This window comes from Alteromonas sp. KUL42, assembly GCF_006538325.1.
Lineage (GTDB): Bacteria > Pseudomonadota > Gammaproteobacteria > Enterobacterales > Alteromonadaceae > Alteromonas.
The window spans coordinates 1-57,671 of the sequence record NZ_BJKK01000005.1; the positions used below are offsets into that span (position 1 = coordinate 1).

The window sequence follows — 57,671 nt, forward strand, 5'->3', positions numbered from 1 at the left end:
ATCTATTGTAACGGCACCTTCGCCATTAGGCGTAATGGTAGCCGTATAAACTGATGTGCTAGTGGCAGATAAGACACCCACGCCTGCGTTCGTTGCCAAAATATCTCCGGCAACAAAACCCGTTACCGGCTCACTAAACGTAAACGTAGCGGTAAAAGCTGCATTAGTATCCGTTGTTGGACCTGAAATAACTACCGTTGGCGCTACTGTGTCATATGTTACGCTGTGCTGACTTGCAGCAACATTTGTGTTACCAACACTATCAGAAGCCACACCAGCTGCGACATCTACGGTTACAGAGCCCTGTGAGCTAGGCGAAATCAAAGCCGTATAAACCGTGCTAGACATTGCGGAAAACTCAGTCACAACGGCATTATTCGCAGTTATTCCCCCCAAAGTGAAGCCCGTTACCGGCTCACTGAAAGTAAAGGTAGCCGTAAAGGGCGTTTTAATTGTCGCAGCTACAGAGTCAGTTATTACAACTGTTGGTTTTGTGTTATCAACAACGAATGTACCCGAGGGACCTGCCGCGGCAGCCGAACCGCCCGAGTTATGCCTTGCCGTATTAGAAGCGACAGATATACCTAATGTTCCATCTCCGGTAACATCAGACAACGTTATTGTGCGCGTATTGGTACCTGAACCAGATACACCGACTGTCGCATTAGCGGTCCCCGTCTTATTGAGTGATATTGCTGACTCACCAAGTGTGATTTGATCGGCATCAGTGTAGGTCAATGTATAAGTAATTGGGCCAGTGTTGGTTGAAGAAGCACTTGCAGCTCCAATAGAGACTGTGGGGATAGTCCAAATAGGTGTAGAACTGTAGGTAAAAGTTAACGACTGTGCAGCAGGGTTAGTAACCGTATTGTCAATAGCATCGTTTGCTACACCTGCATTGATACTTATAACTACATTGCCATCTGAAGAGGGGTTGATATTCGCGGTATAATCACTACCAGAGCCTGAAAAATCTACAGCAGTACCATTTGTCACCCCAATATCAGAAACCTCAAAACCTGTAACGTCTCGACTAAAATTGATACTAATTGGTATAGAGGAAGCACTTGTCGTTGAGGCTTCGGCACTTGTTATGGAAACGGTTAACAACTCAACAGTCAATGAACTGGAAGCCGCATCTATGGCTATGTTGTTACCACCTACTGCTGCACTTAAGGCTGAGGTAACACTTACATAGCTTCCTTCTGATGCCCCCGCAGGAACACTTAACTCAACATCAAAAGTACAAGTTGAACCACCAGCTAATGAACCACCAGAAAACTCAAAATTTGATGTACCACTAACCATACTTCCACATGGTGAAGCAGGAAGACTGGTAATTTGCATCGAAGACAAAACATTCGAAAAATTATGGGTAAAATATAAACCCGACGCTGCGTCCGCACCGGACGCGTTCACTATTGAGTACCTTGATATTATTGTGCTATCAGGTAGCGTTACCGAAGGAACAAACTCCTGTGAAAATGTTAAACCTGTGATCAATAGGTTCGCAGAAACACTGCTGCCTGTTAAAGATAACGGATTAAGATCTGCAGAAAGATCTGAAACGGTCAGGGTTTTGCTACCGACCAATGAGTTGTCATTTGGAACAGAAACCGAAACTGTAAATTGACATGTATCACCTGGCTGCAATGTTATACCGGATACCAACATATTAGTTGTACCCGAAAGAGACGAACCGAAACCGCACATATCAGTCTGCCCCCCGCTTGAGACAGCCATTCCCGAAGCTACCGCTCCTAAGTTTAACGAGAAACTTCCATTGGTAACATCTCCGATAGAGCTCGCACTATGGGTTAAAGAAAACTGAATATCATAAGAACCACCTGGTGCAATAGAAGCCTCAGATAATACCATTGAAAGTGATGGCGCAGCTTCAACGTGAATTGATGAACTAACTGGTCGAATGGGTATACCACTCCCATTTACACTGCCTGAGCCAGTGCTCGTAGTAAACGAATAATCCCCTGTAGCAGCAGTGACTGGAGTCGATATAACAACATCAAAACTACAATTGTCACCTGCCGCTAGGCTGGCGTTACTAACTGAAAATATAGAGGTTGAATCATTACTAGTAGTTTGAACAAAGGAAGAACCAGACCCACAGCTATTCGCTGCTGGTAATGTTTGAATAGATGCCGATGGCAAGATTTGAGCTATATCCATCGTAAAGGACAGCGCTGTAGCGGCATTGGCAGAGTCGATATTAGTAAGGGTAAATGTAGAAGTGTAGGTGTCACCCGCTGCGACGTTTGAAACACTGTTGCTTATCGTTAGCGTTGGTGCTGCAAACACCCTGAGTGTGGTAGACACCGCATTAATAGTTGTTGCAGACCCTCGGGTTAAATTGATTGTACTTGTATTATGCGTATATGCACCTGGCGCTGCATTAGCGGGCACGAGAACGGTAACGGAAAAGTTACACGTTGCCTCGGACGCTAAACTAATATTTGAAAAAGAGAGTGTTGATGTGCCGGATACGGTTGAACCTGCACCACAAAACCCCGTAGAAGGCAGTGAAGTAGCAGATAACCCCGATAAAGTAGCATTCAAATCACTTGTAAAGTTCAAGTCGGTAATGTCGTTACCACGATCAGTATTTCGAATTTCGAAGTCGAGTGTTACCGATGAGCCTGGAGACGCGAATGAAGAAAACACCATTGACACTTCTTGTAACACAACATTGAGAATTACAGGTGGCACGGTTGGTATTGTTATCGGGGAAAAGTTACCCGATTCGTAATAAAGACCTGTAGTCGATGATAACGAGAACCCTCCAGCACTTGTGGCTTTTATATCAATACTAGCGGTACAAGACGCGCCAGCGTTAACTGTACCACCAGCTAAGGAAATACTTGTATCTCCTCCATTGAAAGTTCCAGTCATACTTGTGCAGGTCGTTATAAAATTTGGCGCATCTGCTAAAACCACACCTGTAGGAAATGTTTCTGATAAGTTCATGGATATTACATTAACGCCCATAGCACTGGCATCAAAAGTATAAGTAAGCGTTGTAACTTCATTGGGTTGAATGGTAGATACAGACAACCCGGCAGTTGCCTGTAACCCAGTATTTTGAACCGTTAAACTAGCACTAGCAGCCGCAACATTTCCGGCAGATGTAGATAAGTTAGAGCTCGTTAAGGTGTAAGAGCCTACAGAGCTACTTGTCACATCAACTTGAACAACACAGCTTTGCCCCGCACCGATTCTCGCGTCAGAAAAACTCAAACTACTGCCACTTGCTGTAGCGTTGTATATTGCAGATACACATGTTGTAGATGCATTGGATGGTGAGGCAATTACTAGGTTAGCGGGGAAGTTTGCCGTGAAAGCGACACCTGACACCCCAGACGCATTCGCCGAATTGTCGATAGTAAAAGTTGCTGTAGACACGCCATTTATCTGAACAGTCGATGGGGAAAAGCTAAGAGAGAATGTGGGTGTAGATGATGCAGCAAACCCAAAAGGACTTATAAAAACCCCAGTGAGAAAAAGTAAAAAAACACAACCTGAAACGGCCGCTCCCCTTTATTTTTTTGTGAAAACATTTGCTTACTTTCCCTATCTGGACCAATTACAGAATATAGAAAATACTGGAGTACATTGCTACGTTTTTGATATATTTTTTGTAAATTACTTCTTTAGATTGCGCCTAATGTTCAAAAAAACCATTTTCTTTGTGTTTATTGCACTTCTAGCACTGAATTCATATGCTGAAAATATTGAAATAGAGGGGGAAAATTTCAATGTGTCGATTGCAAATCCACTTTCTCTAAAAGTCACAAGTTCGAATGTGGCATGGGCGCTTCAAAGTAAATTTGCAAAGCTTACGTTTAATGAATTCGAAGTTTCACAAAAAGCTAAATTCAATGCTTTAATAAAAGACGTAGAATCTGCCTCGAACATAATTATTCAAGATAAATTTAATACAGTTATTGCTGATAAGTCGTTAGTTATCGATCACAGTTTAATTGCCAATACGGTATTTGTTAGATTTCATAAAATAATCGGAAATAACAACAACTCAGCAGTGCTCAGTTTTACAATTCCACTTGAACACGCTGATAAGTTAAAAATCGAAATAGATGAAATGCTCAGTAATATTTCATGGAGACCAGCGGAAGTAATTGTCCTCAAGCAATCACCCAAAATTCAACTCCCTTTCCCCGGCGGTTACAAGCTAACAAAGAAATATGCAAACTCTGTTGTACTAGTTACAACACCCGAAAATGTATCACTACCTCACGGGAGTGTTGTTATTAGCTTGCTGCCAAAAGTAAACACTAGTGAATCACTTGAGGATTTAACGACTCGGCTGCTAAACGATGCCAAAACTATAGACAAAATAAAAATTATGAAAGTATTCGAGGCAAACTCAAAACATGGGCCAATGGTTATGGCAAGAGCTACAGCCCGCTACGAACAAACTCAGATTGAAGTGGATATTAGTCATTCAGCTTTTAAACTAGGTCAAGAAGTACTTTTTATACAAGTGAGTGCCCCCCGAAATACTGAGAGCTTTCTAAAACTAGAACATGTATCAACGCTACTTATAGACACATTGGAATTTCATTCCGACCAGAATTAAAGACCAAAAACAAAAAAATCACTTCAATGTGTGAAATTTTCACAAAAATAGTTTAATTTATAGCAATGCTATAGTGTTTTTGCTTACGAAATCGGTCAAGGGGCCGCTTATGAAAAAATTAGTTTCGCTTCCTATCGGGCTACTTCTTATTACTAGTCAAGCTACCTCTCAAGAGCTATTTGAGTTGGAAAAAGGACAACCAACAGCAATCAGACCAGCTATTGAAGCTTCCACATCTTCATCTAAAATATCGTTTCGCGTTGCTGGCAAAACTAACGGCGGGAGCATAACGATAAGTGGCCCAAACGGCTATCACAGTGAACAAAAGTTTATGGGTTCATCTGACACTGTAAGTTTGTATGATTCCAAAAGCATGGCCGCGGTTGACAATAAACTTCCGCCGGGCAGATATAATTATCGTATTGCGACACAAGTAGGCCCCTTCAAGCTGATTAAAGATACGATGGATAACGGAAGAGGCGATAAAAATTATACTTACGCTGGCACACCTGTCGTACATACAGGCAGCTTCATCGTAAAAGGTGGTTCTATACAAGAGTTTGAGCAAACTGAAGAAGCTAACTCGTTTACTTGGTAGACTCATTAACCTATATAAAAGCGCATTGTCCACATTTTCTCTGTGCCATGTTGAGTGAAACACTAATGAATTATATTACAAAACAAAAAAAGCCAAGAATACGGAAAACCTTCATCAGCCGTCTCGCTATGTATACTGCTATCTGCTTTACAGGCGCAGCGCAACAAGTAAACGCTGACTTTGTTCATGGAGATGACGTCATAGTACAAGGGAGTATATGTGTGGGGCTTGATTGTGTTAACGGTGAAAGCTTCAATTTCGATACAATAAGGCTTAAAGAAAATAACGTTCGCATTAAGTTTCAAGATACAAGCTCCAGTGCAAGCTTCCCTTCAAACGATTGGCAACTAAGCGCTAACGATTCTTCAAATGGTGGCGAAAACTATTTTGCAATAGAAGATATCGATAGCAATAAGAAACCATTTAAAGTATCAGCTGGCGCTCCAGATAATAGCATTTATGTCAAAAGTAATGGCTACATAGGGTTTAATACAAATACTCCAGCCGTTACATTACAGGTTACTAATGGTAACTCGCCTACCCTTCGTTTAGAACAAGATGGCACAAGTGGTTTTGCTGCTCAGTCATGGGACGTGGGCGGCAATGAAACAAATTTCTTTGTAAGAGATGTCAATAATGCTAGCCAACTTCCATTTCGTATTCGGGTCGGAGCTCCAAATGGTTCAATTTTTGTTGATGTCGATGGCGATATAGGTCTTGGCACAACCACCCCAGACGGCTTATTTGATTTGGCTCACCCAGCTGACGTAAATAATCATGCAGTTTTAGTAGATAGCTTTGGGAATTTCGGTATTAATATCGATAATGGCTTTATACCTAGATCTTTATTCGATATACAAACAAGCAATGGAAGCTCGCAATTTATGGTACAAGCTGATGGTAAAGTGGGCATCGGTATGGGCACAGCTGATACCCCCACTGGACAGTTAGAAGTTAAATCATCAAGTACATCACTATTTTCAGTTCTAGCGGACGGAAAAGTTGGTATAGGCTCTGCCACCCCGTTAAATTTGTTCGAGGTTAAATCGTCTAACACTGAGCGCCTATCTATAGCTTCAGATGGTAAAACAAAAATAACAAGTGATTATTTAGATGGTGATACCTCAAGCTGTGGCGGCGCGAATGGAACATTCAACCTCGCGTGCGGTCGTTTTACACCAATGTTGCAAATTGAAGAAACCAATGCAGCGACCCAAGGTAGAATGATGTTCCTAATCAAAGCCAATCAACCTTCATGGTTTGGTGCTGAAGACACGACACAAAACAAGGTTTGGTATGCAACCAATGCTTCTAACGGTTATGTTTTCGTATTGTTTGACAAAAACTCTAATGAAATCGTAGAACGAATGACCATTGAAAATGGTGGGAACATTAGAGCTAACGGTGGTTCATTTATCAATGGTTCGAGCAAATTCATTAAAGAGAATTTTGCTAAAGTTGACTCTCAAGGTGTTCTAGATAAATTAGCGCAGCTGGAAATAACATCATGGAAATACAAATCCGAAGCAGATAGCGTTAGCCATATCGGTCCAATGTCTCAAGATTTTTACGCATTGTTTAATGTTGGCGAGAATGACGAAGGCATCAGTAGTGTCGATGCCAATGGAGTCTCAATGGCTGCGATTAAGGCGCTTTACGAAAGAGTTAAAGTGCTAGAGGCTAAATTAGCTGACTACGAATCAAATTAGTATCGTCGTATAACGAAGCCACAACAAATATTTGTTGTGGCTTTTGCCCACCTCACACTCACTTATATCCTGTACTTTAAGAAAAATATCCGAAACGTGAAATACGTAAAGCTCTTGCCTCCAGGTTCAATGTGTAATCACAGAGCATTCCTAGATATCATCACAAAAGTAATTCCAACTGCCAAGACCTTCATTGACATCGGTTGTGGTGGCGGAGACTTATCTCGAGAACTACTTATGATGCCTTTAGATGGTGTGGGTATTGACTTTTCTCCTCTCGCCATCGAAATAACTAAAAGAAAACTACATACTGAAATTGAAGAAAACAGATATCAGGCATATATCAAAGACATCGTCACAGAAGATATTACACTTTGTAATTTTGATGTCGGTGTATGTAATATGGTAATGGAGCATGTTCTTGATGACGTTGCTTTTACTAAAGAGTGTATAAAGTTCATAAAACCAGGAGGTTATTTTTTATTCGCTGTTCCTGCCAAAATGAGCCTATGGAGCAAAGAGGACGAATCCGTTGGCCACTTACGTCGATATGAGCGAAATACCCTAAAACAAACACTATCAGATGGAGGCCTTCAGAATGTACAAATATACTCCGTTGCTGTGCCTATATCTAATATTCTTTTTGGGCTAAACAAATGGGTTGTAAAACGTTTCGAGAAAAAAGCGGAAAGAAGCAGGCTATCCCAAAAAGAGCAAACACAATACAGTGGAATATCAGACATTCCGTGGAAAACTGCCTTTCCCCGCTGGGTAAAAATATTTATAAATAGATATACAATGCATCCACGTTTTTATGTTGCAACGAGTGTTCTATAAGACTGATTACGGACATATTCTGATAGGCTTTGGTCAGGTCTCTGAATCACAGGTAAGAAGTGAGTGAGTAGCCATATATGAATAAAGCGTTCTGAATGTCTTCCCTTATTTCTCAAGTTAGAGAGCTAGAGTTCTCAAAAGCAGATACATGGATTGCAGAGGCTGAATTTGGTTTTGGATTTACTTCCGAGGAAGTGAATAGACTCAATGCAAATTCCAATGTCCTTGAAATTGGATGCGGTAGCGGACTTTTACTTTCTTTATTGGCAGAAAAATACCCACACACAAGCTTCGAGGGTATTGAACCATTTGGAGATGGTTTTAATTCTTTAGGGGATTTAAATACATTTGTGAAAAAATCTGGCGTCAATATAAAAAACATACGCTATGAAGATTTCAAGCCTGGTCACAAATACGATTTCATATTTTGCATAAATGTTTTCGAACATTTAGAGGACTGGAGGCATATGCTTTCGTGGAGTGCAAAACAACTCAAACCTAAGGGTAAACTCTTAGTCTTATGTCCAAACTACTCGTTCCCGTACGAGTCACACTTTAAACTCCCAATTTTAATCAATAAAACAATTACCCGAAAAGTATTTCAGAATTATATCCGTAAATTTGAATACGAAAATGACACTGAGAAGCTATGGGATTCCATTAACTTTGTGAAAAAGAAAGAGGTTAAGAGTTTTATAATGCAGAGCACTTCTGCAAACAAACTATCATTGTTCGACGACACTAGCGTTATAGATGACATAATTGATCGAATTCTTTTTGATGAAACCTTTAGAAAACGTCAACAATTTGTTGGCCTAACTGCACTGCTTTTGAAACGCTTAGGTATGTTGAGATTAATAAAGAAATTCCCAAATCTTTTGCCTTACATGAAGTTGATTTTCATTAAAAATCAATAACTTAAAAAAAACGACTCCACTTTTATTTTGGGAAGTTTTCCTCTTCTCGTCAACCAATGTCCATATATAAGCACCGATAAGTGAAACTTGAACTACTGTAGCTCTATTCATTAATGCAATTACAATAGCAATCCCTTCAGACACATCAAACATTACAAATAGCGCGACTAATGCTCCCTCCACAACCCCTAACCCGCCCACAGTAAATGGGATAAGTGCTGCAAATTGAAATATAAGTAGTAATTGGGCTAGCTCCAAAAAAGAAATGTCGACGTAAAGCATTTGACACAGTGCGTAAAACTTCAATAGCTGTATAGAAAAAACTGCTACATTAACAAGAATAAGCTGTAGAAACTGCCTATATCCCTGCAAAACACCCTGTAAAAAAAGCCATTTGGAACTCATAACCATACATGAAAAGATAAAAGCACTTATGAGTACGCAGCCCATTTGTAACAGAGTTGGTGGTAAGTCTAATCTTAAAGATATAACCAGCGGGTCGTAAGATAATGCAATTAATCCTATTAAAGTTGTAAAAAGCATGCCGCTAAATCTATCTATAAAAACCCATTTACTAGCTAGAACTAACGAATAGCCATTGCTTCTCAAGTAAAAGGTTTTGTAAGCATCTGCTCCTACGCCAGAAGGCAGAAAATTACTAGCAAATGTAGCTTTGAATTGTAGACGAACACTCTCACTAATAGATAAGTTACCTCGTTTGAACAAGCAGGTTTGGCGAATAGCCATTGCAATTACAAGAGCATTGGCCATTAAAAAGGAAAACGATAGCCAAGTTAAATCAACTGATTTGACGTTTTGAGCCACATCTCTAAGGTTAAATTGGCATATCAAAAATAGAAATAACCCCATTCCAACTAATAGTTTGAGCCAAAACTTAAGACTGCTGCGATTCGTCATTTCTTGAAAATAACTGATGATAGTACTCCACATCTAAGTTGTACCTCTCCCGAGCCATTGCAACATCTACTTGTCGAGAGTAACTCTGAATAGGCTTTGAGCGCTGTGAAAATCTATCAAACATTTTTCTTAGTTTCTTCACCAAACTTACAGGCAACCTACTTGCTAAGCCAATAAATGCCGGATGACGCATCAATGCAGTGAGTAGTCTAATATTCTTCCTATTACTTGCATTGATTAATTCCGAATTTACTGGGTTATTTTTAAAATGGGGAGATACACCTAAAAAACACTCTATCTTTATAAGGGCATTATTCGCATTGTCCTGAATCTCTTTATAATCCAGTAACAAGATCCGATCACCAAAATGCTCAATTAGACTTTTTATCCTTTTTTTTATATCTCCATTTTGATAATTAAAAGGAAAGTTCAAACCATCTTCGTTCAAAACATATTGACCAGAAATAAAATCTTCAAATGTCATTTCGTTTTTTATCAAAAGTCATAACCTGAGAATATAATGAATACAACCATTCACCAGGTTCTCTTACACAAAGAATAAACTTAGCTTGTTTATCTAATACCTTATCTATGTTTCCAATGACATCGATTGTCTTGTCAACAAACCCTATAGTTTCTGTATCAACAACAACTTGTGCACTTTCCACTTTTGAGAAGTGGTCAAAAAACCAATCTGGTGAATACCTATTGTAGTGCAAGCTAAAAAAGTTTGTTTTCCTTCTGTATGGCACATATATATCAGGGTGGCTGTCAAAGTGGTGATATAAAAAAGTAGTAGCCGCTCTAGGCATACCTAACAACAAAGCAATAGGCATCATTTCACACGTCCTGTATAGCTAACCCAATGCCTGATAAACCATAACGATTACCGTTGTACAGCATGTAGCGGCGCCCTTTGTGATCAAAAACACATGGATACTCAATGGTCTCACTATCCCAACCGCTGCTGGAAACACTTATACCAACTTGGTTATCCAAACGATTAAAATCAACTTCTGATGGTGATTCGGCATAACCTATGCGGTAAGCATCTCCTCGATATGAATACCACATTTTGTATTTACCATCTTCTCGGACAACACAGGGCTTTGATATGGCATACTCGGAATCAGATTGAAAAGGTACAGAGATTTCACCACTTGGGTTCCAATTGACACCATCAGTTGAACTGGCATATTTAATTAAATGTGCCATTTCCTCTTGACTCTCGCCCCAACTCAGATTCGAACCGTACCACATGTGCCAGATGTCTGATGTCTTTATTACCCACGGATAGGAGATAGAAAAAGGGTCATGGTAATTTCGGTCAAGTACTGGGCTTAACTGCACCCTCTCAAAGTGTATTCCGTCTTTGCTCTTTGCAAGGCCTATGCTGTTTCTCCAAGGAACGGTTACTCCGAGGTTCCACCCTAAGTAATACAGCCATAGTGTATCGTCTACTTGCAATATACACGATACTGAAACACCGGAATCATCAAAGCACCCTATCCTTCCAGGCGTCAGAATTGGTTGCTTATGTACATAATCAATACTGAAGTTTTCTCCATCAAGCTGCATATCGAAAAAGCTAATGCTCGCACGATTATCAATATCTCGACCACTGTAGAAAACTCTGAACTTATTTCCCTTCAAATACAAAATGACAGGATTCGCAGCATGAGTTATCAGCTGAGGGTGAATATTGTCAGTAACAAATAACCTGCCGAGCTTTTTCCATTTCATGTTCTAGATACCATCAAGTTCAAAACTTTTTTTGTCTAGGGGCTTTGCGGGGGCACCGACATATACTCCATATGCGGCAGTAGACTTGGTCAACAAAGCTCCAGCAGCGATAATATTATATTCCTCAACACATATGTGATCACGCAAGGTAGCATTCACCCCAATAAAACTATTCCGTTTTATATGACAGCCTCCCGATACTACAACGTGAGAACTTATAAATGCATTGTCTTCGATAATGCTATGGTGACCTATATGATTCCCGCTCCAAAGCGTGACGTTATTTCCAATACTTACGTAAGGTTGTATATTGTTGCTTTCTAAAATCAAACAATTCTCACCGCACTTAAAACCCGGCCAAGTGATCGCTTTAGAACTTACATAACTAGTTAGGGAATATCCCTTTTGCTTTGCTGATTTGCATATCCCTTCTCTTAACTTATTCGTGTCGGAATAACCAACAGCTACAAAGAAATCATATTCTTCAGGAGGGTAACGATGTTCAACATCGTCAAAATTCACAACTGGCTTACCATTCATTTTTTGTTTATTTTTATACTCTGAATGCACAGTGTAAGCCGATACTTCATATAACGAATCAAACTCAAAAAGATAGCCTGCAATTTCTGCCTGCTCTGCAATACCGAATATAACGAGCTTTTTACTTTTCATTTTTTTGTTTTCTAAATATTCGACGTTCGCGAAACTCACTCTCATCCATCGCGATTGGAAATGTTTGACCCAATAATTGCCTATCGTACTCGTCTAGAATAAACTCACTAGGTACGACAATATCATGTTGATATTGAGGCCTGATAAAAGGTTTGCATAACTGGCTATTCAAGCCTTTTCGGGTATTTTTCGAGCGATTTAAACCTGCTCTGTGATATATCATTGAGTCAAACACTAATACATCTCCAGCCTGTGCGTTAATAGCTATTTTGTGTTTTTCAATAAATTTATCTGAGGGTAATTGGGATAATTTATGGCTATACGGCAATAACTCTGTTGCCCCCGTTTTTTCATCGAACTGATCAAGAACTAGTAGCATATTAATTGCTAAAGGTTCACTACTTATAAAATTTTGGTAGGGTATGTCACGATGCCATGAGGATTGATGATGTCTAATACCTCCTTTACTTATTACGGCATTTTGTAACATTAAAATATGCGCTGTTCCTAACAACTCTTCTGTTATACTTTTCAGTCTTTTATGCCTGAGAATACCTAAAAAGATACTATCAAAGCGCGTCAAGCATCTTACTTGATCGACTTCATCTATATCTTCTAACACATCTCTACCAAAAAGCTTTTCTTGTTGCTGATATATATCTTCTAGCAAGTTACCAACTTTAGAAACAAAAGATTGGTCAAATACTTTAACAACTTTGCTCCACCCATTTATCCTAACCTCTTCTGCAACAGCCTCAGCCTCGCTATTCACATGGTTGTAACTAAAGTTTCCATAACTTTCAGTACTCATCATTTGGCTCTCGTCTTTTTATGACTTCTCGAATATTGACATAGGGCCTTTGCTTAACCTCAATAAAAATTTTAGAAAGGTAAATACCAATAGTCCCCACGCTCATTATTAATAAACCGCCGAGTAGCCATATTGAAACAATCAACGACGTCCATCCAGCTAAGCCTATGCCATGAAATATATATTCAAATAAGATATAGAAGATAGTAATGATAGAAACTGTTGTTATGAGTAGGCCCGAAACAAAGATAATCCAAAGAGGTTTTGAACTAGCTGATGTAATTGTATTAACGAGTATTTGAAACTTTTTTCCGATAGTGTAACTAGTCTGTTGTTTGTGTCCCTTATGAACAGCAATTGCTTTACTTCTAAATCCACACAATGCAATCAGGGTTGAAAAGTTGAGTTCTCTCTCTTCATATCTACATAACTCCTTAACAAACCTTCTTGTCATTAGCCTAACTGTAAGAAAATTCTCTGGAATAGGGATATCAACTAAAGAGTTGACTGTTCTATAAAACAAAGTGCCGGATACTCGCTCAAAAAAACCGCCTTTTCGCTTTTTTTGGATTCCATAGACCATGTCAAGATCAGAGTTTTCATCCAGAGAATTAGAAAATTGTAGTAGTAACTCTGGCGACTCTTCTAAATCACTATCAATTAAGAAAATTCGCTCACCTTTGCAATACGCTAACCCAACCATCATGGCTTTGTGGTGGCCAAAGTTTCGACTTAAATCTATAACTGTGACTCTCGGATCATAGTCTGCTATTACTTTGGCTTTTTCTAGTGAATCATCAGTAGCGCCGTCATTAACCAATATGATCTCAAAAGACTCAGTTAGCTTACTACAACAAGCAACTAATCTAGAATAGAACTCGTCTATATGATTAGAAGATTGATATAGAGTTGAGACTACTGACAATTTAGGGTTTGAATCTATTTCTTCTAACATATTCAATACTTTTAGGGCCACAGTTAAAAATCAAATCAAGAATAGTCACTCCGTGTTCAAAATTCCCATGAAGTTGCCTATATTTGGGGTAGCCATCATATTCCATCCATTCTACACCTATACCTTTTTCTTCAAACAGCTTCGGGTCAAGGTAACTTTTAGCAGCTGGGCCAGACAAATAACAACTAGCATTCGTATCACAACATAATTGTAATAACCTCTCGGTTCGACCATCGACCAATTCAAACTCATTTGAACTAGATATTTTTGTTTTATTTCTAGAAGCTGGCAAATTCGCAATATAAACAATTTATTTATATCACTGAGATACATTAAGTCTGAGGCTTCTTCATAGCACTTTTTAAAAAATGGAGCATATATACTAAAAAACTCTGTAGTACTATAAGTGCTGACTAATATCTGCCAATGACGCCTCGCCCAATCTTGACTGACAACCTTAGTTTCACGAATGGTTTGATGATACTTACCTTTAACTTCAACCGAAATGGTTAACCACTTTAATCCGTTGTTAGATTTAATTTTGTTTCGATTACGCCAATCCCGTCGAGTGTACTGAACATCATCGTAAAGAATAAATTCATCACAATAGTCTATGAGGTTAAAGTAACCTTTCCACGGAATATAATTTGATTGTAATATCCCAACTTTTTTCCCTTTATTTAACATGCAATAGTCTTAGAAAGTTAAAATTGATTGTAAGATTTCTGTTTCAGAGCAACGCTAACTTTAATTTACGTATTCAATAAAAAATTAATTTTTACCATTTAGACTCTAAAACTACACTTACGACTTTTTCTTGCTCTGCTAAGCTAATATCAGTGTAGAATGGCAATCTGATAATACGATTACTGATATCCTCTGCTACCGAACATGAATTACTATTGGTAGAAAATTTTCTTCCCATTTCAGAGCGATTTAGGGGTAAGTAATGAAAAACAGCGTTAACCCCTTTGCTATTCCATTCATTCAACAAGCTATCTCTAATTTCTACATCCGGCACTAATAAATAAAACATGTGAAACGGTTGGTAAGCTTCATCAGGCACAAAAGGGAGCTTTACGTTATTATTAGACGCCCAATATTCAAGTTTTTCATAATAGAGATTCCATGCTTTCTCTCTAGAATTTTGGATTTTTTTTGCCCTTTTTAATTGGGCACACAACATTGATGCCAGCAGGTCAGCTAAAATATAACTAGACCCTTTATCTACCCAACTATACTTATCTACTTGTCCTCTAAAAAAGCGCTTTCGATTCGTGCCTTTTTCTAGAATAATTTCTGCTCGTTCATAAAACTTTTTTTCATTAATGATTAGCGCACCACCTTCCCCACAAGTAATATTCTTTGTTTCATGAAAACTCTGAGTGGCAAGATGTCCTATTGTCCCTAAAGACTTATTTTTGTATTTTCCAAATAAACCATGCGCGTTATCTTCGATAACGATTAAATCATATGAGTTTGCTAGATCCATTATTTTGTCCATATCACAAGAAATTCCAGCGTAATGAACAGGAACAATAGCTCTTGTATTCGGTGTAATTAAGTTCTCTAACAAGCTTTCATCAAGGTTCAATGTATCAGGTCGACAGTCAGCAAAAATTACATTAGCCCCGTGCATTACAAATGCCAAAGCTGTGGAAGGAAAGGTAAAAGCCGGAACAATTACTTCATCACCCGGTTGTAGGTTCAATAAAATTGCAGCAACCTCTAAAGCGTGTGTGCAGGAAGTTGTCAATAACACTTCACAGTTTCCACCCAATTCCTTCTTTAAAAGGCTTTGCGCTAATCTAGTAAAGTAGCCGCCACCACTTAATTCTCTGCTAGCTATAGACTGTTCTATATGCAATAGCTCATCAGAACTCATCGATGGCCTATTGAATGGAACTTTTTCCACAGAAATACTCATTATTGTAAACTATAACCTTTAATTTAATGGCCTATCTGATGATCGGGCGCCATAGTAACTGCTTTTCTCCGCGATAGTCTAAGTTCAACTCACCGACCAATTCAAAATCTTCTGAAAAGTCAACTCCCCCAACTTCTAGCACAGATGTAGGGATAGATCGCGAGCCACTTGGTGCAGTCAGAATCCAAGACTGTTTAATAGTCTCTATATCTATTTGCTCAAATAACCATCTAGCAGCAGACTCCGAACCTGAATAACCTCCTAACAACCAAGCCTTTTTCACTGGCATACCATTAAGAATAAACGCTGCAAGTGGTGTCCCACCAGTCATATCAATAAAAGTTGTTTGCTCTCGCCATCCATTGTTAAGTGCCAACGCCTTCAAATTTTCTATATATGTGGCTCTAGGTTTACTAACTTTCAAAATAGATTCGTTGCCTATAAAAGTAATTTTATATGTCTGATCAGACAATGGTGAACCAAGACGGTAAGGAACGTTGTATGCACCTTTTAATACTGAAAACGAGCTACAAATGACCATGAATGAAACGACAATGGAAAACAATTTTACTTTTTGTTCGACTCTAAGCTGTATGAAGCTAAAACAGCAGCTAATCCCCATAAAACATATGCACCGCTACTTTGTCGCATTAAACCATTTGAAGAGCCGAACCCATATGCCAGAGAACACAGAGCAAATGAGGCTATTAGTGCTATAAAATGCTTAGAGGTCGAGCTTAGTTTGAATGAAATTGCTTTTCGAGGTGCACTCACCAGTGCAGATAGACAAATTACGGACAAGATAGATACGCCACCAAGCGCAACCTTTGTTCCTTCATATCGACCGCCTTGCCAGTGATGTAAAGTATTTAAGTCCCACCACGCGATCATGGTCGCCCAAAGTAACAAAGCAAGGTTTAAACACCCCAAATACCTATCGAAGCGCGTTGTGAAAAAGTTGTGAAAAATATTGATTAACCCCAGAACTAAAATTACATAAATTGAATGACTCAGGTTTTCAAACAAGAAGATTGGAATATGGATAATATCCTTCGCAGCGTTTGCTAATACTGTAATAAGCTTAATAGACCCACTTAATTTATTGGCGTATTCAGTTGCTTTATGCATGTTAGTAATGAAGCTAAATAGCCCATTCTCAAAAAAGTAGGCATGTGAAAGCATAATGACAGACACAAAAAGAGCTAAATGTAACAATATTCTCCAACAGTCTTTTCGCAAAGTTGAAAAGTAAATCCACAGAAATACATTCGCTCCCAATATTACTGCCGTTGTTGGCTTTGTGATAAATGCTATAGTCAAAACTAAGCCAAGCAAAAATAAGAAAAATAACTCATATTTATAAGCTCCCTTTCTTTTCGTTGCGCAAACTAACTGAAGCGTTATCCCAATTGAACATAAGCAACAAACCAAAATTAGCCAATTATATGAAGGAGAAGGTAGCCACGCATAGTAATAAACCAGTGCAGATGAACACGCCGCCGATAGCCATAATGCCCTCTCGAGTCGAGAGACCTTCACAGTTGTAAAGCATTGAATATACTTAATGGTAGAAGTGACTAAAAATATAGCAGATAGCGCTAAACTCACTACACCAAACGCTCTGAATAGGCTAATGTTTTGATTCACCATTGCCCATACGATGCCTGTGTAGTGATGAAAGTGACTTGTAGTTAAAAAATCAATTTCACTATGATTAACACTAACTAAGTAAAGGCCTTCATCGGTAACGTCAAGTCCCCTATCTAAGTTTAGTAACATCAATACATAGACGCTTAATGTTGCTAGCAATGCGGAGAAAGTAAGGATGCTTTGCCAATATGGGAACGCTATTTTTTTTATTGTCATACTGCTGCACTAGTTAAGAATACCAAGGCATAATAACATTGCTTTCAACTGTTTTTAACTTCGAGCGCAATTGGAGGCTAAACTAACGACTTGACTTGAGATAAAATTCAATAAGTGCAGAAATATTCCTAATAAGTTTTTTTGTATACTTATCTTATTTAATTCTGGTCTACCAAGCTATCAATGCTCGTCCCTTTCTAGTGTGTTTAGTAAAAGAAATTGTTAGTATTTAGTGCTCGATGATTTAGTTATATTTGATTAATTGATTTTACAAACCAATGAATAAACAATTTGTTATTTTTCTATCTCTTTTTATAATAGTTGCATATACGTTTTGGGGCGCAGACAGACCCTTTGCAGAGGCTCGTGTAGAAGGCATTCTCCATGAAAAACTCCCTGAATCTCCTACAGTTACACTTGCCTCAGAAGCAGTATATAACCCTTTGAATAGCGGGGGTTCACTAGAATTTAAAACAAGTGACAGTAACAATCCACGAGATAAAGCATCATATGAGTTTGCCGATATCAACGCAGATTATTGGATAGTTGTTGGCGACAATATGCAGTCGATGAGAATCAAACGCATAGATAAGAGTGTTCCTTATGCCAGTTGGCCCTACAGTAATAATTTCGCTGTTCTCTATGGTAGTGGCGATGTAGCAAAACAATTTAATGAGAAATTTCCAATCGGAACTATTCTAACTTTGAAAGCTGAAACAAATACCTAGAGCACAACTTTTTATACTATGTCGACGTCGCATCAACCTTGCTAGCAGTATCCTGCAATTGTTCTTTTGAACAATCTAAAAGCGCATCTATAGATTGATGAAAACGCTTTGCAGAGAACTTATCGGCTTGCTTTTCACAATCTTCTCGCATTGAAGCTGCAGTATCCTTAGAAAGATAATTAACGGCATTTATGATATCTTCATTTGTGGGATCTGAAGGGCACAAAACTCCCGTTTTATTTTCTACTATTGTTTCTAATATCCCACCTTCAGCAACACCTATCACAGGCTTACCTGCGGCCATTGATTCGACGGGAGACATACCGAAATCCTCATTCATCGGCAAATAAATACTAGCAGTGCATCTTCCCATAAGATCTATCAGAGTTGATTGATCGCACCAGCCTGTAAAATGAATGTTTTTGGCTCCCTTTGCGAGAGTTTTAAGCCTTTCCAGTTGCGAACCTCCAGACGCTATAATTAAGTTTTTTTGGGGCATTTTAAGAAAAGCTTCAACAATTAGATCAACTCGCTTGTACGGCTCCAACCTAGCGGTAGATAGATAAAAATCCTCTTGTCCCATCCACTTAAATTTATTGGTATCACATGGAGGATAAATAACTATGGATTTAATCCCAAGATAATGTTTTAGGCGTTCTTGTACATTACGTGAATTTGCTATGACCAAATCCATTTTACCAATAGCCTTTTCATATTGTGGCTGAAACCATGCTATCAGACATTTAAGTAGTATTTTTTGCCACAGTGGCGCTGTCGACAGGTAGTGTGCTTTAAGATCGTAAACAAATCTCGGAGGCGTATGACAATATAAAATGTTAACTTTGCCAATGTGATTGTGCACTGCAAGCGGAGTATTCGAGCCGGAAAACACTACTTTTTCGTAGCGATTAATAAAACCTGTTTTGTACTTAAATAACCAGCTAGTTTTGATGGTTTGCCAACCGAGTATACGGGTGGATTTACCCAAAGATATTAGCTTTTCAGCTTCTAAAGGCGCTTCTGGGAAATTATCAGAATTGATAAACCCCACAGATAAGTCCATGTCTTCTCTACTTTTGACCAATTGTAATGACACCGCCTCAGCCCCGCCATTAACAAACAAGAAGTCATACATCAGCAAATGTTGCCTTAAGGCCATTCCTACTCCGAATTAGTTAAAACTGTCGTCAATGACTGGTAAAACAATTCAGCATCAAATTGACGCGCATGCTTCTGCCTAAATGTAGCCTCTTCGTCATCAACTGATAAAGTATCTATGGCGTGACACAAGTCATCCATAGTAAAGCCCGGGTTGAGTAAACTCCCACAACGAGGGTCTGTTACTGTTTCTAATATTCCGCCTTCAGCCACCGAAATGACAGGCTTACCCGCCGCCATCGCTTCTACTGGCGCAATACCGAAATATTCATTTTTAGGCAAATATATCAATGCTTTACTATAATTATAAAGCGTTTTCATCTGCGATTGCGATTGCCAACCCAAGAAGTGAATGTTTTTACAGTCAGCATATTTGGCCTTCATTTCCTGTAATAAAGTCCCTCCACCAGCAACAAACAAGGTATGCATTGGCCGCTTCTCAAACGCTGCTAGAATAAGCTCTACTTGTTTATTAGGTTCTAGTCTGGCACTTGAAAGAAAGTAACCTTTGGTGGGGCAATGCTCTAATCCACCGACTTCTACAGGGGGATATAGCACTTCCGCATCAATCCCTAAATATTGCTTAAAGCGCTTTTGAACACTATGAGAATTCACAAATACTCTATTTGATTTAGCAACCGCCTTTTTCAACCATTGAGTATAGAGCTTACACATTCCCCTGAATACTAATGCCTTCAACCTTCCGTGACTCGCACTCAATTGTTCATAGGTTTCATGAACAAAACTCGGAAAGGTATGAAAATAAATAACGCCTATTTTATGTTTTGGCTTGTTGATCATCATCAATGGTGAAAATACACCTGTCAATAACCAATATGGAGCGTCAGTCCTAGGCTTTTGAGAGCGATAAAAAGACATCAAAGACCATGTGGGAAATTTGTGTTGCTTGAAAGCGTGATTATGGCTATTGATACGCTCGTGCCCATTCAATGAAGTAAACAAAGCGGGATCAGCCCATGCAGTATGCACAGTAATGTCCAAGTGTTGACTTATTTGAAGCGAAACTTGTTCTGCACCACCATTGGCAAGAAAGTGATCATACCAAAACATTATTATCTCGATTAGTTGTCTTATGACTCTTAAGATAAAGCACAAGAAGTAATGTCATTGAGGTCTCTGTAAGAAGGCGGCTATAAACAGCACCGTATACTTCCAACAATGGGATGAGAAGTAAGTTAAACATTACATTTACAGCCAAACCTATAAAGCATATCTTCATGTACTGTTTTTCTTTGTGCTGTAGAATCATATAGCTTGATACGATGAGATTTATGACAAGAGGATACAACGTAGTCAACAGCGCAAGGATTATCTCGTAACTATTAAGATATTTTTCAAACATGGTCACCAGTAACCATTGACCAATAAACATCCAAAGCAGCTGCCCTAACGCTACCAGACTAACCAATAAAGCGATGTATCTTAATATTGAAACATTCCCACGATTGTTAGCAACGATTTTCTCACCGCGAAGTTCCTTCGCATATTGATTAAAAAAGAAATAACCTATGGGCGTTAAAAGCATAACAGATGCATCGAGAATCTGTGTAGAAAGAAAGTAGTCGGCAGCCTTTGCTTGATCAATGTCAAAATGCCGCAAAAACACTATATCCACTTTCAAATAGGCCACGGTGGCAAATTCAATCAAGAAAAATTTGAACAGTGTGTTTGTATCGCGAGTTAATATTACGCAACGCCTTTTCAATAAATGAATGAAAAAAGGCAATTTAAGAAAGTGCTTTCCATTTTTTGGGAAGAGTATAGAAATGGCAACAAGCGAACTTAGTAAGGATAAAATAAACAAATCCAAATAGCCTATGTCTACTTCTGCGTAAATATAAAATAAGCATGCTATAAGCCATAGTAAGCGGTGTAGAGCGGTTGCGATGCCATCTTTGAAATAATCACCAAGACCTCTATTTACATGATTAATGGTCAATAGCCAATTAGTGACGACAGCCGTTAAAAAACAACACCAATTTGCGGTTCGATTAACAGTAAGATACAGCACACTAGCAGTAATGTGCATTGCACTAGAAAATAGGTAAAAGAAACTCGTTTTAATACAAAAATGTTTTGCAGACTACAGGCTTTTAAAAGTGTTTCTTTGTGCCCAAAATTAATCACCATCACAACCAAGGCAATAACCGCAGTATAATAGCCGTAGGTTGCATAATCAGGTTTACTGAGATGCGTAGAGAATACTATGAGAAGAGCATAACTCAACGCTATATTTAGTGCGCTTCCAACGCTATAAATTGTAAACTTAGCGCGCACAGAACTACTTCTTAATTTATTGCTTTAATCAATTGATTCTTGGATGTTCCCAAGTTTGTAACATTTGTCACTGCTGGCTCGTTATGTTGACACCAAAGCAAATCTTGCAGCGATGACTGAGGGTTATACCCAGCCTTAGCATTAATCAATATCTCCCTGACTTTGTCCATTTCCCCTAATTCAAGTGCATTATCTAATGACGATAATAATGTATTAAGCTCGTCTTCAAACAAATAGGCCTCATTTGCTTTCATAATTCGCTTGTGGGGAGTACCTTCGACGTTATCACCAATGAGTAGCTCTTCGTAGAGCTTTTCGCCAGGCCGCAATCCAGAATAGACGATTTCTATTGCACCATCAGGATTTTCTGGACTCTTAACATCAAGACCCATAGATAAAATCATTTTTTCAGCTAAATCACTTATCTTGACAGGTTTGCCCATATCAAGGACGAAAACATCTCCCCCCTCAGCCATTGCTCCAGCCTGAATGACCAATTGAGCCGCCTCTGGGATTGTCATGAAAAAGCGAGTTATTTCTCTATGAGTAACAGTAACTGGACCTCCAGACTGAATTTGACGTTGAAATAAAGGAACAACAGATCCAGAGGACCCTAATACATTTCCAAATCGAACCATGCAAAAAACGGTTTTCTCGGATTTTTTGGCTAATGACTGCAAAACCATTTCCGCTAACCGCTTCGAAGTACCCATGACGTTGGTTGGACGCACGGCCTTATCCGTTGAAATTAATACGAAATGTTCAATATTATTGGCAATAGCTGCTTCAGCGAGTATTTTGGTTCCCCACACGTTATTTCTAATACCTGCTACGGTATTAAGCTCAACAAGAGGGACATGCTTGTAAGCTGCCGCATGATAAATGGTTTGGATATCGAACTGTGTTATTACTCTATTGACCAACTGGCTATCTAAGACACTTCCTAAAATCGGTTTAATTGTAATTGATGGAAATGCACGGGCCAATTCTTGCTCTATGTTATAAAGATTGAATTCACTTAACTCAAATATTACTAGTGAAGAAGGTTTAAGTTCTGCAATTTGCCGGCATAACTCAGAGCCAATAGAGCCCCCAGCGCCTGTCACCAGTACTCGCTTTCCACGTATGCACTTATTGAGTAGTTTTTGATCTGGCTGTACCGCATCTCTGCCGAGTAAGTCTTCAATTGCGATATTGCGCAATTCACTTATTTTACACTTACCACTTACTAGTTCTGCAGAACCAGGGATTGTAAGCACTTGAACTTTAAGCGCCTCTACGGTTCGAATAATGCTCTTTTTCTGAACTTGTGTGCAACTTGGTATGGCCAACAGTACCTTGTTCGCATTATATTGGCTCACGAGTTTTTTGAGTTGGCTAGGATGATGTACTTTGACTCCAGCAACAAAACTTCCTTGAATATCAGGCGCATCATCTACAAAAGCTATGGGGTTAAACTCTGCCCCACTGCGCAATGCCATACATAATTGAGAACCGGACGCTCCTGCTCCATAAATAATGACTGAATCTTTATCGTTAATGTTCTTGTTACTTATCAATTCACGAACGAACAATCTCGAACATGTAACCATAAAATACAGTAAAATCACGTATATAAGAGGGATTGAACGCCAAATATTTGCCGCAAATAAGAAGTTCGATGCAACTAATATAGCTCCGGATATAACGGTCCCCGTAGCCACCAAGTACAATACATTAGTATCTAAGTAACGAATAATAGTGCGGTAAAGCCCTATTCGATACCAGACAATTAATGTCGATAAGAGTGTTACAGCTAGGGTAGAAAGTAGTAATGGATTATACCAGTAGTCCAAATTACCTTGGCGTAAAAAGTGCGCAAGATAAAATGCAATCACTATCAGAGTACAGTCTACCATTAAGGCAATTGCACGCTTCCAAGTACGGGAAACTTCTAACAACTTAAATAGTAGTATCTTCATTACATATACCGTTTCTGAAGCTATTTACTAGCTATGAAATGCTTGGCTAAATACAGACTCAACCACTCTACAAGTGGTTTGAATTTCTTGTTCTGTCAACGTCGGATGAACTAAAAACATTAAACTGGTTTCACCCAGTCGCTGAGCAACTGGTAGTCGTGTTTCTGGACGCCACCCTGTACCATTGAACGCCTTCTCTAAATAGACCTCTGAACAACTTCCCGGCATACACGGCACTCCTTGAGTGACAATCTCTTCTACTATTTTGTCACGAGACCAACTTTCATTAAGGTATTCGGGCTGAACAAACATATACAACTTGTACCAGGCATGCTCAGTGTCTGAGTTTAATTTAGTTAAACGAACACCCAAGAAACGTTTGGCTACATCACTTATTCGCTGTACATTGTGACATCGAGCGCGATGCCAGTCTGACATTCTCTGTAACTGAATTAGGCCAATAGCAGATTGCATTTCCGTCAATCTCCAATTTGTCCCGAATGTTTCATGGAGCCAGCGAAAACCTGGTGGATGTTGGCGTTCGTAAACCGCTTCAAAGCTCTTACCATGATCTTTAAAAGACCACATTTTTGACCACAGTTTTTTATCATTGGTGGTCACCATGCCGCCTTCACCACCCGTCGTCATTATTTTATCTTGGCAAAAAGACCACGCTCCCACATGCCCAATAGACCCAACAGAACGCCCTTTATACTTTGCTCCATGCGCTTGGGCACAATCTTCAATCACGTAGAAATTGAACTTGGCAGATAACGCCATGATATCTTCCATGGGAGCAGGCATACCGGCGAGATGCACAACAATTACTGCTTTAGTCTTACTCGTTACGGCTGGAGCAATCGTTTCAGCGGTTATTGACTGAGTATTTTCATCTACATCAACGAAGACCGGTGTTGCTCCCGCAGTTACCACAGAAGAAACCGATGCTAAAAAGGTACGAGGTGTAACTATGACTTCGTCTCCAGGCCCCACATCCAGCGCTTTCAGGGCCAGATCTAACGCTAGGGTTCCATTGGCCACAGCTACTGCGTATTCACAGTCACTCCATGCAGCGAAAGCTTTCTCAAATTTTCGACCTTGTTCGCCTGTCCAATAATTTACTTTATTGGACAGCAGTACTTCTTGTACGGCATTTGCTTCTTCTTCAGTGAAACTAGGCCACGGGGAGAACGGAGTATTTAACATAATGGATTATAGAATGCGCAAATTGAAAAACGACGAACTAATACGACTATAGTAAACTATCTGAGGAGAGGTTAAAACTTATAAATACTGCAACTTATCCATGTTGGCCGCAGCGTTTTGGAAGGGCATAAACGAGCAGAAAGTACAAGCGCTGAAAGTCACATTATACCCAAACTCACTTTTCTAGAGCTGTATTGTAACGCAAGGTTCTATTGATAAGGTTATTCCAGTCTAAACTAGTCTCTGAGACTTTTTTTGCCCCTTCTCCCATACGTTTGAGCGCAGTTTCATCATCGAGTAGTTTTTCAAGTGAATGGCGATAACTATCTACCGAAATTTCCTTAGCTTGATGAATTACAATATTGCCATGCAAATTGAGATACTCAATACTTTGCTCACCAGTATTCCCGCACACCAATGGCAACCCCATACTTATAGCTTGCTGCCAAAGAATTGACTGGCTAGCTGGAAAAACTGCAATGTCTGCTATTGCAAGATGTTCATATACTCCCACTTTATCTTGCCATCCAGCAAAGTATATATATGGATTATCTTTAGCTTTATTTTTTAGCATTTGATAATAGCCTTTATCATCTTGGGCAGATTGTCCAATAATAACCAAGCGCACATCATTACGTCTAAGTGAATCCACCGCATCAATTAAAAGTTCGGTCTGCTTTCTGGGCTCGAGTTTACCACCGGTGAAGATTAATTTCGTATCTTTGGTGTGATTATACGCCTTCCGAAGGTTAGCTAGGTTTAAAGATTGTCTCGCTAATCGTCCTAGGTCAACATCAGCCCCTAAAGGTAAAACTTCCATCTCACTAAGCGGAACTTTATAAACCTCATGCAGAAACTTTTTGCTTCCAGGAACAATTGGAAAAATGCATGAAATATAAGGGCGAGCTTTGTCTAGGCACCACTTTCTAAGTAAACCATGAAGAACCTTTAAACTCAGCCAATTCCTCGCTGAGTTACTGTAATCTGCATGATAGTCCATTATCATTCTTACACTAGGGTGCTTTTTCATATATGACGTCGCTTCAAGCATGTTAAACATAACGTCATGAACATATATTAAATCTGGCTTTTCCTGCTCCAAAATTCTCTTGATTGATGTATAGCGACGCAATTTATTCATTATATTCCATGAGTATCTTAACTTGATGATTTTAGCCTTTCCATCGTAGTAAGTTTTTGCAGGAATATTTTTGTTGTGCTTTCCCGAATAGTAGTCGAAAACCGACTCGTATGTTGAACAGATGACTGTTACATCATGACCGTATTTAGTATAGTATTTAGTCAGTAGATTTTCTTGATACTCAAGGTTTTCATTATAAAAATCGCACAGCATTATGATTTTCATAGGCCTAGTAGGTAATGCTTTACTAGTTGAACTCATGTTATTCTCTATATTGCCTCAAGTTTATACATCTAAATCTACCTAACATTACTATTCACTAGCACCACGATTTCTAAATAGGATGATAATAATGACAGAAAATAAGAGGCCGTGGCTTGTTATTGAGGTCAGTAAATCACTATCAGTTAGTGCTGTTTTGATTGGTCCAATAGTTAATGCTAAAGCCATCCATAAGGGAATTCCCTTCCGACAGAAAACATTAATAATCCGCACGATATAACCTAGAACAAGTGCGTAAATAAAGATGCCAAACCATCCAGCGTGGGCATAGCCCGCACTTACCAAACCATTATTTGCAGCCAGATCCTCATTTTCCAGAGTAATTCCAACCACATAAGGAATTGGCCTATCGTATGGATATTCGAATAATAACGAGAGTGCTTCATCTGACCAATAGACCATAGGGTTTTCAGAGAAGAAGCTAAACCATTCGAACGTCATACCTGCAGGGACATAAAATGTTCTTCTAATTAACATAGCCGCTGGCATTTCAATACCATAATACTTGTAGATGGTGTAAGCCAGTACAATAACGATGAAGATAACCATTGGGAGCGTTGCCAAATTATCCGTTCTTCGAAAATAATACCAAACTCCAATAGACATCAATGGTAAAAATAAAATTATCTTATGAGTCGTCACCCCATAAAAAAAAACTTGGATAATTAGCAATAGCACTAATACTAAGAATTGTCTTTTGTACAATGAATACACGATTAGAAAAATAATGAAAAACTTCTGCACCCATAAATTTAGATAGGCGAGAAATCCCACGTCCACTATTTTAGAATTGGCTTCTCTAAATAAATAGACTTTATTAGGATCGAAATTAAGAGTGGAAGCGCCACCTGAATAAATAAACCAAGTAATCAAAAAGGCAACTAGTATCCAAGATATTATCAGAAGGAAAATTCGACTGTTCTTGATAGTTGGAAAATATGGAGCTTTTATAATCCTTGAGCGACTAAAAATGAGCAAGATGAAAAAAGCAAACAATGTAGCCGCCAATGGCTCAATAGGTCTCTGTACATCCATTCCCCATACACTCGTAATAGGCGCGATCAATATTATGACTGTAAATAGTAAAAAAAAGTCAACAAATTCAATCAAGCGGCCACGTAATGTGACGCTACAGAGTAAATAACAGAGCCAAGAAAGAAAATACTGGGTAGGATTATAATTATATTTAAACGATAGAAAATGCTCTTCATAAACAGGGTTAATAAACCCCAAATAAGCAAGATCGAGCGCTCCTCTCAAAAGAGCCATGGCCATCAATAAAACAGGAAAGCTGCTATAATCTAACTTTCGTTTTGTTAACGCGGTGTTCATATTGCCAAACCCCAATACGGCTTAAACTCTACCGCTCGCGTCTTAGAATGAACTGTCATTATTAAACATTCTGTCGTTCAATAAATAATTTATACCATCGGCAATAGTTTACCCAGCGCCACACTTGCCAACTGAAGTCTTTCTCACCTGCTATAATTTGGTCAAACTCTTGAAGCATAATTTTAGTGTTTATAAAGGGAATGTTCTCAGACTCATTTAACCACCGGCGAACCGTTTCCTTCATACCCATTAACCAATCCTTTTCAGGAGTACTAAACCCCAGTTTATCTCTTCTATCTAAAACATCATCTGGTACTATACCTCGCATTGCATCTCTAAAAACATGCTTGGTTTCGCCTTTATCTGAAATTAAGAACGGCTCGGGCAATGAAAGTAAAAGCTCTGCAAACCGAAGAGTTAAAAATGGCACTCGACTCTCTATTGAAAACGCCATTGCGTTTCTATCAGCATGGCGAAGTAAAGCGGGCAAATTCCTTCGAGATAATGTGTATTTCAAATAGGAAGTCACACGCCTACCTTTAATTGATGCACTAGGCTTTATCCTATTCTCTTTTGCTACAACGCCTTGTTGTATCAAATTAGCCATATTCAACCACGCGGGCTTTGCCCCTTTCCCACTGAGTTGTCGAAAAGAGCTATATACAAAATCAGGAAGTAGTACTTGACCAAGATATGCCAAACCTTGTTTAAGGCTTCTGTTTGGCCATTTTCTCCAGTTATTAAGAAATTTCACTGCACCAATTACTTGTCCATTATCAAGTAGGCTTTTTAAACGCTGTCCTGGGTATCCATCATATCCCGCCAATAGCTCATCTGCTCCTTGCCCATCGAGAGTTACTGTAATACCAGCAGCTTTAGCTAAACAAAAAACACGATACTGAGCATATATGCTGGTTGAGCCAAAAGGTTCTCCTTGCACCTTAATCATCTTATCAAGATCATTGGCTAACTCGTGCCCAGTAGCTACTACTTTGTTTGGCTTCCCTCCAATAAATGCGTTAACTCTGTCAACCCATTTTTCTTCTGACAGATCACTATCTTCGGCTACAAATGAAAAAGTATGGATATCAGCTTCTGGAGCAACTTTACGCATTGCACACACTGTTGATGAAGAATCAATGCCGCCTGACAGCGCAACGCCTAAAGGAACATCAGAACGAAGTTGCAATCGAACGCTATCTAAAAATGCAGTTCTTACTTCAGTAACAGCCTGCTCATAGGTCATATTACTTAGAGGAACGTCCTCAGCTCTCCACCAAGTAGAAACATTGATAGAGCTAGTATCGCCAACTTTCATTGTCATATATTGAGCTGGGCGAAGTTGCTTTACTCCATCAATGAAAGTATCGCTATTGGAGTCATATTCACCATAAACCAGATAGTCATATGCTCTTTGAAGATTGGGTTGTGCAACTTCCTCACACAATGCCAGCAAAGATGGTAATTCAGAAGAATAGACAAAACAGTCTTTCTCTGCGCGATAGAAAAGAGGTTTGATACCAAACGGGTCACGAGCACAAAACAGAGTTTTGTCTTGCGTGTCAAATACTATAAAAGCGAACATGCCATCTAATCGCTGCAAACATTCCTTTCCCCAATGAATAAAAGCTTGAAGCAATACTTCTGAATCTGACTGAGTAGTGAATTCAATACCTTTTTCTTGTAGCTCACCCCTTAATTCTAAATAATTATAAATTTCACCGTTAAAAACCATCGTATAACGGCTGTCAGGAGTAAGCATTGGCTGATGACCACCACTCGACAAATCAATTATAGAAAGTCGCGTATGACCGAAAACTACCGTTTCACTATCACAAGGAAGCAATACATAACCATTGTCATCTGGACCTCTATGTTCCATTTTATCCAGAGAAGCCTGTATTTTTTTTTCAAGTTGGTCTGACGGCCTACTCCACCAACCGCCGCTTATTCCACACATGTCGTCATCCTTTTGGAAGCCAAGAGAATAATACACAAATAAATACCGTAAAGTGCGACATCTTGAATAACGAAAGCGACGAGAAAGTCCATTATTGTCCAATCACTTACAACAATTAATGTACTTGTAACACTGACGAAATACATAGCCTGCCAGCACACGCCAAGCTTCACGTTCCGTTCAAGAGTTAGGACCATAGACAGCGGTGAAACAATAAAACGTACAGCAATAGAAAAAATAAGAATTGAAGCATACTGACCTGCAACGCGCCAGGCCTCACCGAAAACTAAGCCAAAAACAAACTCCCCAAAAAAATAAATGACACCAACAAAGGGGATAGAAGCCAATAACAACCGGCGAAGAACCAACAGGACAAAAGGGTAAACTTGACGGTGGTCTTCTGTTGATATCTTCTGCAATAGAACTTGTGCTAATGCCTGAGATACCAAAGCCAGTGGCCCACCGATATAACGATAGGTGAAATTAAAAAAGCCAGCTGTAGCCACATCAAAAAAACGTGAAATAAGGAGAACTGGAAGTTGCATTGATGCACTATCTAACAAGGCCCCTGGTGTAGACCAAAGGGGGAAATTTCGATATCGCTTTGCTAGCGCAATACATCTAACCACAGAAGTCACATTCTTCTTACGACAAGACCTAATCAGATGCTTTAGCACCACTATTACTGCAACTATCTGGCCCAAAACATGGCCTAATATCAACCCTAATCCGTTAACTTGTAGTGGTGCTGCAACAAGGTTAATACTCACGTTACCCGCACTTTGTGCGACTTTGGCTTTAGAGATAGCGGCATACCGTTTCAGCCTACTGTGCCAATAGTTGCAACTTTGAAATACGCCAACCAAAAACACACTTACTGGAACAAAGTACAGCCAAGGTTTTATATCCTGATTATCTACAAAATCAGCGATATCTTGATCGAACAAAAGTACAAGAACCAGTGCAACCATTGATATAAATGTAGCTACTGAGATAGACAAGGCGACTAAATGATTAACATCTTTATCTAGTTTTGGTTGAATTATAGCTAACTCATAACGCGCCGTTGCAACAACGGAAACAATAGAGACAATTGCAATAAAAATTCCATATAACCCAAACTCTTCCGGCGTGTAAATTCGGGTAAGAATGGGACCAATTGCGATGGGGATTGCTTGCGCAATCGTGGTACCCGTTATCAGTGTTAACACATTACGTACGAATTCACTTCGGGGTAGTAAGCGATTCAACATGGATGAAATACCTTATCCATCACAAAGAAGAGTGTCGCAAATTAGATTTTGCTCTTCTGGGCTTAGATAAGGATGCATGGGTAAGCTAAACACTTGTTTAGACAATTTTGTGGCAATAGGGAATGACTGTTTTGAGCTTACTTCATTCGCAAACGCCGTTTGCTGATGCATACAAGTTTTATAGTAAATCATACTTGGTATACCTGCATCCTTGAGCTTTTGAATATCCACATTACGCTCATTAGACACCAATGTGTACTGAGCCCAAGAGCTAAAGTAGCGTTCTGGCAGTTGCGGGACCTTATACTTTTTGCCCAAGGCTTGACTATAACGTGCTGCAATTCGGTTACGAGCATCTAGTTCATTTTCAAATACAGAGAGCTTTTCAAGTAAGATAGCTGCTTGAATGGTATCAAGGCGACTATTCATTCCAATTCGAACATTGTCGTATTTGTCAGTACCTTTACCATGAATAGCATATGAACGAATTAGCATGGCTAGTTCGTCACTATTCGTAAATAGAGCTCCGCCATCACCATAACAACCAAGAGGTTTGGCGGGAAAAAAGCTGGTAGTTGCTATATCACCAAAACAGCCTGCACGTTTGCCATTGATGTTTCCGCCAAAGCCCTGCGCAGCGTCTTCAATAACTTTCAATCCAAACTCATTCGATAACATTTCAATTGCAGGATAATCGGCAGGTAAACCAAACAAATCTACTGCAATTATGGCCTTTGCCTTTAGCTTTTTTTCTAATAAGACTTGCTCTAGTTTTTTTACGCAAATCAGTAGTACAGATATTAAAACTAGTAGCATCCACATCGACAAAAACAGGCGTAGCACCCAAAAAGGCTATCGCTTCTGCGGTCGCAAAAAAAGTAAACGTAGGGCAAAAAACCGCATCACCAGGCTTCACACCGATCGCCATAAGTGCCAATTGCAATGCATCAGTACCATTCGCGCAAGTAATAGCATACTTGGTGTTAACAAACCGAGCTAGTTGGAACTCAAGATCTTGTACTTCTGCACCCAAAATATAGTTGCCATCATCAAGTACACTTTGTATTCGAGCATCAATTTTTTTCTTGAGGTAGTCATATTGGCGTTTTAAATCAATAAATTGCAACTCAGCCCTCTTTACTCAATTGTCCATCATTCAATACGTAAGTTACTCCAGAGTGTCGGCATTTACACTTTCCATTACCCGTAATAGGTAATTCTAACTGTTCACCAAACTCACTCATCCAACCAACTTGATTGGCAGGAACCCCCACCATCAGGGCGTATGCTTTAACATCTTTATTAATGACTGCACCCGCTCCGACAAAGGCATACTCATTGATTGTTACACCACATACAATGGTACAATTGGCGCCCAACGTTACTCCGCGTTTCACCAATGTCTGTCGATACTCATTCTTGCGTTCTATACCGGAGCGAGGATTATATACATTGGTAAATACCATGCTGGGACCACAGAAAACCTCCTCTTCTAAATAAACACCATCATAAATTGACACGTTATTTTGCACTTTACACTTGTCACCAACATTTACTTTATTGCCAACAAACACATTTTGTCCCAGAGAAACTCCTCTTCCGATACGCGCACCTGCGCAGACATGAGTAAAGTGCCAAATTCTAGAGCCATCACCTATAAAGGCACCATCGTCGATGATAGCGCTCTCATGTACATAGTAATTACTCATGAGCGAATGATCTTATTTGTAAATGGATGCAATTCCTGTTCAGTACCTTTTATGATTGGACTATTACGAATACAGTTTACTGTTTCAATGCAATGACGCGCGTCTTCGATACCATATCCCTCACCAGCTAGGATTTTTTGATAACTAACAGTATGCAAATCAGTAAAGCCTCCAGAGAACTCTATCTCGCCTCCATCAACCGTGATAGAGCGATAGGTAGGTTGCTTGCCTTTCACGACACCAGGCAAATCTTTTGCATCAATTGACAAGAACCAACGCACTCTCGCTTTTTCATATTCTAGAAAACCCGATGCTTTATTCTCATTCATAATGTGCACATCGTTTCTTTGCAATTTACCAAAAATGAAATGCAGCATATCAAAGAAATGGACACCAATATTAGTTACTATTCCATAGGATTTACGAGGATCTCCTTTCCAACTTTCCATGTACCACTTACCTCGAGAAGTGATATAAGTAAGTTCAACTTCGTACTTATCGCCGCTTTGCTGTTCTGCTACTTTATTCTTCAAGTCAATTAAGGCTTGATGATGACGCAACTGTAAAATGTTGAATACTCGCTTACCAGTTTCCTTTTCTACTAGCACAAGCTCATCTAAATCTTCTAATGAAGGAACTAAAGGCTTTTCACATATAACATCACACCCCAACCGCAAACCTGCGGTGATATGAGAGAGGTGTAGATAATTTGGAGAGCAAACACTTACAAAATCTAATTTGGTACGGTCATCTCGCTTCAATCGATATGCATAGTCGTAAAAGCGTTCAAAGTCAGTGAAAAACTCGCTGGCGGGAGAAATACTATCAATAATGCCTACAGAATCATTTATATCGTAGCACACGCTCAAATGATTATTGGTTTCCTGAACTGCTTTCATGTGGCGTGGTGCTATATAACCGGATGCACCTATAAGTGCGAAGTTTTTCATCTGTTACAGCCTCAAGTCTGAATCATGAATACCAAACACGTGTTTGACGTCATATACCACATGGTTTTCTTTTCCTAGGGCTCTTACTGCATCAATCCCCATTTTCTTTGTTTCACTATGATCGACGGCAAGAATTAAAGCATCATAAGTTCCCAACTTGAGTTCTTTTATTAATTCGACTCCATATTCATGCTTAACTTCTTCTGGGTTTGCCCATGAATCATAAACATCTACAGACATGCTGTAATCTTTCAACTCCGTGACAATGTCAATGATTTTGGTATTTCTGACATCAGGACAGTCGCCTTTGAAGGTAAAACCCATAACAAGGACTCTTGCTTCATCTATGGTTATTTTTCTGCTAGCGAGAGCTTTGACTAGTTGAGTGACAACATACATTCCCATACCGTCATTAATACGTCGTCCCGCTAATATAACTTCTGGGTTATAACCAACCTCTTTTGCTTTGTAAGTTAAGTAATATGGGTCGACGCTAATACAGTGTCCACCAACTAGTCCAGGTTTAAATTTTAGGAAATTCCATTTCGTTCCTGCGGCATCGAGAACTTCTTCAGTATCGATATGCAATCGATTGAATATTTTTGCAAACTCATTAATAACAGCAATGTTCAAATCTCTTTGTGTATTTTCAATTACCTTTGCAGCTTCTGCTACTTTTATTGAAGAGGCCTTGTGTGTTCCCGCAGTTATGATTACCTGGTATAACTCATCCACAAAAGTAGCGGTTTCCTCATTAGAACCTGATGTAATTTTCGTAATAGTCGTTAATGTATTAACTTTATCCCCTGGGTTTATTCGCTCAGGAGAGTATCCCACAAAAAAATCTGTATTAAATTTAAAACCACTAATATTCTCAATGATAGGTATACATACTTCTTCTGTGGCTCCTGGAAAAACAGTAGATTCGTAAATGACTACATCATTCTTTTTAAGAATTTTTCCTACAGCCTCAGATGCTTTTTTCAAAGATGTAAGATCTGGCGCATTATTCTCATCAATTGGCGTTGGAACAGTAATAATGAAAACGTTCGCACTAGCTATATCAGATAGTTCACAGCTGTATGTAAGTTTGTCGAGGGATTTCAAAGTTGCCGGCTCAACTTCTAGTGTGGAATCAATTCCATTATTAAGTTCTTGAATTCTCTCTTCACTAATATCAAACCCTATAGTCCGAAAATACTTTCCAAACTCTACAGCAAGTGGTAACCCTACATAACCTAGCCCAACAACAGCCAATGTGGATTGAGATAAATCTTTCATACTTGGTTTATCCTGAATACCCTTACGTATAACCACTACCAGATGCCTTTAGTATCTAAGTAATTCCGCCTTCTGGCTTTGTACTAGCAAAGTCATTGTGAACCACCAGCAGCACATAAATGCCCCTCGCGCATTCCCACTTCAATTTTTTACTATTTCTAGTCCATTCACCGAAGAAGAGCTTGCTGTAATATTGGGTTCAAAGGCATATTTTCTCTCTTATCTAAATATCATTATAAACCGCAAACAGATCGCAATTCATTAACCTTCTTTTCAATGATTAAATTCGTTCAAGCTCGGGAAGAATTATAGGGAGTGTGTGAGTATTACTCGTTGTTGGTTTCTTGTCGCTGGTAGCCTTTCGCTTAGTCGGTGAAATACCATCTACAATTAACGTAGTGAGATATATGGATAGACTATATTCTTTTCAGATAACTCTATAACTGACTAAGTTATCTTTGTTTGTTCATACACGAAACACTCTCAAGAAACCAGTCTTAACTAGGAAGTAACTTTCTCCTTTCTAACGCGGCCATAAGTAAACAAATAATAGCTCCAATAAAACACCCAGCGAGCGTACCAATCACTACAATAACCACATTATCGGGCGCATATGCCTCACCGCTTTGTATGGCTGATTTAGCAATAGTTATCGGCATTGTTCCAGCCTTGAACTTCAGCTGTACACGTTTTAGCTCTCGAAGTTTTGATTTGATTTCAGTTAATTCTTCAATATGATTATCGTCTGAAACCCTACTCTTAAGACTTTCTAGTAACTTATCGTCTTTAATGCGTTGAATTTCGGATTCAATCTCATTTAGCGCTTCAACATAAAACTCTTGGTTTTTACGACTTTCTAAAGCTTCGATCAACGAATTAAGGTAAGTTGTCCCCATAAGAAAAAGAGGAAGTGAAAAGTTTTCTGAAATATTAACATTTGTTAGAGGAATATCCCTTTCGGTATTACCAAAGTCACTTATTGAAGTAGGTAGTTTTATGTTTAGCTTTTGGGCAATTTGTAGTGCTTCTTTTGCCTCTAAAATTTGAGTTACATTATTTTTCTTACTTTTTTCCAAAACCAAATCATATCTTTGGTGTAGTTGAGATAACTTTAGAGAATTTGCTTCTTCCAATAATGCAATCTGACGCTGGCGTTCTAGTTGAGCAGCTTCACGTAAGGCAATCATTCGCTCATTTAGCTCTTCTACTTTTATTGCTCTAATCGCATTAGATTGCGTTGATATCTCTGATAGCAACCCATCTGCTGTGAACTTTACATACTCATTCAAGATATTCACTAAAAGTGCTTCATCAGTGTGGGTAAACTGAATACTCACTTTTGTTGGGAATTGAAGATCTGGAGGGTTTGTAGACTTCTGCTCTAAAACATTGAAAAAGAGGCCACTGACGCTTTTAGAAATTAAAATGCTTTCAGATTCCGTCGCTTCTGGGTAAAGCTGCTGTAATAAGTTATTTTCTTTAAGGAAGCTAGTAAAGTTATCGACAGCTTTTAACTTGTTAAAGAATCGGAGAAATACATCTTCCTTGTCAAATTCTATGAGTGAATGGTTTGTTAACTCAAGTACATCTGCGTCAGTAGGTAACGAAAACTCTACAGAACTCGAATATTCTTTGGGTAAGATTAAAGATAAAATAATAGACAATAAAGCCCCTATGAAGGTCACGAATACTAACGTTTTCCACCGACCTTTTATGTCAAATATCAGGTCTACTAGGTCAACTTCATCTGAGTTGAGTTCTACTCCATTTTTTTTAATTTCTTGTTGAATCATTTTTTTGCTTCTCACTCATTATAATGGCAGTGAATCTAAGACAAAACCTGCCATAAATAATAAGGGTCCCCAAAATATAAAAGGGGGCAGATATAGCATAAAGTCTCGTAGTATGTTGAGAGCATCAATTTCATATTGAAGATACTAGTAACAAATTCTGCTCTTAACTATGTCTGTGAAGGGGCGCGACCATACCTATCGGAGAAGCGCACTATATCATCTTCCCCTAAATAGCTTCCAGACTGGACTTCAATAAGTTCAAGCGGTATTTTCCCTGGGTTTTCCAAAGCATGTATGGCACCAATAGGGATATACACAGACTCATTTTCTGTAACTAACTTTGTATTATCATTGATAGTGACATTGGCACTACCTGACACTACAATCCAGTGCTCAGCTCTATGATGGTGCATTTGAACAGACAGCTTTTCACCTGGCTTGACACAAATACGCTTAACCTGAAATCTTGAGCCATTGTCAATGGAGTCATAACTACCCCAAGGGCGGAAAACTTCACGGTGAAATTCAAACTCTGGACGTTTTTCCGATTTCAATCGGTTTACAACATTTTTAATACTTTGTGCATCATCTTTATGCGCCACCATTACAGCGTCTTTTGTCTCTATCACAATGACGTCGTTCAACCCAATCACTGATACAAGACGCTGCTCAGCATTAATATAACTGTTGTTTGTATTCTCTAATATTGTGTCACCAACACAAACATTTCCATTATCGTCCTTTTCTGCAGTTTCCCAAAGTGAAGTCCAACTACCAACGTCACTCCACCCAGCCTCAAGAGGAACCATGGCAGCACTGGAGGTGAATTCCATCACTGCGTAATCTATTGAATCATCAGGGCAGGTAGTAAATATATTTCTATCTACTCTGATAAAGTCCAGATCTGGTGTTTCTGTGTCAATTGCTTGTTCGCATACTTCGAATATTTCAGGGCTATGTTTTTTAAGCTCTTCAAGATAACGACTAGCCCTGAACATAAACATGCCGCTATTCCAATAATACTTACCTGATTCTACATAAGATTTGGCCGTCACGGCATCGGGCTTTTCAACAAATTCATCAACGATAAAACCCACATCTAGCGCATTCCCAGATTTTATGTAGCCATATCCCGTATGAGGTGCATCAGGGACAATGCCGAAAGTAACCAAATTACCTTGATTTGCAAGTACTTCAGCCTTCTTGATTGCGGTATGAAACGCCGCTTGATCTTTAATAAGATGATCTGCTGCGAGTACCAGTAGTAATGGATCCTCTTCATTTTTAGTAGCATGAAGCGCAGCCAAAGCAATTGCAGGGGCAGTGTTGCGACCAATCGGTTCAAGCAAAATGCCACTGTGAGAAATGCCTTTTTGGCGCAACTGTTCAGCTACCAGAAATCGATGATCCTCGTTACAAATAAAAATAGGGTCCTGTGCTCTAATCCCATCTAACCGCATCACGGTATCTTGTAACATAGTATTTTGTGAGGTTAAGGACAAAAACTGCTTTGGAAGGGCGGCGCGTGATTTAGGCCAAAGTCGACTGCCAGAGCCTCCAGCTAACACAACTGGTTTCATAGAATATTCCTTTGTAAAATGAGGGCAGAGTGCGTCCTAACGAACAATAAAATACTGAGTATACAAACTAACAGCACTGTTTTAAACGAACAAAAATAAATAAAGCAGTTTACAAAACTACTCATTATGCAAAAGCTGCGAAAATATAAGTGAAGGTTTATTTTGACACTGAACATTCATTGTTCAAGTACCATTTATACGTTGCCATTAACCCTTCTTCAAGATTGTGTTTAAATGACCAACCTAGCGCCGTGATTTGCGAGGTATCCATTAATTTTCTCAGCGTGCCATCTGGCTTTGAGCGATCCCAAACTATATCTCCTTGAAAGTTAGTTACTTTAGCTAGCGTTAGCACCAACTCTTCAATGCTATAATCTCTACCTGACCCCACGTTTATATGACTCATCATCGGTTGTGTTAGTGAATCATACAAATTACTATCGGCTTCTAACACATTAATGCACGCTAGTGCCAAATCATCTACGTGCAAGAAATCACGTCGTGCCTTGCCACTACCCCACACGATTACTTCATTATCACCTCGTTGTGCAGCTTCATGAAATCTGCGCAGAAGACCGGGGATTACGTGAGAGTTCTTGGGATGGAAATTATCGTTTGGTCCGTAAAGATTAGTCGGCATTACTGATCGATAATCACGTGAATATTGACGGTTGTAACTTTCACACAGCTTAATTCCAGCAATTTTCGCAACTGCGTATGGTTCATTGGTTTTTTCGAGCTGCCCAGTCAAAAGCGCACTTTCAACGATTGGTTGCTCAGCAAATTTTGGATAAATGCAACTAGACCCCAAAAAGAGTAATTTTTGTACGTCGTGTTTATGCGCCTCATGTATGATATTCGATTGAATCATTAAATTTTGATAGATGAATTCAGCAGGATATGTATCATTTGCATAAATACCCCCGACCTTACCAGCAGCTAAATATACCTCGTCAATTTGGTTATGAGAAAAAAAGGCTCTGACTTCCTGTTGCTGTGTTAAATCCAGTTCACTTCTACTTCGAGTAATAATATGTGTTCTTGGTCGTTTTGAAAGCTCTCTTACTAATGCAGAGCCAACCATTCCTTGGTGTCCAGCTATAAATATCGTTTTCATTCTATTCACTCAATACGTAACTTGAACTACTCTTGCATATTAACTTCAGCTAAATATGCTTTTCAAAGAAAAACGTAATGCTTTGCTATGCAACTATTTCCACTCTAGCATACATTTATACACATGTAATTTGAGTGCGTGTACCTGCCTTTATTTCTACTTTGTTTTCAGGCAATTCGAAGCTGACAACTCACTCTTCGCTTTTTTATATTAACCTCCAAACCAATAATGCTAACCTAAGCGTCGCTTCCCTATGTCGCACCGTAGAAAATATTACAATATTCAAACTTCAATCAACGAAATGAAGTAAATATCGGTGATAAACGAAGCACTAGAGCGTGCTTATGATTATTTATTTTTTAGCCGCGCACTCATAAATACACTTAATTGTGGTATATCAAACCGCAGTACATTTGCGATTTTCTGACTCAAAAAAACCGCACACACAATTTATGAATAAAGATAAACACGCTCTAGTTAACATCAGATTAAGATGTCTTCAATTATTATGGTAGTCTGTCGCTGCCATGTTATTATCAATGGTTTCGTAGATAGGTGTACAGGAGTGCACACCCAAAATACAAAGAATATGTCAAAGCTTAGCGCTAGTAATGGATAAATTAATGGAAAATTTTCAGATTTGTACGCGTTGTGTGATGGACACAACAGATTCTAAAATCGTGTTTGATGAAAACGGCGTGTGTGATCACTGTAATGACTTTGAGCAAAATGTTAAGCCAAACTGGTTTACTGATGAACGTGGCGATATCGAGCTAAAAAAAACAATATCCAAAATTAAAGAAGATGGCAAAAATCGTGATTTCGATTGCATCATTGGAATGAGTGGTGGAGCTGACAGTTCTTATTTACTTCATGTCGCTGTAAAAGAATACGGTTTGCGTCCTTTGGTCTTTCATGTTGATGGCGGGTGGAACTCACAAATAGCCGTTAACAACATAAATGTTATGATCGAAAAATTAGGGCTTGATCTTTATACCGAAGTGATAAATTGGGAAGAGATGAAGGATTTCCAGCTTGCGTATTTTAAAGCTGGTGTTTCGAATATTGACGTTCCACAAGACCATGCGTTCGTTGCAACCCTGTATAACTTCGCTGCGAAATACAAAATCAAATATATCTTAAACGGAGGGAATATTTCTACTGAATGTGTGCGAAACCCTCTAGAGTGGATATATTACGGCACAGATATGGCTCAAATACGCGATATACGCAAGCGCTTTGGGACCAACCCAATGAAAACATATCCTTTTAGTAGTGTTTTAAGGCACAAACTCTATTTAAGATATATTCAAAGGGTTCAGGTGGTAAAACCGCTGAATTATTTTCCTTATATAAAAGAAGAGGCTATGCAAGTTCTGGCTGACGAGTACGGCTGGATACCCTATCCGCAAAAGCACTTCGAGAGTCGCTTCACTAAGTTTTATGAAGGATACTGGTTACCAAAAAAATTTGGTTTTGATACCCGAAAAGTACAATATTCTAGCCTCATATTGACCGGCCAGATGACGCGTGAAGAGGCGTTAGAAAAATTGCAAGCACCTGCAATTTCTGACGAGGATGCCAAACATGATTTTGAGTACATTGCGACTAAGTTAGGCATTAGCGTTGAAGAATTGCAAATGTATTTTGATCAACCAAATAAGTCATATAAGGATTACAAAAACCAGCAATCTTTATTCGACCTCGGTGCCAAAGTATTGAAAGCTATCGGAGTAGAGAGATCAATTAAGCGATGATTACTATAGTGGACTATGGCCTCGGAAATATTAAGGCATTCGCTAACGTATACAAAAGGCTAAATATACCAGCCTGTTATGCTTCTACAGCCGAACAATTACAGCAAGCCAGTAAACTAATACTTCCTGGAGTAGGTGCTTTTGATCACGCTATGCACAAACTCAATAATTCAGGCTTGCGTGATACGTTAGACGATTTAGTTTTGAGAAAAAAAATCCCTGTGATCGGAATCTGCGTTGGTATGCAAATGATGGCCAAGAGCAGTGAAGAGGGAAAGAGTGACGGACTTGGCTGGATTAACGGAACCGTTAAGAAATTCCATTTTGCAAATGAAGGGGAAGCAAAAAAGTACCCGCTTCCCCATATGGGATGGAATAACATAACGCAACTTAAGTCATCCTCATTAATAGCCAATTTAGATGACCATAAAAGGTTTTATTTCTTACACTCCTACTATTTTGAGTGTGTTAATTCAGCCGATGTTATCGCCTCTGCAAATTACGGCTTTGATTACGCTTGTGTTGTTAATCATGAAAACGTTTATGGTATTCAATGCCACCCAGAAAAGAGCCATCACAATGGCGTGGCTTTGTTAAAAAACTTTGCGGAGCTGTAACTTTTATGCTGTTACCCAGAATAATTCCTGTGCTGTTAGTGCACAACAAAGGTTTAGTAAAGACAGTCAAATTTAAAGATGCAAAGTATGTTGGTGATCCAATAAATGCAGTTAAAATATTTAATGAAAAAGAGGCCGATGAACTTACTGTTATAGATATCGACGCTTCGGTAGAAGGGCGAGAGCCAGACTATAAAATGATTGAAAACCTAGCCGCAGAGTGCCGTATGCCTTTGTGTTATGGCGGTGGAATTAAATCAGTAGAACAAGCACAACGTATTCTTGGTCTCGGTGTTGAAAAAGTAGCGCTAAGCTCAGTTGTGTTTAAGAATCCGAGCATAATCAAAGAGCTTGCCGAACAGGTTGGTCGACAAAGTGTAGTTGTAGTATTAGACGTTAAGAAACGTATGTTTGGCGGCAAATACGATTGCTACACATTGAACGGTAAGATAAACGAAAAAGTCTGTGCATTTGAATTTGCTCAAAAAGTGCAAGAGTTAGGTGCTGGAGAGATAGTTGTTAACTCTATTGACAACGACGGCACTATGAAAGGTTACGACCTCAACCTAATAGAGAAGGTTAAAAGTGTAACAAACGTTCCATTAACAGTAGTTGGCGGAGCAGGTCGTTATGATGACATCAAAACTCTAGTTCAAGCTCACCCTGTAATTGGCGCGGCTGCGGGCAGTACGTTTGTGTTTAAAGGTAAATACAAAGCCGTTTTAATTAACTACCCCACCTCTGCTGAAAAACAAAATATTCTGCCTAACAACGCCGATTAAAGTGATACGAGTTAATACAACATTATGAAGCAAATACTGCAAGACATGGCAAAAGGGGGCTCTACAATTGTTGAAGCGCCAGCGCCACAAGCCACAAAGAATCATGTAGTTATTAATACTACTACAACATTAATATCAGCTGGCACGGAACGCATGCTTGTTGATTTTGGAAAGGCGAACTTGATTGATAAGGCCCGGGCACAACCTGATAAAGTCAAAATGGTACTAGAGAAAGTACAAACTGACGGCCTCATGACAACTGTCGAAGCAGTTAAATCGAAACTAGCGCAACCCCTTCCTCTTGGTTATTGTAATGTCGGAGTCATAGATAATATTGGTACCGGAGTTGAGTTATTTCAAAAAGGTGATCGAGTAGTTTCTAATGGCCCTCACGCGGATGTTGTACGTGTTGCTAAAAATTTGGTTGCAAAAATTCCAAATAATGTAACTGATGAAGAAGCTTCATTCACTGTAGTTGCAAGTATCGGTTTACAAGGGATACGTTTAGCCAATCCAACTATGGGTGAGTGCTTTGTAGTGACGGGAGTTGGTCTAATTGGCCTATTGACAGTCCAAATGCTTCGCGCTCAGGGGTGTAGAGTACTAGCCATCGATTTTGATCAAGATAAACTTGAGTTAGCCAAGGCATATGGTGCCGAGATTTGTAACCTTAGTATGGGTGAAGACCCTGTCGCAGCAGGTATGTCTTTCAGCCGCGGAGCAGGTGTTGACGGTGTAATCATTACGGCATCTACAAAATCAAATGATCCCGTTACTCAGGCTGCAAGAATGAGCCGTAAGCGTGGCCGAATCATTTTGGTAGGAGTGACTGGCTTAGAACTTAGTCGTGCAGATTTTTATGAAAAAGAACTTACATTCCAAGTTTCTTGCTCATATGGTCCTGGCCGCTATGACCCTAGTTATGAGGAGCAAGGCAACGACTACCCATTGGCTTTTGTTCGTTGGACTGAACAGCGTAACTTTGAAGCAATTTTAGACATGATGTCAGGTGGTCAGCTTGACGTTAAACCATTGATAACACACCGTTTTAAATTTGAAGACGCTAGTAGTGCTTACGATTTGTTGACAACGGACAAAAGCGCACTCGGCATTTTGTTACAGTATGACTCTACTCCAGCCGATCGCCACGATAAGTCAATTCGATTGGGCTCAACAACGAATTATACCCAAAGCGAACCAGTTATTGGTTTTGTTGGCGCTGGAAATTATGCATCACGTATGCTGATCCCTGCATTCAAACAGGCTGGAGCTCAATTTCATTCAATTGCTACTTCAGGTGGAATCAATGGTGTAATTCATGGCGAAAAGTCAGGCTTTGAACATGCTACGACTGATACTCAAGCGATGATCGATAACCCTGTCATCAATACAATAGCAATTGCAACACGTCACAACAGTCACGCTTATTTTGTTGAAAAAGCACTTAAAGCACATAAAAACGTTTTTGTTGAAAAGCCTTTGGCTATAACTTACGAAGAACTAGAAGTTGTTAAGTCAGCGTACTACGAATCAGCATCAAGCAAACTAATGGTTGGCTTCAACCGTCGTTTTTCTCCTCAAGTTCAAAAAATGAAGCAACTTTTGACTCCGATTAAGGAGCCTAAGTCGTTTATTATGACCATGAACGCAGGTAGTATTCCAGCCAACCATTGGACACAAGATACCTCAGTAGGTGGCGGCCGTATAATCGGTGAAGCATGCCATTTTATTGATTTAATGCGCTATCTTGCGGGTAGTGAAGTTATATCTGTCCAAGCGAGACGCATGGGAGATTCAAACGCAGTTGAAATAACTGAAGATAAAGCGGCAATTATTTTAGGTTTTGCAGACGGTTCGTTTGGCACGATTCATTATTTAGCTAATGGAGCAGCAAGCTTCCCTAAAGAGCGTATTGAGGTGTTTGCAGCAGGCGCTACCCTTCAATTGGATAATTTTATTAAACTAAAAGGCTTCGGGTGGAAAGGCTTTAAAAAACTCAACCTCTGGAAACAAGATAAAGGTCAGACTAACTGTGCAAAGGCATTTATCAATAGCATCAAATCTGGAGAGGCTTCGCCTATTTCTGCTGAGGAGTTATTCGAAGTTGCTAAGGTAACCATTGATGTTGCCCAGCAGTTGCGCGAGCAAGAATGAAGTTACTGAAACTAAAGACAATACTCGGATTAGGTATTCACAACCTAGTCCGTTTTGGTTTGTATCGTATAGGTATACGTACTGGCTTGAACCCTGTTAAAAGGTTGAAGTTTAAGGTGCCAAAGGGTGTTTTTTATGAACAGCCAAGTGTCCTGAAAACAGCATTTGAACCTTGTTCAACTTGGCAAGGAAGTCACCATTATTTTGGTAGAGAAATTTCCAGTCCTCAAATACCCAACTGGCATTTAAACTGTCTAAATCACCTTGAGTCTCCAAAGAACTCTCCGTGGTTCAAGATCGGTGATTTTGATTCAACAATTGGCGACATTAAGGGAATTTGGGAGGCATCTCGTTTTGACTGGGTACTTGCATTTGCCCAAAGAGCCGCCGTAGGAGATAAGACTTCGTTACGAAACCTTAACGATTGGCTTAATAGTTGGACTGAAACAAACCCTCCATACAACGGAGTTAACTGGAAGTGTGGACAAGAAGCATCTATTCGCGTTATGCATTTAGCATGTGCTGCGCTGATCCTCAACCAGATAGAGAATACATCTCAACCGCTACTCGATTTGATCGAAGCACATCTTCAGCGTATTTCTCCAACCATATTGTATGCTGTTGCACAAAGTAACAATCACGCTACTTCAGAAGCATCAGCGCTTTTTATTGGTGGCGACTGGTTAGCTCGCAATGGTAAACCGCAGGGACAAAAATGGCGAGAGCAAGGAAGAAAATGGCTAGAAAACAGAGCTGCTAGTCTCATTATGCGAGACGGAACATTTAGTCAATACTCGACTAATTACCATCGTGTGATGCTTGATGCATATTCAATTGCGGAAATTTGGCGCTATAAAAATAACTTGCCTCAGTTTTCGAACACCTTAAGAAGTCGACTACAGGCGGCAATAAATTGGCTCTTCGAACTAACAGATGATGAACACGGTGATGTTCCGAATCTGGGAGCTAATGACGGTGCGCGACTTTTGCCATTAACAAATACCGACTATCGTGATTTTAGGCCATCTGTACAACTAGCCGCGACTTTATTTCATCGTAAAGCTGCATGGAAGGTAAATGGTACTTATGATCTGACCTTGAAGTGGTTTGGTTTGGAAAAGCCAGTAGAGCATTTGTTGAAGAGGCCATGCGTCCACCACCCAGATGGTGGTTATTTTGTGCTTAGGTCGAAAAGCACAAGTGCATTTGTACTTTTCAACTATCCAAAATATAAATTTAGACCCAGTCAAAATGATGCTCTACATGTAGATTTTTGGGTAGCTGGTGAAAATCTCTTGCGTGACGGCGGAACATTCAGTTACAACGCTGGACAACGCTATATCGATTATTACGGCGGAGTAAAGAGTCACAATACAATAGAAATAGATAAGTTTGAGCCGATGCCTCGCTTAAGTCGATTTTTATTAGGCGCTTGGTTAAAGCCATTTAGGATTAAAGATGACACCGCCAATGGGCAGGCATCGGCGGGATATCAAGATTACTTAGGCCGCTCTCATTACCGAAGTATTTCATTAGATGATGAGCGTTTAAAAGTCACTGATACGCTTTCGGGCGTTAAGCAAAAAGCAATTTTGAGGTGGCGCCTAAAACCCAGCAACTGGAAGGTCATTGATACAACAATTACTGATGGGAAACATACCATTAAGGTATCAACAAGTGCGACCATCAAGCGCTTTGAAATTACCGAAGGAAAAGAATCTCGCTATTACTTCGAGGAAACTCCTATTCCTGTGCTAGAAATTGAACTCGCAGAAAATTGCACCCTAACAACAGAGTATAAATATAATTAATGGACATTCTATATTTCCACCAACATTTTTCAACGCCCAATGGGTCAACAGGAATTCGGTCTTACGAAATGGCTAAGCGTGCCATTCATTGTGGTCATTCAGTAACAATGGTGTGTGGAAGTTATGGCGGCGGTGAAACAGGCCTAACCCGCGATTTTAAATCTGGACGCAGAGAGGGTTATGTAGATGGAATATATATCATCGAATTTGATTTGGCATATTCAAATACAGATGGCTTTGTAAAACGTAGCTTCACTTTCGTAAAATTTGCTTTAAAGAGCATTGGCATTGCACTTACACGTAAATATGATGTTTTGTTTGCAACAACTACTCCGCTTACCGCAGGAATTCCCGGTATTTTGGCGCGTTGGCTAAGAGGTAAACCATTCGTTTTCGAGGTACGTGACTTATGGCCTGAATTACCCAGAGAAATGGGAGTTATTAAAAACCCAATTATATTGTCTTTGATGTCGATACTTGAATGGGTGTCATATAAGAGTGCAAATCGTTGTATAGGCCTGTCACCTGGTATCGTCAAGGGGATCACGAAACGAGGCGTAAAAGAATCTAATGTTGAATTGGTACCTAACGGTTGTGATTTAACTCTATTTTCGGCTGATAACACGCCTTGGAGACCAAAAGGCGTTGCTGACTCTGACCTGATGGCAGTATTCACAGGAACTCATGGAATAGCAAATGGTCTAGACGCAGCCCTAGATGCCGCAGCAGAGCTACAAAAACGCAATAGAAACGATATTAAGCTTGTGTTTGTTGGACAAGGAAAGTTAAAAGCAGCTTTGCTTGAGCGTGCAAAAAACGAAGGCCTTACAAACGTTATTTTTCATGAACCTATCAATAAAGCGAAACTAGCTGGATTGATGAAAAGTGCTGATGTGGGTTTGCAATTGCTGGCGAACATACCGGCTTTTTACTTTGGTACATCTCCTAATAAATTTTTCGATTATATTTCTTCTGGCTTACCGGTTCTAAATAATTATCCCGGTTGGCTATCTGAAATGATTACCAAATACGATTGTGGTTTTAGCGTTCCTCCTGAGCAACCCGAGTTGTTTGCAGATGCATTAGAACAAGCCGCTAAAGACAGGTTATCTTTAAAAGTAAAAGGTGAGAATGCTAAGCGCCTAGCTGAGGAAAGCTTTGATCGCCATATGCTAGCAGATAAGTGGGTTAAATGGGTTACGGGAGCAAAGCATTGAAACGCCTCTTTGATTTTTTAACTAGTTTGGTTGCGTTGATTCTATTGTCACCAATAATCGCTATAGTGGCTTGGAAAATTCGTAACAATTTAGGATCACCTGTTTTGTTCCGGCAAGCTCGCCCCGGAAAAAATGGTGAACTATTTGAAATGGTAAAATTCCGCACAATGAAGGACGCTGTTGATGAAAACGGTATCCCGCTTCCTGATTCAGAACGCATGACTCCATTTGGTAACAAGTTACGTAACTCAAGTTTAGACGAACTCCCCGAACTCTGGAATGTACTAAAAGGTGAAATGAGTCTCGTAGGACCGCGCCCTTTGTTAGAGCAGTATCTACCGTTGTACAGTAACGAACAGGCGCGGCGTCACGAGGTTCGTCCAGGCGTAACGGGATGGGCACAAATAAATGGACGCAACGCACTTAGCTGGGATGAGAAATTTGCACTAGATGTTTGGTATGTTGACAACCGTTCATTTTTACTTGATATGAAAATTTTATTTCTAACGGTTAAAAAAGTATTTGTAAAAGAAGGCATATCTGCAGAAGGTCACGTTACTATCGAACCATTCAAGGGAAACAAAAATGATACCTAAACTAGCAATCCTTGGTGCAAGTGGTCACGGTAAAGTGATTGCCGACATTGCTGAGTTAAATGGTTACAGTGTGGTATTTTATGACGATGCTTTCCCAAAAATCGATTCAATAGCACATTGGCCGGTTATTGGTAATACGCGAGACTTACTTAAATCTTTAAACGAGTACAGCTTATGTATTGCAATTGGGGATAACTTAATTCGTCGAAAAAAACAAAGTGAATTGCAAGAAGCAGGCGGTAGGTTTCCCGTATTAGTGCACCCAAGCGCAACTATCAGCAGACATGCCAATTTAGGGCATGGTACCGTTGTTATGGCTGGAGCAGTGATTAATGCCTTTGCGGAAGTAGACTGCGGTGTAATTATTAATACGAGCGCAGTTATTGAGCACGATTGTAAAATAAATGAATTCTCTCATATCTCCCCAAATGCTACGCTTGCAGGAGGAGTTACTGTTGGAAAATGTGTTTGGATAGGTGCAGGTTCAGTAGTTAAGCAACTTGTTAATGTTGATGATAATGTTGTCGTGGGTGCGGGGAGCGTCGTTATCAATAATATTCCTAAAGGAACAACCGCTGTCGGTGTGCCCGCCCAAATTAAGATAGCCAAATAATATAAAGTGTAAAATGTTTTTGTGTTCATTCAACTCACATGACAATATCATCTGAAGCACACTGTTGAGCAAGAGTTCATAGGTGTTTACTCTCGCTCTGCGCTGAATCGAATCACCCCTGAACGCCCTAGTAACACAAATAACACATTTAACGGCAATAACATTAATAACATTAGGCTAAAATGGCGCATTCGACCAAAGCGTAGCTTAGGGTTATTAGCCAAATTCGGGGCTTTGCGCTGTAGCCAATTTTGTATTGAAATCACAATATGTCCAGGGTTCAGATCTTGCTGAATTTGAATATTGCCAAAACCAGCATCAACAAGTAATTTCCTTAATGATTGAGGATCATACTGAAAGGTGTGTCTGGGTACGTGATTACCTCCCCAATATCGTCCAAATAACTTTCGATCTAGACTAGCAAAGTTAGGCAACTCACCGATGAGTTTAGCCCCTGGTTTGAGTAGTCTAAAGGCTTGCGTTAATTCATTTTTAGGAGACAATACATGCTCAATATAATTGATCATAAAAATGGCATCAAAACTCTGCGATTCTTGCTGGAAGTCAGTGAAAATCCCATTGTAAGTTTCAATACCTTTTTCATTGCATAGTGCAACTGCTGCCTCACTAAAGTCTATTCCTACTAATTTACTTGCCCCAAGTTTTCGGAGTTTTATTAGAAATTCACCGTTACCGCACCCAACATCTAATACTTTACAACTAGGCGTAATCAAATTTCGAAAACTGCGTTTAAACATCTTTTCGCTAGCCAATGACATTATTCGGTACAACAAACCACGGTCACCTTTTTCTTCTATAAAGGCCGTGTAATTGTCTGGGTATGCTAACTTCAAGTCGTCCAAGGTAGGAAATGGATGTAATTGATGAATACCACAACTATTACATTTTAAATAACTATATTCACCACCTGCACCAAACTCCCAATCACGAATTCCTTCAATGGTTTTCTCTGATAAGGGTTGACTGCAAACTCTACATGTTGTCATGGTTGTTTTCTCCTACACCAAGGCAACTGACAAAACCAAAGATAAATGAGATAAGCATGGCTGTAACTTAAATGCTCAAGCGCATCTCCTTGCTTTGGAACTGCGCCAGTAGTTTTAATCTGCGCACTCAGTTGGGGCAGTTTGTAATAAGGTACATTCGGAAACCAATGGTGTTCAGCATGAAAAGCGAAACCAAAAGGCCCAAACAAATAACGAGCAGCCCAACTACCTGAAAAACTCCTGAGGGCGTGAGTATTTTTGTCATCACCGTGCTCAGCAAGGACTCTTATATATGATAGGGTTTTAACTAAGGTTAATAACGGCAATAACCAAAATAATACGTAATCAAGCCAAGATGAATAGAGACTAATGATACCAGCAATGGTTAATTGAACTAAACACAGTATAAGTAATTGATTTAGCTCACCACTGTGCTTTTTGCGGTGATGCTTAGCAGCAACTTTTGACTGAAAATTGAAATGTTGACGAAACAATTGTACGACAGCCATTAGGCCGAAAAAGTTAAGTATTAAATTACTTAATAACTGACATTTACTATGCGGGAAGCGACGGTAAACAACTGCATCTGGATCATGCTCCATTGAGCCAAAGAACTTATGGTGCTCCCAATGTATACGACGGTACGAAGGCTTCAAACCTACCGCATAAAACAACAATAAATCAGCTAGAAAAAATTGGTATTTACTTCTCTTACTAACCTGATGAATTGCTTCATGCATGGCTTGAACTATTGCATATTGCAACCAACCAATCATAATAAAAAGTGGCAGAAAACACATCTTCAAGACTTCTGCTTGTCTAACATAAGTCACAGTGAAAAAACAAACAATCAATCCACCATACAGACAGCCCACGCTAAACCATAAACGGAAATTATTGCGATTTTTGGCCAGCTTTTCGGCCTCAATTAATAACGTCTTTCGTCCATCTACCTCTCGAATTGATGGTAACTTAGTATGGGCAGTCATGATTACTTCGACGCTGTAATGAAAGTGTAGAAACTCAAATGTTTATGGCCAATAAACGAACGCTTGACTTTAACATTGCTAAATTGATGTTTGATTAACTCAATAATATCTTCAGCAGTATTAATATGCTCATGACGAACCAACTGCTTGTACGCTAAGCCTGTACGTAAACGATAAGAGATCCCTGTCGTTAGCCGCCAAGATAGCCCCCATAACGCTCCGCCTTCTGACGGTATTCCTACTTGCAATTGCCCATTGGGGGCCAGTAGTTGATGCATCAAAGCTAGCTCAGCTGGCAAATTTTCCATATGTTCAAAAGTAGCAATGGAAATTACTCGGTCATACTCTTTATTCGCTGGTACTTCAGACAAGCTCCCATAGAATGTATTCACTTTAGCCATTTCCGCCAATTGCTCTTCATACAAAAACTTAAGTGGCTCGACAACATCGTAGTCGTCATTTAGTTCTTCAAAGCACAAATGATTCAGAGTTCCAGCCCCTACTTCTAAGGTTCTTCCCCCTTGGCCATCCGCGACCTTTTTATGCATCCACCGCTCCATCCACAACGCAGCCTTACCAGCTAAACTAGCTGTGCTACTACGGTTTATTTTATAGTCGAGTTCATAGCGTTGATGATGTTGGGGGCTCATTGGGGGTCTTGTCTTGGGAAACTCAGACAATATCTGTTCAATGCTTTTTTTCTTCACTCTTACTGCTCCAGATCGTATGTTTCTACATACACCCAGTCACCACCACATAAAGTTAATTCATAAGGTACAACAGGCTTTAATTTCTGCAATACACTGTAATTATAAGGGAAAAAGTGTACGTGCAGATCGTAGGTATAACGATATTCCCTTTGTCTCGGTAGCACTATTATCAATCTACTTCGACAAATACGACGCAACTCTTTTAGCGCTTCTTCAAAATCAATAATATGTTCTAACGTATGCGCGCTTATTACTGTATCAAACTGCTTATCGGTAAAAGGTGTGGCTGTAATATTGACGTTATGATATTCCAACTCATCGCTAGTGGGCGCAATAAAATCGGCACCAACTACTTTAAGTGCAGGCTTCTTCTTCGCTATTAGTCTACAAAGGTGCCCACTACCGCAAGCAATATCTAAAACTGATTGCCCCTGTAAATAATCCAAAACCAAGTCAATAGATGCTTGATTCAAGTCTGTCTCGCGCTGCATATGCGCAGATTGGGTTTCTAAATAGATATCACGAATTTGACGAGAATCTAAATCATGCGCAGATGATTTGAAGTCCATAACTACTCGAGTTTTCCCTCGAAATAGTAGCCATATCAACGGGTACATGAAATAACGATTATCTCTTAAGACTGGTGGTATTAAGTTATCTAATACCCAGTTAATCTTAATCGTCACTGTTCTGTTCAGATTCAACTACAGCTCCAAAATATAATGGTCGTTTTTTGGTTTCAATATGGATTTTTCCTACGTACTCACCAAGAATACCGAGTACCACTAACTGCACAGACCCCATAAAGACAATGGTCAAGATGGTAGTAGCGTAGCCGGTCCTACTATAATCATAAAACAAATACTGAACCAAAGTTACAACAGCTAAGATTAAAGAAAGAAATGCCGATGCAAGCCCTGTGTAAATGGCTAGACGAAGTGGTTTAGTCGAAAACTGCAATATACTGCTAATAGCCAAGCCAAAAGACGATTTATAACTATATTTGCTGTTACCCGCGTAGCGCTCAGCCACCTCAAAATCAATAATCTTATAATTATTAATTCCGACGTAATGTAGCAAGCCACGAAATATTCTCTCTCTTTCATCTAACTGTTTTACTAACTCAACAAACTTGCGATCGAGCAGTTTAAAATCTGGATAATTCTTAGGAATACCCGTAGCGGATAATTTGTTGAGAAGCCAAAAATAGGCCGACTTTAAAGTTCGATAGAGCCATGTGTCTTCACTGTTTTTTCGACTTAAAACAAGTTCACTACCATCTAACCAATGATTAATAAACTTAGGTAGTAGTGCCGGAGGATGCTGTAAGTCACCATCCATAAAAATCACTGCATCACCAGTAGCTACGTCCATACCAGCAGTCATCGCTACTTCATGGCCAAAATTTCTAAATAAATTAAATACCACTACTGTAGCCCAGCTGACTCTCTCTTTTACGTCTTTACTCACTATTAAAGTGTTATCCGTGCTTCCATCATTTACTAGTATCAGCTCAAATGACAATTCACCCGCATAGCAACTTAATGCCGACTCAATTTCTTCGACGAGCTTAATAATGTTGTCTTGTTCATTGTAAAGAGACACCACAATACTGACTTTTTTCATCATTTTAGACTCTTTGAATATTCATAATGAAAAGACCCGAAACAATTAAAACTGCGCCTAAAATATGAGTAGTTGACAGTTGTTCGTTAAAGATTATTCGCCCCGCTAGTACTAAACCTAATGGAATCATTGCCGCCATTAATCCCGCCCAGAATAACTCTACATGCTGAAGTAACCGGACCCAAACCAACAGTGCACCAACTTGCAGCAGTGCACCCACAATCAACTTATAGTTAGTTGCCAAACTAACTAGATCAAAGGTCTTAAGCTCAGTGCTGGCCATTTTAAATAAAATATGAGCCAAAATATTGCTGAAAACCAGCGTAAAGACCAACACTATCTTCATTACTCATATACCTTTAACTATGCACATCGATTAGCGCATTCAAAAATCTTCATGTTAAACAAAACGCCCTCCTCTTTGTCTAAATTCCCGCCAATGTTCCTCTAGTGGCATAGAATAATAAGACTCCGCACCTATGTTATCGAACTCTGGCAATGAATTATGTCTCAGATGTTCTAATGCTTCGATAAGCGCATCGGCACTTAAATCAAAGCACTGCAAATATAACTTGGCAATTGTGTCACCTGTATTAATAGGCACAACCCGACGGCTAAGAATTCGGCCTTTATCTATCTCTTCGTCCATAGTATGGATCGTAACACCAGTCTGAGTCTCGCCATTGCGAAATGCTTGAAATACTGGCCATAAGCCGCCATAAGAGGGCAATAGTGCCGAATGGCGATTTATACAACAAAGCTTGGGTAAAGAAAGTAGCTTTTTACCAAAAATTAGGGAGTTTGAGCTAACAATAACATCAGGTTGCAAGCGTTCGAACTGCTCTAAATATTCGCTACGGTTAATATTACTTTCCACCTCAAAATAGTTAATATTGAAGTCTTTTAACACAGAACGAACAGAATAATAACGCCCATTGCCTGATAAACCGCTCAAGTCAAGTAACTGAGCGCAGACTTTTTGGCTTCCCAGTTTCAATATTTCGCTTAACTTAAGAAGAAACCAGTGCTTTTTCATATATAGCTCGAGATTACTCTTGTCTGGCACTTTGGTTACCAAAGCCACAGCCACAACCTCATCTTTACAATTCTGTAGAAACTTAGCCACAAAACCTGGGTGATAAAAGCAAGTTTCTTCTATTACTAAAACTAATCTCACGATCGCGGCTTCTCAAAGTGCTTAACCACCCGCGCGAGAGCAGGGCTTTTCAATAGTGCCTTCTCTTTTTCACGGAATTCTGAACAGTAGTATTCAACTAAGTGAGGATACTTTTTCCATAGGGATGCATCTTCCTTACTCGCGCCACCTGGATGCATTAAGATTTCAATCACTAACTCTTGGTTCGGATGTTTAGTATTTAATACTGTTAATGCCTTAGTAACACTCTCAATAGTTATATTGCCGGTAAACAAAACACCCACAAAAAAGTCTGGGCTCTTTATATGTGTTCCTTTCAACAATTTAATACATTTTTTAGCCAAGAAGTTCAGTAACAAATGCTTGATAAGATTCAAACCGAAATAATTAAGAATGCCCTTCCCTTTGATATGAAAAAAAAATGGCTCTCTAGCTATCCGAATATAACCAATAGGAATTTCTTGATGTAACTCCATCAATAATTTGAAAATGAACGGGATCATATGAAAATGTTGATGACTATCGACGTGAAGTTCGCAATTAGGAGGCAAGTATTTAGCCACTGCCTGCATCTGAGCTCGCATTTCTGCCTTGACTTGAGCTGCGATAGCTTTTCTATTTTTGCTTGAAACGTAATATGCTGCGAACAACGACTGAAAAGAGTGGCGAAAATAGCCCTGCTTATCAACGAGTAAGGGAACTTCATCAATACTCAGACACGCTGGCCCTTCCATCAAATTTATATGCACCGCAAGCCGGTAATTGCCGTTTAACTTATTGAATTCCTCAGCCGCATAATCAAATGCATGGCCATTAGCCATGATACTTGCACCGTTCAGTGGTAAATGTGAACCAAAGCAATCGAGAATATTGTCGCTAATAGACCTAGAGTTTCCGAGGTCGTCGGCGTGAATCAAAAGCTTCATGACATTAACCTTTTGCTTTTGCGGCTCAAAATAATAAACAAACAGACCAATAAACTAAATAAACTGATAGAAGCACCAAGCAATAAACTATACGGTTGATATTTGAGTTCGACTCGATGCTGACCAGCTGCTAAAACCAACCCCCTAAGACTCACATTTGTGCGGATCAAAGAGTGCTCATTACCATCAATGTAGGCCTGCCAACCAACGGCATAATTCTCGCTAAGAACCAAAAAAGCAGCTCGCGGAGTGTGGATGTTAAGTTCAATGTTGTGGTTTGTTAGTCTTACTATTTCAACTTTTTGCTGAATTGATGAATCAGACAACAACTCATCTTGGTTGCTATTCATCATGACATTTATTGGTCGTTCAACTAATGCCATACTTGTTGGTTCAAAAGTGCTGCCGTCAGGTAACTGCGACGTTCTGATAGAGGTCAGCATGGTGGGAATATCTTGAACCATGACTTGTTCAACCAACCAAGCACGAGGTAATACGGTCTTATTGCGATATACCCATGAGTTACCCACTTGCTCTATGTATTCAAAACGGTTATCGGCTGTGCTAATAGGCTTGGCCGATGACACTAAGGAGGCTGACAACAAATCTAACGTGCGGTTATGAGTGTCAAACAAGTTTTCAGAAAAATTGCCACTATTGGTTATATCACTAAATAGTTGATACTGAGACAGTTGCAATGGCCCATAACCATTGACTGTAGCAATGCCGTATATTCTAGCTTGTGAAGGTGTCAATACCTTAGACCAGAATCCATCCATCGCTGCGAATCGATGATTTGTTTCACCTAGCTCCTTTTTGTAGGCTATATGGTGATTGTCCGGTTGTAAAAAATCCACTGGCACTGTCAAGTAGCGCCAAGGGAAGTACCAAGTCGAATAAGACAGATCTAAAATAAGGAAGGCGATAAAAGCCAGCTTCAAACCTTTATTATTTAGCGTTTTTTTCCAAAACAGTATAATCAGTGATGACAAGCCTAAAAACACCAAAGGTATCAGTAGCGCCCAATGTGTAAGGTTTCCGCTATAACGTTGGTACAAGTCGCCGTTTATAGTCCAGAATAGTAAACCAAGCACCAAGACTTGCAGCCCAAACACAATAATTAGACGAGTAAATAAAGTTATGCTTTGGCGTTGTAGCGCTGCCAAACCAAGAGCTGCGAGTACAGCTGTGGCGAACGCTACAATCATCATTAAACGACCATGTGCTCGAAACAAATTAAACGCAGGAACTTGAAACGCCCACTTAAAAAATACAGTCGAATCTCCCAATGCCAAAACAAATGCAATTAATAACGCACAGAACCAATAGCGGCAATTGATATCACTTTTCCAGTAATTAACACTGCCATAAACAGCCAACATAATAGATAGAAAACCGATAGAGCCGATGATCCCTCTTGAATGAGCTAAACCGAAAAATGGCCCACCATAGATTGATTCAGTCGAGCCTCCATAGATAAATGGGAAAAATAGCTGGGCTGATTGATTGGCAGGAAATGCGTAGCTACTAAATACCTCATAACTCATCGTTTGCTTGGTGCTGCTTTGGCCTAACTCAACCATAGGAATAACCTCAATGGCAGATAGACCTAAACCCAAAACCACCGCAACTAAACATACTCCACAATAACGCACTGCACCAACACTTGAACTATTTGCCAATGCCAATACATAAAAGCCGGAGAACAACATTGTGTAAAAGGTTATTTGTGGGTGGCCTGACAAGATACTTAATGCAGTGGCCAATACACAAAGTGAAAACCACAAGCGGCTTGGAGTTTCTCGTAATTCATGTAGGGACCAAACTAACAAAGGCATCCAAGCGGTAGCGTGGATCATTGATAAATGGTCCACATTAATCATCATAAAGCCTGATAAGCCAAAAGTTAATCCACCCGCAAATGAGGCAAAACTCGATTGGCTAAGACGATAACAATAGCCGTAGGTAAACCATGCGGTCAGAATAAAACCAGAGAGTACAAAAATGTTATAACTGAAGTCATTCGGCAAAGAGGAAAATAAGTAGCGCAGTGGATAGCTATACTGCTTTTCTGGCGCAGCGAAAACAGGGTGGCCAGCGAAATATTCATTGGACCACAATTGTGGTGACGTGTAGAAATCCGATAGCGAACCATCAGAATAAAACAACTGGTCACCACCAAATATTACTGGACTAAAAAATACTGCATAAATCAGACAGTAGCTCAATAATGCAATAATGTAGTGACGATACTTAATGGTCATTTATCAATTTTGGCCAAACGAGTGCCTTCGATAGCATCCAAAAAGCCTTGTGTCATATTTTCGATTGTACAATACTCAGAATAATGGTCGAACGCAGCCTTGCCCAATGCTCTGGAATAATCAATATCAGTA

The 57,671-nt window shown here is 39.5% G+C and carries 52 protein-coding genes and 1 pseudogene (1 of these 53 running past the window's edge); 14 read left to right on the forward strand and 39 right to left on the reverse strand.

The genetic code is table 11. The features are described 5' to 3' along the window. Positions 1-3,417: Ig-like domain-containing protein (locus tag EYR97_RS08770; RefSeq protein WP_131093469.1), on the reverse strand; the 3,417-nt coding region annotated here is incomplete at its 3' end. A gap of 43 nt (positions 3,418-3,460) precedes the next feature. Between EYR97_RS08770 and EYR97_RS08775 the strand changes: the two genes are divergently transcribed. The 5 genes from EYR97_RS08775 (at position 3,461) to EYR97_RS08795 (ending at position 8,673) form a co-directional block, all read left to right on the forward strand. Next, a complete protein-coding gene (locus EYR97_RS08775; RefSeq protein ID WP_131093470.1) occupies positions 3,461-4,612 on the forward strand; it encodes a hypothetical protein in 1,152 nt (383 codons plus the stop codon). 109 nt (positions 4,613-4,721) lie between these two features. Beyond that, positions 4,722-5,210, forward strand: a complete 489-nt coding sequence (locus EYR97_RS08780) for a hypothetical protein (protein ID WP_131093471.1) — start codon at positions 4,722-4,724, stop codon at positions 5,208-5,210. Between the two features lie 65 nt (positions 5,211-5,275). Then, a complete protein-coding gene (locus EYR97_RS08785; RefSeq protein WP_131093472.1) occupies positions 5,276-6,919 on the forward strand; it encodes a tail fiber domain-containing protein in 1,644 nt (547 codons plus the stop codon). 96 nt (positions 6,920-7,015) lie between these two features. Next, positions 7,016-7,756 carry a bifunctional 2-polyprenyl-6-hydroxyphenol methylase/3-demethylubiquinol 3-O-methyltransferase UbiG gene (locus tag EYR97_RS08790; RefSeq protein ID WP_131093473.1) on the forward strand — a complete coding sequence of 247 codons (741 nt, stop codon included), beginning with the start codon at positions 7,016-7,018 and terminating at the stop codon, positions 7,754-7,756. A gap of 95 nt (positions 7,757-7,851) precedes the next feature. Further along, a complete protein-coding gene (locus EYR97_RS08795) occupies positions 7,852-8,673 on the forward strand; it encodes a bifunctional 2-polyprenyl-6-hydroxyphenol methylase/3-demethylubiquinol 3-O-methyltransferase UbiG (protein ID WP_131093474.1) in 822 nt (273 codons plus the stop codon). On the opposite strand, the gene EYR97_RS08800 is transcribed toward EYR97_RS08795, so the two are convergent. The 11 genes and pseudogenes from EYR97_RS08800 to EYR97_RS08850 form a co-directional block, all read right to left on the reverse strand. Further along, the gene (locus EYR97_RS08800; protein WP_131093475.1) at positions 8,611-9,624 is read right to left on the reverse strand and encodes a lysylphosphatidylglycerol synthase transmembrane domain-containing protein; all 1,014 of its coding nucleotides are present in this window, start codon (positions 9,622-9,624) and stop codon (positions 8,611-8,613) included. The two genes, EYR97_RS08795 and EYR97_RS08800, sit on opposite strands and share 63 nt — an antisense overlap. Next, positions 9,569-10,075, reverse strand: coding sequence for a hypothetical protein (locus EYR97_RS08805; protein ID WP_131093476.1), 507 nt, complete (start codon positions 10,073-10,075; stop codon positions 9,569-9,571). The genes EYR97_RS08800 and EYR97_RS08805 overlap by 56 nt, the downstream gene beginning before the upstream one ends. Beyond that, a complete protein-coding gene (locus EYR97_RS08810; RefSeq protein ID WP_131093477.1) occupies positions 10,065-10,430 on the reverse strand; it encodes a hypothetical protein in 366 nt (121 codons plus the stop codon). The genes EYR97_RS08805 and EYR97_RS08810 overlap by 11 nt, the downstream gene beginning before the upstream one ends. A 1-nt stretch (position 10,431) precedes the next feature. Next, positions 10,432-11,334, reverse strand: coding sequence for a hypothetical protein (locus tag EYR97_RS08815; RefSeq protein ID WP_131093478.1), 903 nt, complete (start codon positions 11,332-11,334; stop codon positions 10,432-10,434). A gap of 3 nt (positions 11,335-11,337) precedes the next feature. Next, on the reverse strand, positions 11,338-12,006 hold the full coding sequence (locus tag EYR97_RS08820; RefSeq protein WP_131093479.1) for an acetyltransferase: 669 nt from the start codon (positions 12,004-12,006) through the stop codon (positions 11,338-11,340). Continuing rightward, a complete protein-coding gene (locus EYR97_RS08825) occupies positions 11,996-12,820 on the reverse strand; it encodes a phytanoyl-CoA dioxygenase family protein (protein WP_131093480.1) in 825 nt (274 codons plus the stop codon). Before EYR97_RS08825 ends, EYR97_RS08820 begins: the two co-directional genes overlap by 11 nt. Beyond that, on the reverse strand, positions 12,807-13,772 hold the full coding sequence (locus EYR97_RS08830) for a glycosyltransferase family 2 protein (protein ID WP_131093481.1): 966 nt from the start codon (positions 13,770-13,772) through the stop codon (positions 12,807-12,809). The genes EYR97_RS08825 and EYR97_RS08830 overlap by 14 nt, the downstream gene beginning before the upstream one ends. Then, positions 13,744-14,459: pseudogene (locus EYR97_RS08835) on the reverse strand (WbqC family protein). Before EYR97_RS08835 ends, EYR97_RS08830 begins: the two are co-directional and overlap by 29 nt. Before the next feature lie 91 nt (positions 14,460-14,550). After that, positions 14,551-15,687: a dTDP-4-amino-4,6-dideoxygalactose transaminase gene (gene rffA / locus EYR97_RS08840; protein ID WP_219996017.1), complete on the reverse strand. Its 1,137-nt coding sequence runs from the start codon at positions 15,685-15,687 to the stop codon at positions 14,551-14,553. Positions 15,688-15,730: 43 nt separating this feature from the next. Beyond that, the gene (locus EYR97_RS08845; RefSeq protein WP_131093483.1) at positions 15,731-16,123 is read right to left on the reverse strand and encodes a hypothetical protein; all 393 of its coding nucleotides are present in this window, start codon (positions 16,121-16,123) and stop codon (positions 15,731-15,733) included. Positions 16,124-16,266: 143 nt separating this feature from the next. Further along, positions 16,267-17,565 carry a hypothetical protein gene (locus EYR97_RS08850; protein ID WP_131093484.1) on the reverse strand — a complete coding sequence of 433 codons (1,299 nt, stop codon included), beginning with the start codon at positions 17,563-17,565 and terminating at the stop codon, positions 16,267-16,269. Between the two features lie 278 nt (positions 17,566-17,843). On the opposite strand from EYR97_RS08850, the gene EYR97_RS08855 reads away from it, so the two are divergent. Continuing rightward, positions 17,844-18,293 (forward strand): hypothetical protein, encoded by a 450-nt coding sequence (locus EYR97_RS08855; RefSeq protein WP_131093485.1) that lies wholly within the window; start codon positions 17,844-17,846, stop codon positions 18,291-18,293. 16 nt (positions 18,294-18,309) lie between these two features. On the opposite strand, the gene EYR97_RS08860 is transcribed toward EYR97_RS08855, so the two are convergent. From EYR97_RS08860 to EYR97_RS08935, 17 genes are all read right to left on the reverse strand, one after another. Next, complete coding sequence (locus EYR97_RS08860; protein ID WP_131093486.1) at positions 18,310-19,452, reverse strand: glycosyltransferase; 1,143 nt, start codon at positions 19,450-19,452, stop codon at positions 18,310-18,312. 2 nt (positions 19,453-19,454) lie between these two features. Then, the gene (locus tag EYR97_RS08865; RefSeq protein ID WP_131093487.1) at positions 19,455-20,522 is read right to left on the reverse strand and encodes a glycosyltransferase; all 1,068 of its coding nucleotides are present in this window, start codon (positions 20,520-20,522) and stop codon (positions 19,455-19,457) included. Continuing rightward, positions 20,509-21,501, reverse strand: coding sequence for a lipopolysaccharide biosynthesis protein (locus tag EYR97_RS08870; protein WP_131093488.1), 993 nt, complete (start codon positions 21,499-21,501; stop codon positions 20,509-20,511). The genes EYR97_RS08865 and EYR97_RS08870 overlap by 14 nt, the downstream gene beginning before the upstream one ends. A 259-nt stretch (positions 21,502-21,760) precedes the next feature. Then, a complete protein-coding gene (locus EYR97_RS08875; protein ID WP_131093489.1) occupies positions 21,761-23,710 on the reverse strand; it encodes a nucleoside-diphosphate sugar epimerase/dehydratase in 1,950 nt (649 codons plus the stop codon). A gap of 27 nt (positions 23,711-23,737) precedes the next feature. Next, positions 23,738-24,916, reverse strand: a complete 1,179-nt coding sequence (locus EYR97_RS08880; RefSeq protein ID WP_131093490.1) for a DegT/DnrJ/EryC1/StrS aminotransferase family protein — start codon at positions 24,914-24,916, stop codon at positions 23,738-23,740. Between the two features lie 175 nt (positions 24,917-25,091). Next, the gene (locus tag EYR97_RS08885) at positions 25,092-26,318 is read right to left on the reverse strand and encodes a glycosyltransferase family 4 protein (RefSeq protein ID WP_131093491.1); all 1,227 of its coding nucleotides are present in this window, start codon (positions 26,316-26,318) and stop codon (positions 25,092-25,094) included. 51 nt (positions 26,319-26,369) lie between these two features. Further along, positions 26,370-27,671 carry a hypothetical protein gene (locus EYR97_RS08890; RefSeq protein WP_131093492.1) on the reverse strand — a complete coding sequence of 434 codons (1,302 nt, stop codon included), beginning with the start codon at positions 27,669-27,671 and terminating at the stop codon, positions 26,370-26,372. A gap of 61 nt (positions 27,672-27,732) precedes the next feature. Then, complete coding sequence (gene asnB / locus EYR97_RS08895) at positions 27,733-29,631, reverse strand: asparagine synthase (glutamine-hydrolyzing) (RefSeq protein WP_131093493.1); 1,899 nt, start codon at positions 29,629-29,631, stop codon at positions 27,733-27,735. Next, positions 29,619-30,884, reverse strand: coding sequence for a lipopolysaccharide biosynthesis protein (locus EYR97_RS08900; protein WP_131093494.1), 1,266 nt, complete (start codon positions 30,882-30,884; stop codon positions 29,619-29,621). Before EYR97_RS08900 ends, asnB begins: the two co-directional genes overlap by 13 nt. A 12-nt stretch (positions 30,885-30,896) precedes the next feature. Further along, on the reverse strand, positions 30,897-31,598 hold the full coding sequence (locus EYR97_RS08905; RefSeq protein WP_404840961.1) for a DegT/DnrJ/EryC1/StrS aminotransferase family protein: 702 nt from the start codon (positions 31,596-31,598) through the stop codon (positions 30,897-30,899). After that, a complete protein-coding gene (locus tag EYR97_RS22330) occupies positions 31,564-32,010 on the reverse strand; it encodes an aminotransferase class I/II-fold pyridoxal phosphate-dependent enzyme (protein WP_242634964.1) in 447 nt (148 codons plus the stop codon). The genes EYR97_RS08905 and EYR97_RS22330 overlap by 35 nt, the downstream gene beginning before the upstream one ends. 1 nt (position 32,011) lies before the next feature. Then, the gene (locus tag EYR97_RS08910; RefSeq protein ID WP_131093495.1) at positions 32,012-32,593 is read right to left on the reverse strand and encodes an acyltransferase; all 582 of its coding nucleotides are present in this window, start codon (positions 32,591-32,593) and stop codon (positions 32,012-32,014) included. After that, positions 32,590-33,543 (reverse strand): Gfo/Idh/MocA family protein, encoded by a 954-nt coding sequence (locus tag EYR97_RS08915; RefSeq protein WP_131093496.1) that lies wholly within the window; start codon positions 33,541-33,543, stop codon positions 32,590-32,592. Before EYR97_RS08915 ends, EYR97_RS08910 begins: the two co-directional genes overlap by 4 nt. Before the next feature lie 3 nt (positions 33,544-33,546). Then, entirely contained in the window at positions 33,547-34,824 is a 1,278-nt protein-coding gene (locus tag EYR97_RS08920) for a nucleotide sugar dehydrogenase (protein WP_131093497.1), read from the reverse strand. Between the two features lie 497 nt (positions 34,825-35,321). Continuing rightward, on the reverse strand, positions 35,322-36,617 hold the full coding sequence (locus tag EYR97_RS08925; RefSeq protein ID WP_131093498.1) for a Wzz/FepE/Etk N-terminal domain-containing protein: 1,296 nt from the start codon (positions 36,615-36,617) through the stop codon (positions 35,322-35,324). A 167-nt stretch (positions 36,618-36,784) separates the two neighbouring features. Beyond that, a complete protein-coding gene (locus EYR97_RS08930) occupies positions 36,785-38,197 on the reverse strand; it encodes a mannose-1-phosphate guanylyltransferase/mannose-6-phosphate isomerase (RefSeq protein ID WP_131093499.1) in 1,413 nt (470 codons plus the stop codon). Between the two features lie 157 nt (positions 38,198-38,354). Then, entirely contained in the window at positions 38,355-39,314 is a 960-nt protein-coding gene (locus tag EYR97_RS08935; RefSeq protein WP_131093500.1) for a GDP-L-fucose synthase, read from the reverse strand. Between the two features lie 623 nt (positions 39,315-39,937). Here EYR97_RS08935 and EYR97_RS08940 point away from each other — a divergent pair. From EYR97_RS08940 to EYR97_RS08975, 8 genes are read left to right on the forward strand one after another with little or no spacing between them, the layout of a single operon-like run. Continuing rightward, positions 39,938-41,071: an N-acetyl sugar amidotransferase gene (locus tag EYR97_RS08940; protein ID WP_207308049.1), complete on the forward strand. Its 1,134-nt coding sequence runs from the start codon at positions 39,938-39,940 to the stop codon at positions 41,069-41,071. Continuing rightward, positions 41,068-41,688 carry an imidazole glycerol phosphate synthase subunit HisH gene (hisH, locus tag EYR97_RS08945; protein ID WP_131093502.1) on the forward strand — a complete coding sequence of 207 codons (621 nt, stop codon included), beginning with the start codon at positions 41,068-41,070 and terminating at the stop codon, positions 41,686-41,688. The genes EYR97_RS08940 and hisH overlap by 4 nt, the downstream gene beginning before the upstream one ends. Before the next feature lie 5 nt (positions 41,689-41,693). Further along, entirely contained in the window at positions 41,694-42,470 is a 777-nt protein-coding gene (locus EYR97_RS08950; RefSeq protein ID WP_131093503.1) for an AglZ/HisF2 family acetamidino modification protein, read from the forward strand. 24 nt (positions 42,471-42,494) lie between these two features. After that, a complete protein-coding gene (locus EYR97_RS08955; protein WP_131093504.1) occupies positions 42,495-44,624 on the forward strand; it encodes a bi-domain-containing oxidoreductase in 2,130 nt (709 codons plus the stop codon). Further along, a complete protein-coding gene (locus EYR97_RS08960; protein WP_131093505.1) occupies positions 44,621-46,435 on the forward strand; it encodes an alginate lyase family protein in 1,815 nt (604 codons plus the stop codon). Before EYR97_RS08955 ends, EYR97_RS08960 begins: the two co-directional genes overlap by 4 nt. Further along, positions 46,435-47,652: a glycosyltransferase family 4 protein gene (locus EYR97_RS08965; protein ID WP_131093506.1), complete on the forward strand. Its 1,218-nt coding sequence runs from the start codon at positions 46,435-46,437 to the stop codon at positions 47,650-47,652. The genes EYR97_RS08960 and EYR97_RS08965 overlap by 1 nt, the downstream gene beginning before the upstream one ends. After that, positions 47,649-48,248: a sugar transferase gene (locus EYR97_RS08970; protein WP_278186713.1), complete on the forward strand. Its 600-nt coding sequence runs from the start codon at positions 47,649-47,651 to the stop codon at positions 48,246-48,248. Before EYR97_RS08965 ends, EYR97_RS08970 begins: the two co-directional genes overlap by 4 nt. Continuing rightward, positions 48,238-48,861, forward strand: a complete 624-nt coding sequence (locus EYR97_RS08975) for an acetyltransferase (protein ID WP_131093508.1) — start codon at positions 48,238-48,240, stop codon at positions 48,859-48,861. Before EYR97_RS08970 ends, EYR97_RS08975 begins: the two co-directional genes overlap by 11 nt. Positions 48,862-48,947: 86 nt before the next feature. Here the strand turns inward: EYR97_RS08975 and EYR97_RS08980 are convergent, their stop codons facing one another. The 10 genes from EYR97_RS08980 to EYR97_RS09025 all read right to left on the reverse strand — a co-directional run. Then, positions 48,948-49,868, reverse strand: a complete 921-nt coding sequence (locus EYR97_RS08980; protein WP_131093509.1) for a bifunctional 2-polyprenyl-6-hydroxyphenol methylase/3-demethylubiquinol 3-O-methyltransferase UbiG — start codon at positions 49,866-49,868, stop codon at positions 48,948-48,950. Further along, complete coding sequence (locus EYR97_RS08985) at positions 49,865-50,857, reverse strand: fatty acid desaturase (protein WP_131093510.1); 993 nt, start codon at positions 50,855-50,857, stop codon at positions 49,865-49,867. Before EYR97_RS08985 ends, EYR97_RS08980 begins: the two co-directional genes overlap by 4 nt. A 2-nt stretch (positions 50,858-50,859) precedes the next feature. Further along, positions 50,860-51,564: a bifunctional 2-polyprenyl-6-hydroxyphenol methylase/3-demethylubiquinol 3-O-methyltransferase UbiG gene (locus EYR97_RS08990; protein ID WP_131093511.1), complete on the reverse strand. Its 705-nt coding sequence runs from the start codon at positions 51,562-51,564 to the stop codon at positions 50,860-50,862. A 2-nt stretch (positions 51,565-51,566) separates the two neighbouring features. After that, the gene (locus EYR97_RS08995) at positions 51,567-52,136 is read right to left on the reverse strand and encodes a class I SAM-dependent methyltransferase (RefSeq protein ID WP_165478010.1); all 570 of its coding nucleotides are present in this window, start codon (positions 52,134-52,136) and stop codon (positions 51,567-51,569) included. Positions 52,137-52,242: 106 nt separating this feature from the next. Continuing rightward, positions 52,243-53,196 carry a glycosyltransferase family 2 protein gene (locus EYR97_RS09000; protein WP_131093513.1) on the reverse strand — a complete coding sequence of 318 codons (954 nt, stop codon included), beginning with the start codon at positions 53,194-53,196 and terminating at the stop codon, positions 52,243-52,245. Between the two features lies 1 nt (position 53,197). Then, positions 53,198-53,539, reverse strand: coding sequence for a hypothetical protein (locus tag EYR97_RS09005; protein ID WP_131093514.1), 342 nt, complete (start codon positions 53,537-53,539; stop codon positions 53,198-53,200). Positions 53,540-53,593: 54 nt separating this feature from the next. Beyond that, complete coding sequence (locus EYR97_RS09010; RefSeq protein ID WP_131093515.1) at positions 53,594-54,370, reverse strand: formyltransferase family protein; 777 nt, start codon at positions 54,368-54,370, stop codon at positions 53,594-53,596. Beyond that, entirely contained in the window at positions 54,367-55,275 is a 909-nt protein-coding gene (locus tag EYR97_RS09015; protein WP_131093516.1) for a carbohydrate deacetylase, read from the reverse strand. The genes EYR97_RS09010 and EYR97_RS09015 overlap by 4 nt, the downstream gene beginning before the upstream one ends. After that, positions 55,272-57,539 carry a YfhO family protein gene (locus tag EYR97_RS09020; RefSeq protein ID WP_131093517.1) on the reverse strand — a complete coding sequence of 756 codons (2,268 nt, stop codon included), beginning with the start codon at positions 57,537-57,539 and terminating at the stop codon, positions 55,272-55,274. The genes EYR97_RS09015 and EYR97_RS09020 overlap by 4 nt, the downstream gene beginning before the upstream one ends. Then, positions 57,536-57,671: the final stretch of a glycosyltransferase family 4 protein gene (locus EYR97_RS09025; protein WP_131093518.1), read on the reverse strand. Its footprint extends 908 nt past the window's final position; only the last 136 of its 1,044 coding nucleotides appear in the window; its start codon lies beyond the right edge, outside the window — the gene reads right to left on this strand; the stop codon is at positions 57,536-57,538. Before EYR97_RS09025 ends, EYR97_RS09020 begins: the two co-directional genes overlap by 4 nt.

What these genes read in the sequence shown, in the direction of transcription:
- EYR97_RS08925 (WP_131093498.1), bottom strand. Translation starts at nt 36,617, where the DNA reads ATGATTCAACAAGAAATTAAAAAAAATGGAGTAGAACTCAACTCAGAT.
- EYR97_RS08870 (WP_131093488.1), bottom strand. Translation starts at nt 21,501, where the DNA reads ATGCACATTACTGCTAGTGTGCTGTATCTTACTGTTAATCGAACCGCA.
- EYR97_RS08890 (WP_131093492.1), bottom strand. Translation starts at nt 27,671, where the DNA reads ATGAACACCGCGTTAACAAAACGAAAGTTAGATTATAGCAGCTTTCCT.
- EYR97_RS08810 (WP_131093477.1), bottom strand. Translation starts at nt 10,430, where the DNA reads ATGATGCCTATTGCTTTGTTGTTAGGTATGCCTAGAGCGGCTACTACT.
- EYR97_RS08860 (WP_131093486.1), bottom strand. Translation starts at nt 19,452, where the DNA reads ATGGCCTTAAGGCAACATTTGCTGATGTATGACTTCTTGTTTGTTAAT.
- EYR97_RS08930 (WP_131093499.1), bottom strand. Translation starts at nt 38,197, where the DNA reads ATGAAACCAGTTGTGTTAGCTGGAGGCTCTGGCAGTCGACTTTGGCCT.
- EYR97_RS09015 (WP_131093516.1), bottom strand. Translation starts at nt 55,275, where the DNA reads ATGAAGCTTTTGATTCACGCCGACGACCTCGGAAACTCTAGGTCTATT.
- EYR97_RS08800 (WP_131093475.1), bottom strand. Translation starts at nt 9,624, where the DNA reads ATGTGGAGTACTATCATCAGTTATTTTCAAGAAATGACGAATCGCAGC.
- EYR97_RS08980 (WP_131093509.1), bottom strand. Translation starts at nt 49,868, where the DNA reads ATGACAACATGTAGAGTTTGCAGTCAACCCTTATCAGAGAAAACCATT.
- EYR97_RS08855 (WP_131093485.1), top strand. Translation starts at nt 17,844, where the DNA reads ATGAATAAACAATTTGTTATTTTTCTATCTCTTTTTATAATAGTTGCA.
- EYR97_RS08950 (WP_131093503.1), top strand. Translation starts at nt 41,694, where the DNA reads ATGCTGTTACCCAGAATAATTCCTGTGCTGTTAGTGCACAACAAAGGT.
- EYR97_RS08935 (WP_131093500.1), bottom strand. Translation starts at nt 39,314, where the DNA reads ATGAAAACGATATTTATAGCTGGACACCAAGGAATGGTTGGCTCTGCA.
- hisH (WP_131093502.1), top strand. Translation starts at nt 41,068, where the DNA reads ATGATTACTATAGTGGACTATGGCCTCGGAAATATTAAGGCATTCGCT.
- EYR97_RS08825 (WP_131093480.1), bottom strand. Translation starts at nt 12,820, where the DNA reads ATGATGAGTACTGAAAGTTATGGAAACTTTAGTTACAACCATGTGAAT.
- EYR97_RS08885 (WP_131093491.1), bottom strand. Translation starts at nt 26,318, where the DNA reads ATGAGTTCAACTAGTAAAGCATTACCTACTAGGCCTATGAAAATCATA.
- EYR97_RS08850 (WP_131093484.1), bottom strand. Translation starts at nt 17,565, where the DNA reads ATGACAATAAAAAAAATAGCGTTCCCATATTGGCAAAGCATCCTTACT.
- EYR97_RS08920 (WP_131093497.1), bottom strand. Translation starts at nt 34,824, where the DNA reads ATGAAAGATTTATCTCAATCCACATTGGCTGTTGTTGGGCTAGGTTAT.
- EYR97_RS08900 (WP_131093494.1), bottom strand. Translation starts at nt 30,884, where the DNA reads ATGTTGAATCGCTTACTACCCCGAAGTGAATTCGTACGTAATGTGTTA.
- EYR97_RS08915 (WP_131093496.1), bottom strand. Translation starts at nt 33,543, where the DNA reads ATGAAAAACTTCGCACTTATAGGTGCATCCGGTTATATAGCACCACGC.
- EYR97_RS09020 (WP_131093517.1), bottom strand. Translation starts at nt 57,539, where the DNA reads ATGACCATTAAGTATCGTCACTACATTATTGCATTATTGAGCTACTGT.
- EYR97_RS08795 (WP_131093474.1), top strand. Translation starts at nt 7,852, where the DNA reads ATGTCTTCCCTTATTTCTCAAGTTAGAGAGCTAGAGTTCTCAAAAGCA.
- EYR97_RS08985 (WP_131093510.1), bottom strand. Translation starts at nt 50,857, where the DNA reads ATGACTGCCCATACTAAGTTACCATCAATTCGAGAGGTAGATGGACGA.
- EYR97_RS08975 (WP_131093508.1), top strand. Translation starts at nt 48,238, where the DNA reads ATGATACCTAAACTAGCAATCCTTGGTGCAAGTGGTCACGGTAAAGTG.
- EYR97_RS08815 (WP_131093478.1), bottom strand. Translation starts at nt 11,334, where the DNA reads ATGAAATGGAAAAAGCTCGGCAGGTTATTTGTTACTGACAATATTCAC.
- EYR97_RS08805 (WP_131093476.1), bottom strand. Translation starts at nt 10,075, where the DNA reads ATGACATTTGAAGATTTTATTTCTGGTCAATATGTTTTGAACGAAGAT.
- EYR97_RS08830 (WP_131093481.1), bottom strand. Translation starts at nt 13,772, where the DNA reads ATGTTAGAAGAAATAGATTCAAACCCTAAATTGTCAGTAGTCTCAACT.
- EYR97_RS08910 (WP_131093495.1), bottom strand. Translation starts at nt 32,593, where the DNA reads ATGAGTAATTACTATGTACATGAGAGCGCTATCATCGACGATGGTGCC.
- EYR97_RS08955 (WP_131093504.1), top strand. Translation starts at nt 42,495, where the DNA reads ATGAAGCAAATACTGCAAGACATGGCAAAAGGGGGCTCTACAATTGTT.
- EYR97_RS08960 (WP_131093505.1), top strand. Translation starts at nt 44,621, where the DNA reads ATGAAGTTACTGAAACTAAAGACAATACTCGGATTAGGTATTCACAAC.
- EYR97_RS08940 (WP_207308049.1), top strand. Translation starts at nt 39,938, where the DNA reads ATGGAAAATTTTCAGATTTGTACGCGTTGTGTGATGGACACAACAGAT.
- asnB (WP_131093493.1), bottom strand. Translation starts at nt 29,631, where the DNA reads ATGTGTGGAATAAGCGGCGGTTGGTGGAGTAGGCCGTCAGACCAACTT.
- EYR97_RS08875 (WP_131093489.1), bottom strand. Translation starts at nt 23,710, where the DNA reads ATGAAGATACTACTATTTAAGTTGTTAGAAGTTTCCCGTACTTGGAAG.
- EYR97_RS08820 (WP_131093479.1), bottom strand. Translation starts at nt 12,006, where the DNA reads ATGAAAAGTAAAAAGCTCGTTATATTCGGTATTGCAGAGCAGGCAGAA.
- EYR97_RS08780 (WP_131093471.1), top strand. Translation starts at nt 4,722, where the DNA reads ATGAAAAAATTAGTTTCGCTTCCTATCGGGCTACTTCTTATTACTAGT.
- EYR97_RS09005 (WP_131093514.1), bottom strand. Translation starts at nt 53,539, where the DNA reads ATGAAGATAGTGTTGGTCTTTACGCTGGTTTTCAGCAATATTTTGGCT.
- EYR97_RS08880 (WP_131093490.1), bottom strand. Translation starts at nt 24,916, where the DNA reads ATGTTAAATACTCCGTTCTCCCCGTGGCCTAGTTTCACTGAAGAAGAA.
- EYR97_RS08785 (WP_131093472.1), top strand. Translation starts at nt 5,276, where the DNA reads ATGAATTATATTACAAAACAAAAAAAGCCAAGAATACGGAAAACCTTC.
- EYR97_RS08965 (WP_131093506.1), top strand. Translation starts at nt 46,435, where the DNA reads ATGGACATTCTATATTTCCACCAACATTTTTCAACGCCCAATGGGTCA.
- EYR97_RS09000 (WP_131093513.1), bottom strand. Translation starts at nt 53,196, where the DNA reads ATGATGAAAAAAGTCAGTATTGTGGTGTCTCTTTACAATGAACAAGAC.
- EYR97_RS08865 (WP_131093487.1), bottom strand. Translation starts at nt 20,522, where the DNA reads ATGTTTTGGTATGATCACTTTCTTGCCAATGGTGGTGCAGAACAAGTT.
- EYR97_RS08995 (WP_165478010.1), bottom strand. Translation starts at nt 52,136, where the DNA reads ATGGACTTCAAATCATCTGCGCATGATTTAGATTCTCGTCAAATTCGT.